This is a genomic window from Microbacterium sp. XT11 (genome assembly GCF_001513675.1).
Classification (GTDB): Bacteria; Actinomycetota; Actinomycetes; order Actinomycetales; family Microbacteriaceae; genus Microbacterium.
Genome location: NZ_CP013859.1, coordinates 2503332 through 2559645, shown reverse-complemented (window position 1 = coordinate 2559645; position 56314 = coordinate 2503332). Strand labels below are relative to the sequence as shown.

The following is a 56314-nucleotide window of genomic DNA, read 5'->3' as shown; positions in this document are numbered from 1 at the left end:
CGAGACGAGTGCGGTGCCAGCCGGCACCGAGGCCCCATCGTCGACGTGCACGGCGACGACGCTCCCCGGCATCGGCGCACGCGCCTCCGGGTCGGTCGCCGCGGCCGCCTGCACCTTCTCGGCGAGCCGAACACGCATCCGCCCTCGTCTGTCCAGCGGACGCAGCCGGAACGCCCCGCTCTCATCGGCCACCCACAGCGCTCCGTCGACGTCCTCGGCGACGCGCGCGCCGCCGCCGTCTGCGTCTCCCGCGTCGTGCACCTCACCGTCGTCCGTGAGGAACGACACCGTGCGTGCGGAGTCGTCCGTGAGGCGTGCCCACACGGCGCCAGCGCGGCGAGCGATCTCGGCTGACCTGCGGCGCTGCGCGGACTCGTCGAGATGACGACGTGCCGCAGCGAGCACCCGGGGTCCGGGCCGCGCGGCCGGCACGGGCAGCAGGGTCTCGATGAGCCCGGTGTCGAGGTCGCCCGCGACCACGCGCTCGTCGCGGCACAGCGTGCGCAGGAAGGCGATGTTCGTCTCGACGCCGAGGACGACCGTGCGAGCGAGCGCCTCGTCGAGGCTGCGCAGCGCAGTGGCGCGGTCGTCCGCGGAGGCGACGACCTTCGCGATCATCGGATCGTAGAAGCCCGTGACCTCGCTCCCGGTCTCGATCGCCGCGTCGACGCGCACGCCCGACGGCGGGTCGAACAGGAGGATGCGACCGGTGGACGGCAGGAAGCCGCGCTCGGGCGACTCCGCATACACCCGCGCCTCGACGGCGTGCCCGCGAAGGGCCGGCGGTTCCCCCAGCCGCTCGCCTGCGGCGACGCGGAGCTGCAGCTCCACGAGGTCGAGACCGGTCACCGCCTCCGTGACCGGATGCTCGACCTGGAGTCGCGTGTTCATCTCGATGAAGAACACGGCGTCGGGGGCGTCGGCGTCGACGAGGAACTCCACGGTTCCCGCTCCGACGTACGCGACGCTCTCCGCCGCGAGAACGGCGGCATCCAGCAGCCGCTCGCGGGTGGCCGACGGTATGCCGGCAGAAGGCGCCTCTTCGACGACCTTCTGATGACGGCGCTGCAGCGTGCACTCGCGCTCGCCGAGAGCGATGACGCGTCCGTGCCGGTCGCCGAAGACCTGCACTTCGATGTGACGAGGGCGCCGGATGAGCCGCTCGAGGATCAGCGAGTCGTCGCCGAAGGCCGCAGCCGCCACCCGCCGCGCAGCGGAGAGCGCGGAGGCGAGATCGCTCCGGCTGCTGACCACCTCCATCCCCTTCCCGCCACCGCCCGCGCTGGGCTTGACGAGAAGCGGGTAGCCGACGGCATCCGCCTCTTCCTCGATCTCGGCGTCCGACAGCCGCGCGGCGTCGAAGCCGGGGACGACGGGGACGCCGTGCCGGGAGACGTGATCGCGTGCCCTGGCCTTGTCGCCCATGATCTGCAGGGCATCGACCGACGGGCCGATGAAGACGATCCCGCTCTCGATGCACGCTTCGGCGAGTCCGACGCTCTCGGAGAGGAAGCCGTACCCCGGATGGACGGCGGCGGCGCCGGTGGCCCGTGCGGCCGCGATCACGGCGTCGATGTCCAGATACGACTCGGAGGCCGGCGCGGGTCCGATGCGAACAGCGTCGTCGGCCTCTCGCACGTGGGGCGAATGAGCATCGGCCTCGCTGTAGATCGCGATGCTGCGGATGCCGAGTCGTCGGAGCGTGCGGATGATGCGTCGCGCGATCTCGCCGCGGTTCGCGATGAGCACGCTGTCGAAGAGGTGTGGGGAGTTCATTTCGCTCACATCCGGAAGACGCCGAAGCGCGGTTCGGGGAGGGGGCTGCGGGCAACGACGTCGAGTGCCAAGCCGAGCACGTCGCGCGTCTCCGCCGGGTCGATGATGCCGTCATCCCAGAGCCGGGCCGTCGCGTAATACGGCTCCCCCTGGGTCTCGTACTGTGCGCGGATCGGTGCCTCGAACTCCTCGCGCTCCTCCGCCGTCCACGACTCGCCGCGCGCGGCGAGCTGGTCCTCTTTGACGGTCGCGAGCACGGAGGCCGCCTGCGTTCCCCCCATCACGGAGATGCGGCTCGCCGGCCAGGTCCAGAGGAAGCGCGGAGAGTAGGCGCGGCCGCACATCGAGTAGTTCCCCGCGCCGAACGAACCGCCGATGATGACCGTGAGCTTCGGCACCCTGGTCGTGGCCACGGCCGTGACCATCTTCGCGCCGTCCTTGGCGATGCCGCCAGCCTCGGCATCCGATCCCACCATGAACCCTGTGATGTTCTGCAAGAAGAGCAGCGGGATGCCGCGCTGGTCGCAGAGCTCGATGAAGTGCGCTCCCTTGAGCGCCGACTCGCTGAACAGCACGCCGTTGTTGGCGACGATGCCGATGGGGTGACCGTGCAGACGCGCGAACCCGGTCACGAGCGTCGTACCGTACCCGGCCTTGAACTCGCGGAACGAATCGCCGTCGACGAGGCGGGCGATCACCTCGTGCACGTCGTAGCCGGCGTTGACGTCGACGGGGACGACGTCGTACAGCGAGGAGAGCTCGTCGGGGTCACGGCCGGGCAGCACCTCCCATGCCGGTTCGTCGGGTGCCGGGAGGGTCGCGACGATGTCCCGCAGGATCTCCAGTGCGTGCTCGTCGTCGTCGGCGAGGTGGTCGACGACGCCGCTGCGACGCGCGTGCAGCTCACCACCTCCGAGCTCTTCGGCGGTCACGACCTCGCCGATGGCTGCTTTCACGAGCGGCGGACCGCCGAGGAAGATGGTGCCCTGGTCGCGGACGATGACGGTCTCATCGCTCATCGCCGGGACGTACGCGCCACCCGCCGTGCAGGAGCCGAGAACGGCGGCGAGCTGCGGGATGCCGGCGGCGGACATGCGCGCCTGATTGAAGAAGATCCTCCCGAAGTGGTCGCGGTCGGGGAACACCTCATCCTGCTTGGGGAGGAAGGCACCCCCGGAGTCGACCAGATACAGGCAGGGCAGGCGGTTCTCGAGCGCGATCTCCTGCGCGCGCAGGTGCTTCTTCACTGTCAGCGGGAAGTATGTGCCGCCCTTGACCGTCGCGTCGTTGCAGACCACCATGACGTGGCGGCCGTGGACGAGCCCGATGCCGGCGATGACACCGGCGCCTGGGGCCTCTCCTCCGTACATGCCGTGGGCGGCGAGCGGCGACACCTCGAGGAAGGGGCTGCCTTCGTCGAGCACTCGTGCCACGCGGTCGCGGGGAAGCAGCTTTCCACGGGCGACGTGCCTCTCCCGCGAGGCTTCTGGCCCTCCCCTGGCCGCCGACCGCCGTCGCTCGCGCAATTCGGCGGCAAGTGATTCCTGGGTAGCCGGCATCGTGACGTCCTCCTCGACCCACGTGATGCGCAGACGCTCTGGCGCCGCGCCCGCCTTCTCGGTTAGTGTTCACTAACCCGTTGATTCAGGTTAGCGAGGATTAACTGAGATGACAAGCCCGGTCACCGCCCGAGACCGCGCGAAGGCGGAGCGCTCCGACGCCATCCTGCGCGAGGCCGCGCACCTCTTCGCCGAGCGCGGCTACAACGGCGTGAGCCTCGAGGACATCGGTGCGGCCGTCGGCGTGTCCGGCCCCGCCGTGTACCGTCACTTCGCAGGCAAGCAGGCGCTGCTGGGAGCCGTGCTCGTGAAGGTGAGCGAAGACCTCGTGTCCGGCGGATCCGCGGTCGCTTCGGCCCAGTCGGACGCGGCGGAGCGCGTGCGCGCCCTCATCGCCTTCCACGTCGAGTTCGCGCTCGGCAACGCCGACGTGATCCGCGTGCAGGACCGCGACGTCGCCCACCTCGCCGAGTCGGACAGGGCGGAGGTCCGGCGGCTGCAGCGCACCTACATCGACTTGTGGATCGACGCGCTCGCGCCACTGCTCGACGCCTCCTCTGACGAACTGCGGCTTCGCGTGCAGGCATGCTTCGGACTCATCAACTCGACGCCGCACTCGACCAGGGCGGCATCACGACGCCACGCGGCCACCGCCGCCGTGCTGGCCGCGATGGCGGAGGCCGCGCTGCGCGCCTCTATCTGAAGAGCATGGCGCGACCCGGCTCCTCCAGCAGGTCCGCGACATCCTTGAGGAAGCTGGCGCCCTCAGCACCATCGACGATCCGATGGTCGAACGACAGGCTCAGCGTCATGGTCTGCCGCAGCGCGATCTCGCCACGGTGCTCCCACGGCTGACGTCGCACGGCACCGATCGCGAGGATGCCCGACTGACCAGGCGGCAGGATCGGCGTGCCCGCATCGACCCCGAACACGCCGATGTTCGAGAGCGAGAACGTGCCACCCGCGAGATCCGCCGGGGTCGTCTTTCCTGCGCGGGCCGTGTCCGCCAGGGCGCGGATGGCGCCGGCGAGCTCGGCGAGCGACAGCGTGTCGGCGTCGCGGATGATCGGGACGATCAGGCCGCGGTCGGTCGCCGCGGCGATGCCGAGATCCACGTAGCGGTGCTGCACGATCTCACCCGCCTCCTCGTCCCATCGCGAGTTCAGCCCTGGCGCCCTGCTCAGCGCGAGGCACACCGCTTTCGCCACGACCGCGAGCGGGCCGATGCGCTGCTCGGCGAGGGAGCGATCGTTCTTGAGCGTCGCGATCAGGTCCATCGTCGCGGTGACGTCGACCGTGTGGAACACCGTCACATGCGGCGCCGTGAAAGCGCTCTGCACCATGGCGGCCGCCGTGTGCTTGCGCACGCCGCGGATGGGGATGCGCACCTCGCGTTCACCGCCATGGCGCGCCTCGTCCCACGCGCGCGCATCATCGACGGTTCCCGCCGGTGCCGACGACGTACCGAGTACACGCCCGGTTCCTCGGCCCTGGGCGAAGGCGTCCACGTCGTCCCTGGTGATCAGACGGTCTCCCACCGTGGCGGCCACCAACGCGAGGTCGATGCCGAGTCTCTTGGCATAGGCGCGCACAGGCGGGGTGGAACGCGGCCGTTCGACGACAGCCTCGGCCGGCGCTGCAGGCACGGCATCGTGCGGAGCCGCCTCGAGAACGGCGGTGTCCGTGGTCGAGGCCTTGGCGCCGACGCGCCGTGCACGCCGCGCCGGTCTTGCACCTGTGGCGGGAGCTGCACCGTAGCCGACGAGGTTCGGCTGCGCACGCTCCTCTGCCGCGGCATCCGGGCCTTCCGGTGCGCCGCCGCCGTCCACCTCGAAGGCGATGAGCGGAGCACCGACGGCGACGGTCTCCCCCGCGTCGGCGTGGAGCGCTGACACCGTGCCCTCGTACGGTGAGGGGAGTTCGACGACGGCCTTCGCCGTCTCGACCTCTGCAAGGGTCTGGTTCAGCGCGACGGCGTCTCCTGGCGCCACGAGCCACTGCACGACCTCGGCCTCGGTGAGCCCTTCCCCCAGGTCGGGGAGACGGAATTCTGCGATCATGCGTCGGCTCCTGACACGCTGTGCGGACGATCGAGGACCCGGTCGACCGCGTCCAGGATGCGATCGAGATCGGGCAGGTGGTACTTCTCCAGCTTCGCCGGAGGATACGGAACATCGTGGCCCGTCACCCGCACGGGTGCGGACTCGAGGTACTCGAAGCAGAGTTCGGTGACACTCGCGATGACCTCGGCGGCCACCCCGGCCTCGCGGGACGCCTCATGTGCCACGACGACCCGGCCCGTCTTGCGGACGGATGCCGCAACGGTGCCGTAGTCGACAGGGGACAGCGATCGCAGGTCGATGACCTCGAGCGAGATGTCCTCGTCCTCGGCGGCTTCCGCAGCCTGGAGCGCCGTCGTCACCATCGCCCCATAGGTGAGGACCGTTGCGTCGCTGCCCTCGCGCACGACACGGGCGAGCCCCATGGGCGGAGCATCCGCCAGCGGCGCCCCCAGGTCCACCTCGCCCTTGTGGTGATACAGCCGCTTCGGCTCGAAGAAGATCACCGGATCATCACACGCGATCGCCTGCCGCAGGCTGCGGTACGCGTCTTCGGGGCTCGACACTGCGATGACGCGCAGCCCGGCCGTATGCACGAAGTACGCCTCGGGCGACTCCGAGTGGTGCTCCGCCGCGCCGATTCCGCCGGCCCACGGGATGCGGATGGTGATCGGCATCTTCACCCGCCCCTGCGTGCGGTAGTGGAGTTTGGCGACCTGCGACACGATCTGGTCGAACGCCGGGTAGACGAAGCCGTCGAACTGGATCTCGACCCCCGGCCGGTAGCCGCGGAAGGCGAGCCCCACGGCCGTCCCGACGATCCCGGACTCTGCCAGCGGGGTGTCGATGACCCGCGTCGGTCCGAACTCGTCGAGGAGACCGTCGGTGATGCGGAAGACACCGCCGAGTCGGCCGATGTCCTCGCCGAGGAGCACGACCTTGTCGTCGTCGCGCAGCGCCCGCCGCAGTCCGGCGCCGAGCGCTTTGCCCAAGGTGAGCTCGGTCATGGTCACGCCTCTCCCTCGAACGTCGCCAGGTACGCCGCGTACTCGTCGCGCTGCCGCTGCAATCCGGTGTGCGGCTCGGCGTAGACCCCGTCGAACACCGCGAGCGGCGGGCGGGTGACCATGCCGAGGCACGCCGCGCGCATCTGCGCCGCGAGGGCGTCGGCCGCCTGACGGTGCTCCGCCGCCTGCTCGTCGGTGAGCTCGCCTGCGGCCCGCAGATGGGCTTCGAGGCGCGCGATCGGGTCGCGCGAGCGCCAGGCCTCCAGCTCCGCCTCCGTGCGATACCGCGTCGGGTCGTCCGCCGTGGTGTGCGGCCCCATGCGATAGGTCACCGCTTCGATGTATGCCGGTCCTCTGCCCGCGCGCGCGTGCTCGAGCGCCCACCGCATGGCGGCCATGCACGCGAGCACATCGTTGCCGTCGACGCGGAGACTCGGGATGCCGAAGCCGGGGGCCCTGCCGGCGATGGGGAACTGCGACTGCACCGCGACAGGTTCGGAGATCGCCCAGTGGTTGTTCTGGCACACGAACACCACGGGCGCCTGGTACGACGAGGCGAAGATCATCGCCTCGTTCACGTCGCCCTGGCTCGTCGCGCCGTCGCCGAAATACGTGACCGCGACCTCGTCGGCGCCGTCATGCTTGATCCCGATGGCGTAGCCGACGGCGTGCAGTGTCTGCGCGCCGATGATGATCTGCAGGGGCGCGACCCGCAACGCGGCCGGGTCGTACGCCGCGCCCTCCTCGCCCCGCCACATGCGCACGTAGTCCGCGGGTTGCGCGCCGCGCGCGTAGATGACGCCGGTCTCGCGGTAGCTCGGGAAGATGTAGTCCTGCGGCGCGAGGGCTCTGGCCGTGCCGATCTGCGTCGCCTCCTGGCCCTGGCACGGCGCCCAGAGGCCGAGCTGGCCCTGCCGCTGCAGAGCGACACCCTCGGCGTCGATCCGGCGCAGGATCACCATGTCCCGCAGGAGCGAGCGCAACACGGACGCGTCGACATCGGCCACATACCCGTCGAGCCGAGGATTGCTCAAGCGCGTGCCGTCGGGAGCGAGGATGCGCTCGGAGAGTTCGAGGTCCTGCGCCGTATCTGCAATGGGAGTGATCTGCGGTGACATCATCGTCCTCCTCGTTCGCGGCCGCCCTCGTGGGGCAGTGCACGTCGTGACCCGGCGTCGTCGCCGAGTGCATTGAGCGTACGTCCGCTGCACACCTCGCTCAAGCATTCCGCGACGTCTTGAGCATGTTGCTAAGACAGCGCGAGGAGAGCACTGCTACTCTTTGGCACTATGCCCGGACTGGACCGCATCGATCTCGAACTCCTCGCCGCGCTTGCCGAAGACCCGCGCATCACGATCGTCGCCTTGGCGGAGAACCTCGGTCTGTCGCGCAACACGATCCAGGCGAGGATGGCCCGCCTCGAGCAGAGCGGGATCTTCCTGTCCTACGAGCGCTCCTTCTCCCCCGATGTCCTCGGCTTCCCGCTGCACGCATTCGTCAGCATCGGGGTGCGCCAGACCGAGCTGCCGCGAATCATCAACGAGCTCTCACGCATTCCTGAGATCGTTCAGGCTCATGGCCTGAGCGGCTCGATCGATCTCCTCGCCCGTGTCGCATGCCGTGACGCACGTCACCTCTTCGACACCGACGCGCGGATCCTCTCGATCGACGGCGTCGAGCGAACCGAGACATCGCTCGCGATGGGTGAGGTCATCCCCTTCCGCGTCGCAGGGCTCATCGGGTTGGCGCGACGGGAATCCTGAGGAACCGACGCACGGCGGCCGCTGCTTCGGCCGGCGCCTCGTAGTGGATGAGGTGACCGACCTGGGCGATCTCCACGAGTTCGCCATCGGGGAAGAGCGTCACGAGCCGCCGCTCGGCCGCGATCCGGGTGATGTCATCGCGCTGCGCCGCGACCAGGAGTGTCGGAGCCGAGATCGATCGAGCGAACTCGCTGACATCGTGGGAGACGCTCGTGACGAAGGCATCACGAAGGGCGTCGCGATCGCTGAACAGCGAGAAGTAGCGGTCGTGCTGATCGTGGATGAACCGGCGCAGGCGGGGGTCGCGGGTCTTCGCCATGGCGATGCTCATGATCCGGACGATCACGCGGTTGCGCAGGAGGGCCGTGCCGAGCCGCTCTGGGAGGCGCGCGCCCAACGCGTAGTAGAGCACCGCGAGCCGGGTCATGACGCCCTTCGGCCCCTCGAGGGCCGGGGCCCCGATCGGATTCACGAGGATCAGCCGTGGAGTGGTCAATCCTCCGGCGACGGCGGCAGCGGCGACGATCGACCCGAAGGAGTGTCCGAGGACGACGGCGCCCGGCGCCACCCCGTCGGCGAACTCGTGGAGCCACGCGGCGTACTCTGCGACGTCGTAAGTGCGACCGCGCGCGGGGGCGGTCTCGCCGAAGCCGGGAAGATCGGGAGAGATCACCCGCACGTCGGGAAGGAAGGCGACGACGGGTTCGAGGCCGTGGTGATCACCGCGGAACCCATGCACCGCGACGATGGTCAGCTCCGCTTCCGGGACGCCGTATTCCCAGTACGTCGTCTCGGTGCCGCGCACCTCGGCGACGCGGCGGGCGACGGGGATACGGCTCAGCCGCTCGGCGTAGGGAGAGGGCACTGTCACCCTCCGAGTCTACGGAGGCAACCCGTGAGAGCGCCGTGTCGGAGGCGGCATCTAGCGTGATCGGCATGACGCCGGCATCCGCATCCTCGACCGGGCTCACCCGCGTCGCCGTGTTCGACCTCGAGACGACGGGCATCGACGTCACACGTGATCGCATCGTCACGGCCCACGTCGGCGTGCTCGACGCGACAGGCCGCGAGATCGCGGCGAAGGACTGGCTCTGCGATCCGGGCATCGAAATCCCGGAGGCAGCGGCAGCCGTGCACGGCATAACGACAGAACGGGCTCGCGCCCTGGGCCGACCATCTGCCGACGTCGTACGCGAGGTAACCGCGGCGCTGCGCTCGCTTCTCTCCCAGGGGGTGCCCGTCGTCGCATACAACGCCTCCTACGACTTCTCATTGCTGGCGCATGAGGGAAGGCGGCACGGCATCCCTCCGCTCGTCGATCCCTTCCCCGTCATCGACCCGTTCGTCATCGACAAGGCTTTCGATCGGTACCGCCCCGGCAAGCGAACGCTCTCGGTCGTCGCCGAGCACTATGCGGTTCACCTCGACGGAGCGCACGATGCTTCAGCGGACGCCGTCGCAGCGGGGCGCGTCGCACAGGAGCTCGCACGGCGGTTCCCGCTTCCGCCTCCGGCGGAACTGCATTCCCGGCAGGTAGCATGGGCTCGCTCGCAGGCCGCGAGCCTCACCGAGTACTTCATCAGCATCGGACGCCTCGACCCGGAGCGGCGCATCGATGGGACCTGGCCGGTGCGCGGTACCGGTGACCCGACCAGCGGGTGAGAGGGGGCCGGTGCGATTCGAATCCTCCGACGTCGACAGCGTGCAGAGCACCTGGCGACAGTTCGTGCCGTCCGCACAGCTTCAAAGCGTCGATCCTCTCCGCTTCCACTTCGATTGGCATTCATCGGACCTCGACGGCGTGGCCTTCGTGCGATACGACCTCGATGCGCAGGTGCGTTCTCTCGCCGCACCGGACGGTCAGCTGCTCGTCTGCAGAGTGGATGCCCCTCACGCGCGCTCCTGGACGGACAGTCGCGATCTCGACGCGACCCGCCCCTGGATCACGGACGGACGCCCCGTGCGAGCGTCATGGGACCGCGAGGCACAGGTCCGTGCCCTCGTGTTCGACCATCGCGCGGCCGAGACGACGCTGCGGCGCATCACCGGCGACGACAGCCTCGTGTTGAGGTCGACGAGCCTCTCACCCCGATCTGCTGCGCATGCGAGGCGATGGGAGCTCGCCTTCGCCCGGCTCGAGGAGCAGCTGGCCGCAGAGCTCACCCCGGCTCTGAGGGCGGCGCGGGGTCGCGACGCACTGATCGCCACCGTGGCCGCGTTCGATTCGACGTTCGACGAAGCCCTGCTGCGTGTGGCGCAACGGCGGGCGGCACCGTCGACCGTGCGCAGAGCTCTCGCGTACATCGACGAGAACGCGCACCTTCCGATAACCGTGGACGACGTCGCCGCCGCGTGCTTCATCTCCACACGCGGTCTGCACTACGCGTTCCGACGAGCTCTGGACACCACCCCGGCGGCCGCGCTCCGCCGCGCGCGCCTCGCCGGCGCACACGCCGAACTCAGCAGGGGAACGACGACGCCGATCGCAGATATCGCACGGCGCTGGGGCTTCTCGCACCCGTCACGATTCGCCGCGGCCTACCGCCGTGCCTACGGGAGCGCCCCGTCAGACGCCCGACGTGTCGCTGCATGATGACGAAAAGTGAACAGTCCGTGCGCTGTCCTCGGCGCGTCGCGGCGTGATCTGCATGCAGAACGCGCGCGTCACGTAGAGTCGGTGCAGTCCCCTGCGCCGGACCCCCGTACGGCGCACAGCAGTCGAAGGAACCACGCACATGCTCCCCCGCCACCCGTCCCCCTCGTCGGTCGCCTGATGGGCAGTCTCTACTACGGCGACGCCCACGAGCCGATCCAGATCGAAGACCGCGCCCTCGCTCACCTGAAGGTCGTGATCGCCACGAAGCTACGCCGGAACGAGAGTTTCACCCTTTCCTGGCGGCACCCGGCCGGGGTGGCGCCCGGGCGCTCCACCATCTGGCTGCACCCGTCGATCCCGCTGCGCTTCGTGTTCGACGAACCGGAGACGCCGGAGCTCAGCCGACGCTGGATCGAGGACCTCGCGCACTCCGCGAACTCCAGCGGCGGGATCACGCTGGTCGAGGAGCACCTCGAGCAGACGCAGGACGAACTCGAGCAGGCGCGGGACTGACCGCCCCCGCGCACAGCTGACGGCATCCGCCCCTCGCCGAGCGGATGCCGTCAGGATCAGTGATGGTCAGATCGCGTCGTCGTTGCTCGCGCTGACCGATCGGCGTGTGGTCGGCTCCCCTGTTGCCGGATCGACATACGTACGGGAGACCGACTCCGTGCGCCGGCGACGGGCGAGGAGCACGATGCCGACGAGGAAGACGATGACGCCTGCGCCCATCAGGATGTACCCGACCATGTCGAGGTCGACCCACTGCACGTCGACGTTCACCGCGAAGACGAGGATCGCTCCGATGACGAACAGTACGACTCCGGTGCCGATGCTCATGGTTCCTCCTGTTCCGCGACGGGTGCCGCATGAGGTCCACCTTGACGCGGGCCGGCGATCGACGGGAGGGGCTTGACATCGTCGCCGGGTGCTGCCGACGCAGGCGCGTCCGGACACGTCACGGTAGGGCGGGCGGGACTTGAACCCGCGATCGTTGGGTTATGAGCCCACTGCCTTAACCAGCTTGGCCACCGCCCCGTACCGTTCCAGCCTAGCGGTCGGTGCGCATCACACCGGGGTGGCGTCGCTGTGCACCTGAAGGTGTCGCAGATAGATGTCGGCGTTGGCGATGAGCCCCGCGCGCTCCTCGTCGGTGAGGCTCCGACGGACCTTCGCGGGGACGCCCGCGACGAGAGACCCTTCGGGAACCTCCGTACCGGCGAGGACCACGGCGCCTCCCGCGACGAGGCACCCCGCACCGATCACGGCACCGCTCAGCACGACCGCCCCCATGCCGATCAGCGATCCGTCTCCGACAGTGCATCCGTGGACGACGGCGTTGTGACCGATGGACACCTTCGCTCCGATGACCACCGGGTGGCCGGCGTCGACGTGCACCGACACGTTGTCCTGCACGTTGCTCCCGGGTCCGATGACGATCGCAGCGGAGTCGGCGCGCAGTACCGCGTTGTACCAGACGCTCGACCCCGCGGCGAGCGAGACGTCGCCGACGACGCGCGCTCCGTCGGCCACGAAGCAACCGTCGGCGAGCGACGGGACGCGGTCGGGCAGTGCGAGAACGGATGCTCCAGGCGCGATGCTCATGAGGGAAGACTACCCTTGGTTCCGCGTATTTCCGCGGCTTTCCGACATCGGTAAGCTCAGCCTTCGCTTGCTTGCGGAATGCTCCCGCGTGAGTAGCGTTGAGTCCATCAGCACGCAACGACCATCTCCGGAGGAGCACGAATGAGCAAGGCACAGACCGTTTCCACCACCGCAAGCGACCCCACCGTCGCCGCTGCGGCCGCGCAGTTCCTCTCCCCCGTCGTCCTCGGCCTCGAGGCCCTCACCGTCAACGGCAAGCAGGCGCACTGGCACGTGCGCGGCGCGAACTTCGTCGGCGTGCACGAGCTTCTCGACACGATCGTCGCGCACGCGGGGGACTTCGCCGACACCGCCGCTGAGCGCATCGTCGCCTTGGGACTCCCGATCGACGCCCGCATCAGCGCGGTCGCAGAGAAGGCAGGCGCCACCTCGGTTCCCGCGGGCTTCGCGCAGTCGGACGACCTCATCCGCGCCGTGATCGCTGACATCGACGCGATCCTCGCCGACGTCAAGGCCGCGGTCGAGGGCCTCGACGAAGTCGACCTCACCAGCCAGGACGTGGCGATCGAGATCCAGCGTGGCCTCGAGAAGGACCGCTGGTTCCTCGTGTCGCACATCGCGGCCTGATCACCTTGAGCGGCGATGCCGCTCACGACGAGGGCGCGGGAGACCATCCCGCGCCCTCGTCTCGTGTCAGGTGCTGTGGGTGATCCGCCCGCCCAGCACGGTCGCGATCACCAGCATGGCACGCAACGCTTCTGGGGCTTGCGTCCTCGGGTCGAGCCCGCACAGGACGATGTCTGCTGGATCTCCCGGACGGATCGCGCTGCGCACGCTCGCAGCGATGGCCTGGTCGATCGCCAACCGCTCCTCGGGATGCCACGGCTCTCGGCCGCCATCCGTGCGGGCGATGGCCGCGGCGATGGCGACCCACGGGTCGAGCGGCGCGACCGGGGCGTCCGAACCGAAGCGCAGCTCCGCCCCGGCGTTCCAGAGCGAGGCCAGAGGGTACCCAAGTGAAGTCTGACCGTTCCAGAGGATGCCCACGAGGTCTCTGTCGTCGAGGGCGTGCTGGGGCTGCACGCTCGCGACGACTCCGAGACGGGCGAAGCGGCTCAGATCCGCGTGCCGCACGAGTTGCGCGTGCTCGATGCTGCCCGAAGCTCCCGTGACAGTGAACGCATCCAGCGCAGCCGTCACGGCACGGTCGCCGATCGCGTGCACGGCGACGCTCAGCCCCGCCGCCGTCGCCGTGGTGAGCAGCGCCTCCAGCTCTGCCGGCGGCACGGTGAGCACTCCGTAGTTCTCGGGGTCGCCGGGATAGTGATGCGAGCACGCTGCGGTCCGCGTCCCGAGCGATCCATCGGAGATGATCTTCAATGATCCGACGCGGATGAGGTCGTCCTCCCAGCGGGCGCCCGACCGCATCCCGAGGGCGACCGCACGATCCAGATCGGCGGGATACACCGCGAACTCCACGCGGTGCGCGCTGAACCCGTGTGCGATGCGACGCGGCCATGCGTCGGCGTTCCAGCCCATGTCGAAGTCGACGAGGCCGGTGATCCCGCGCGCGGCAGCACGGTCGCCGGCGCGTGTGACGGCGGCGTCGCAGTGAGCGGGATCCACGGCGTTCAGGCGACGCGAGATCTCGAAGGCGCCGTCTTCGCGAAGCACCCCGTCTCGACTCGTGAACCCTTCACGGCGAAGGGCAGCGCTGTTGAGCCACACGCTGTGCACATCCGCGTTGATGAGGTACGCGGGCGTGGAGCCCGTGCGGGCGTCCAGCAGCTCGAGCGACGGGCGGTCAGGCCACAGGGCGTCGCGGAACCCGCTGCCGACGAGGCGGCCGTCGGGCAGCGGGTCCGCAGCTGCGATGAGCTCGGCCGCCTCGGCCGCCGAGCCGGCGCTGCCCAACGGAGTGCGCTCGGCCTCGAGCGCCCATTGCACCGTGTGCACGTGATTGTCCCAGAGGCCGGGCACCGCCCAGGCGCCATCGGCGTCGAGCACCTCGCCGCGCGAGCGGAGCACCCCGGTCGGTGCGATGTCCTCGATGAGTCCATCACGCAGCACGATATCCACAGGTTCGTCATCGACGAGGAACTCACGACCGGGCCCCGCGACCCTGGCCGCCCGGATCATGCCGAGCCCACGTCCGCGGGTCACCGCACCGCCTCGCCCGTCTGCAGCCGCGCGCGGCGCATCTCCGCTGCGAGCGGGGCGTTCGCATACGGCCCGTCGCCGTCGAGGTTGGCGATCACGGATTCGACCGTCTCCGCAGGCTTGTTCTGACTCAGCTTCCGCTTGGCGATCACGCGCGTCGGCGTCAGCCTGAACCCCATCGTGCCGGCGGCGAGACGCGTGACGAACGCTTCATCGTTGGGACGCTGCCACATGAGGCGCGGGTCGGGCATGCGACTCTCGAACTGTTCCACCATGAGGTCCAGGACGCGGAGGTTCTCGTCGTGATCGAGGATCTCCGGCACTCCCGACAGGTGGATCGCCGTGTAGTTCCATGTGGGCACCGCTGCGACGTCGCCGTACCAGCCCGGGGATATGTAGCCGTGCGGCCCCTGGAACACCACGAGGAGCTCCCGCTCTCCGAGACCATGGATGAGATCGTCGGGCCGACCGACATGTCCGACGACGGTGAGATCGTCGCGCGTATCGTCGAGCAGTACGACGTAATGAGACGCGACGAGACCGTCAGCGGTGTCGCTGACGATCGTCGCCCAGGGGTTCGCCTGCACGACACGTCGCATCTCCGCGATGTCCGCCAGTGTGAAGCTCGGGTTCTGTCGCACGCGGATCTCCTTCGTCTCGGCTCACGCCTGGCAGCGCGGGCACCAGTACAGCTTGCGCGCACCGATCTCCTCGAGCGCGATCTCCGTACCGCACACACGGCACGGCAGGCCGGCGCGGTGATACACCCAGTGCCGGTCGTCGCGGCTCGCCATCGCCGCGCGGTACTGTTCGGGCGTGAGGTCGTCCATCGTCATCATCTGACCCGTCTCCACGCCGATCGCGAGGAGGCGCACCCAGTCGTGCCAGAGGGCGCGCACGACCTCCTCGGGCACATCCTTCCCCGGAGTGTGCGGATCGAGTCGCTGACGATAGAGCATCTCCGCCCGATAGACGTTGCCGATCCCGCTCACGACCGACTGGTCCATGAGGAGGAGCGCGATCGGCGTCGACTTCTTGCGTACGGCGCGCACGAACCGCTCCTCGTTCTCCAGCGGGTCGCCCACGAGCGGATCCGGCCCGAGCTTCGCCACGGTCGCCAGCATCTCCTCTGGGGTCTGCAACACGCACGCCGTCGGTCCACGCAGGTCGGCCGCGGTGATGTCGGTCATCAGGCGCAGACGCACCTGTCCGACGACGGGCGGCGGCCATTCGGCTCCTTCATCGTCGAGCCCCTTCGTCTGCTCAGACATACGCAGATGCACGCGCGTCCTTCGCGGCGCCCCGATCGAGGACAGCGAGTTCTCGCCCGCATCGTCGAGGATCGGCTCGTCGAGAACGGTGCCGCGCTGGTTGGTCTGCCCCATGCGCCCGTTCGCCGATGCGATGGTGGGGTCGACGAGGATCTCGCCCGCGAAGTCCCAAGCCCCGTACAGGCCTAGGTGCACGCGGAGCCAGACATCGCCCTCGACTTCGAGGAACATCTGCTTGCCGACCGCCTGCACGCTCAGAGCCTCCCGGCCGTCGAGCACGGCAGCGCCCTCGGCGAAGCGACCCTGCGGACTCGACGCGTGCAGGGTCTTGCCGATGAAGTTCCGATCGAACTGCCGCGCGATGCGGTGGACGGAGTGCCCCTCTGGCATGTCAGGCCCGAGGATCGGGAAGGAGGGAGCCGTCGCGCTCGAAGTCCGCGATCTGTCCGATCCGTCGCGCGTGCCGCTCCTCACCGGAGAACGGAGTCGCGATGAAGGTGTCGATGAACGTCGTCACCTCGTCGAACGTGTGCTGGCGCGCGCCGATCGAGATCACATTGGCGTCGTTGTGCTCGCGTGCCAGCTCGGCGGTCGACACGTTCCACACGAGTGCCGCGCGGATGCCGTGCACCTTGTTGGCCGCGATCTGCTCGCCGTTGCCGGAGCCGCCGAAGACGACGCCCAGCGCTTCTACCCCTGCGGATTGATCCGCCACGACCGCCTGCGCGGCTCGGATGCAGAACGCGGGGTAGTCGTCCAGGGCGTCGTACTCGACAGGGCCATGGTCGATGACCTCGTGCCCCGCCGCACGCAGATGCTCCTGGAGCTGCGTCGAGAAGTCGAGGCCGGCATGATCGGTGGCGATGTGGATGCGCATGGCTTCCATCCTATTGAGCCGTCGGGACAGCAGACCCGCTCAGGGCGCGACGCCGGCGGCTGCGGGCTTGAAGCCGGCGCGCACGTTCTCGCAGCACCCCGGCCTGCAGATGTCGAAACTGCCGCCGGGGCTGGTGATGCGGCTGCGCTCCGCCGGCGAGCGGCCTTCGAGGCGTTCCTGGATGAGGTCGATGATGCCGTCGACGAAGGCCGGCGACACGCCAGGGGTGGGCGTCCGCACGAACCCGAGACCCGCCTCCGCCGCCGCCTCAGCCGCCTCGGTGTCGAGATCCCAGAGCACCTCCATGTGGTCGCTCATGAAGCCGACAGGGACCACTGCCACGGCCTTGCGCCCCCGTGCGGGCAGCTCCGCGATGACGTCGCACACGTCGGGCTCGAGCCACGGCTGCGACGCAGGACCCGAACGCGACTGGTAGACGAGCTCCCACGCGACGTCAGCGGCTGCGGGGACGACGGTGGCGACCCTGTCCATCACCCACGCCGCGACCGCCTCGTGCTGTGCGGCGTAGGCGCCACCGGGGCCCCAGTCGACGTCGCGTGCACCGGAGCGCTCGGCATCCGCCGTCGGGATGCTGTGCGTGGAGAACAGGATCTGGATCTCCGACGGGGCGTGCCCCTCGCCGAGGAAGCGCTCGACGGCGTCGCGCACACCGGTCTCGAAGGCTTCGACGAATCCGGGATGGTCGTAGAACGGGCGAATCTTGTCGATCGATACCGTGCCGCCGAGCGCGGTCTCGTGGAGAACCCTGGCGAAGTCCTCGCGGTACTGGCGGCAGCTGGAGAACGAGCTGTAGGCACTGGTCGCGAACGCGAGGAGCGTCGTGTGTCCGTTGGCCGCGGCCTCGGATACGGCATCCTCGAGGTACGGTGTCCAGTTGCGGTTGCCCCAGTACACCGGGAGGTCGATGCCGCGCTCGGCGAGTGCGGCTTCGAGCGCCGCCTTCAACGCACGGTTCTGCGCGTTGATCGGACTCACGCCGCCGAAGTGGCGGTAATGGTGTGCGACCTCTTCGAGCCTCTCGTCGGGGATGCCGCGTCCCCTGGTGACGTTGCGGAGGAACGGGATCACGTCATCCTGCCCCTCGGGCCCGCCGAATCCGGCCAGGAGGATGGCGTCGTAGGCGACCGGAGTCGCCACGAACGGAACGCCGCTCGCCGCGGCGGGAGAGGCAAAGGGAACGACATCGGGATCGATCGCAGTCACCCCTCCATCCTTTCACCCCCTGGAGCGCGTCCCTTTGCGTAGGCTGGACGTGCGCGCGTCCTGGCGTAGGCTGTCATGGTTGCCGTGGGCGCCAACTGCGCCCGACCGCGGTCACATCCCCTCACCCCTGGGAGTACAGCTGTGCCTGGAGAGAACCTCACCCGCATCGAAGCGCAGGAGCGCCGCGACGTCATCGACACCCAGTCGTACGAGGTCGCACTCGATCTGACCAAGGGCGCCGAGGTGTTCGGCTCTCGCAGCGTGGTGCGCTTCACCGCGACGCCGGAGAGCTTCACGTTCATCGACCTCATCGCTCGCGAGGTGCGCGAGATCTCGCTCAACGGCGAGCAGCTCGACCCCGAAGAGGTGTTCGCGGACTCGCGCATCACCCTCACGAACCTGCAGGCCGAGAACGTGCTCGTCGTCGACGCCGACTGCATGTACACCAACACCGGCGAGGGCCTCCACCGATTCGTCGACCCGGTCGACGGGGAGGTGTACCTCTACACCCAGTTCGAGGTGCCCGATTCTCGCCGCGTCTTCGCGGTGTTCGAGCAGCCCGATCTGAAGGCCACCTTCCAGTTCACGGTGACGGCGCCGTCCGCGTGGAAGGTGGTGTCGAACTCCCCCACCCCCGAGCCCATCCTCCACGACGACAAGTCCGTCGCGACCTGGGGCTTCGAGCCGACCCCGCGCATCTCCTCATACATCACCGCCCTCATCGCCGGGCCATACGAGGCGACGTTCTCCGAGCTCACGAGCGCCTCCGGGCGCGTGATCCCCCTCGGCGTGTACGGCCGCAAGAGCCTGTGGCAGCACCTCGACGCCGACTACATCTTCGACAAGACCCGCGAGGGCTTCGCGTACTTCGAGTCGAAGTTCGGCGTGCCGTACCCGTTCGCCAAGTACGACCAGCTGTTCGTCCCCGAATTCAACGCCGGCGCCATGGAGAACGCGGGAGCTGTGACGTTCACCGAGACGTACGTGTTCCGCAGCAAGGTGACGGATGCCGTCAAGGAGCGTCGCGTGGTGACGATCCTGCACGAGCTCGCGCACATGTGGTTCGGCGACCTCGTGACCATGAAGTGGTGGAACGACCTCTGGCTGAACGAGTCGTTCGCCGAATGGGCCTCGACGATCGCGACGGCAGAGGCCACCGAGTGGACCGAGGCGTGGACGACCTTCAACGCCATGGAGAAGACCTGGGCCTACCGCCAGGACCAGCTGCCGTCGACACACCCGATCGTCGCCGAGATCAACGACCTGGAGGACGTGCAGGTCAACTTCGACGGCATCACGTACGCCAAGGGCGGCTCCGTGCTCAAGCAGCTCGCCGCCTGGGTCGGGATCGAGCAGTTCTTCGCCGGCGTGTCGCAGTACTTCCAGAAGCACTCGTGGGGCAACACCGAGCTGAGCGATCTGCTCACGGAGCTCGAGGCGACGAGCGGACGGGACCTCAGCTCGTGGTCGAAGAAGTGGCTGGAGACCGCGGGGGTCAACACTCTCGAACCGGTCATCGCCGAGGACTCCGATGGCACGATCTCCCGCTTCGCCGTGACGCAGACGGCGCCGGCCGACTACCCGACCATCCGGCCGCACCGTCTGGGCATCGGGTTCTACACACTGCACGAGGGCGCTCTCGTCCGCACGCACTACGCGGAGATCGACGTCGACGGCGACCGTACCGAGGTGCCGGAGCTGCAGGGGCTGAAGCGCCCCGATCTCGTGCTCCTCAACGACAACGACCTCGCGTACGCGAAGATCCGCCTCGACGAGAAGTCCCTGGCCACGGCGATCGCCCACCTGGCCGACATCCACGACCCGCTGGCGCGCTCACTGGTCTGGGGCGCCGCGTGGGATCAGACGCGCGACGCCGAGAGCTCGGCGTCCGACTACATCGATCTCGTACTAGGCAACATCGGGCGCGAGACCGAGTCGACCACGGTCCGCACCACGCTCGCGCAGCTGCGCACGGCGGCGACGCTCTACGTCGCACCGGAGGCGCGTCAGGCAGCACGCCAGAAGGTCGCCGACGGCCTGTGGGCGCTGGCAGAGGCGGCGGAACCGGGCAGCGACAGCCAGCTGCAGTTCGTCACTGCTTTCGCGAACGCGCTGGTGACCCCCGAACACGCCGGGATCGTCGGCCGCCTGCGCTCCGGAGAGGACACGCTGCCCGGCCTGGAGATCGACGCCGACCTGAACTGGCAGCTCCTCGTCGGCCTCGCGACGATCGGGGCGACCGACGCAGCGACGATCGATGCCGCCCTCGCCGCCGACAACACGGCGAAGGGTGCGGAGTTCGCCGCCCAGGCGCGCGCGGCTCTGCCCGCCCTCGCCTCGAAGCGTGCGGCATGGACCTCGCTCGTCGAGCGGGACGACGCTCCCAACACGATCGTGCGCTCGGCGGCACTCGGGTTCGTGCACCCGGCCGGTGTGGACGTGCTCGGCGAGTTCGTGCAGCCCTACTTCGACATGCTGCTCCCGATCTGGGAGTCGCGGACATACCAGATCGCCCAGTACCTCGTCGTGGGGCTCTTCCCCACCGCTCTGGGGAACGTCGAGCTGCGCGATGCGACGAGGAACTGGCTTTCGGCTCACAACGACGCGCCGCCCGCTCTGCGTCGCCTCGTGCTCGAGAACCTCGCCGACGTCGAGCGTGCTCTCGCCGCTCAGTCGCGCGACAGCGAGGACTGACCGCCCGGCTTCACGATCAGGCCTCTGCCGCGGTGCGTCCAGCCCGCGCAGAGGCCTGATCGTTAGTATCGGAGACGATGATCCTCCCCTTCCAGACGACTCCCTCGGCCGAGGACGTTCCGCTTCCCGAATGGATCCAGCAACTGCTGGCGGTGCTCGGTGCGGTCGGCCTCAGAGCCCTGCACGTGGCGCTCATCATCGTGGGCTGCGTGCTCCTCGCCCTGGTCCTGAGACTCGTCATCCGCCGCGTCGTCCATCGCATCGTCGACAGCGCGAAGAGCAAGGCGGCGGTCGACGACACCCAGGCGCTGGAGCGGTCGCCGCTCGCGGACATGAGGCTCGTCCAGCGCACGAGGACGCTCGGGACGATCCTGCAGAACATCGTCAACGTCATGCTCGTCGTGATCGCGGTGGTGCTCATCGTGAACGTCCTCGACAGCTCGCTCCTCGGCTCTCTCACCCTGCTGACCGCCGCGGTGGGCGCCGGTCTCGGTTTCGGCGCCCAGAACATCGTCAAGGACGTGCTGAACGGGATGTTCATCGTCGCCGAGGATCAGATCGGCATCGGCGACGTCGTCGATCTCGGCCTCGCGACGGGCGTCGTGGAGTACGTGAGCGTGCGCATCACCCAGGTGCGTGACGTCAACGGAACGCTCTGGTACGTGCGCAACGGCGAGGTCACGCGCATCGGGAACATGTCGCAGGGATGGGCGCGCGCGATCATCGACATCGGCGTCCCGGCCGATTCCGACCTCGACGACGTCGAGCACATCATGCTGGAGACCGCACAGGGGCTCGCGAAAGACCCGAAGTGGCGCACCCGCATCGTCGAGAAGCCCGAGCTCTGGGGCCTGGAATCGATCGACGGCGACGCCCTCGTCGTGCGGATCGTCATCAAGTCCCGGGCCAACGCGAAGGACGATGTGGCGCAGGAGCTCCGTCGACGCCTCCGTTCGGCGCTCCTCGAGAAGGAGATCGCCATCCCGAGCATGGTCGACGTCGTCCCGACAGGTCTCGACGGCGCCCGCCGGGTGCGCGGGGCGAATCCCCCCAAGACCCGTCCCAACGCCGTCACGGGGGTTCCCGTGCCCGAGCGCGGCATCTGGCGCCGCAAGAAGTCGACGGACGAAGGAGCCGGTCAGCGATGAGCTTCTATGACGAGGTCGGCGGGTACGAGACGTTCGAGCGCATCGTCGGCGTCTTCTACCGCGAGGTCGCCCTGGACCCGGTGCTCAAACCGATGTACCCCGAGGAGGACCTGGGCCCGGCAGCGGAGCGGCTGACGCTGTTCCTCGTCCAGTACTGGGGAGGCCCGACGACGTATGGCGAGACGCGGGGGCATCCCCGCCTGCGCATGCGCCACATGCCGTTCCACATCGACCCGGATGCGCGGGACCGGTGGCTCCGTCATATGCGGACCGCCGTGGACGAGGCGCAGTTGTCACCGCTGCACGAATCCACCCTCTGGGACTACCTGGAACGCGCGGCGTATGCCATGGTGAACACGTTCGAACCCTCGGGCATCGGGCCCGCGGCGGCCGGCCGGACCACACTCGAGGCACGCAGCCGTCAGGAACCAACGGAGAACTCATGACGACGACGCCCCTGTCCACTGATGTCCTGGTGATCGGATGGGGGCTGTCCGGCCTCGTCGCGGCAACGGAGGCGCTGGAGGCGGGCAAGCGTGTCGTCGTGCTCGACCAGGAACCGCGGACGAACCTGGGCGGCCAGGCCTGGTGGTCGTTCGGCGGACTGTTCCTCGTCGACTCCCCCGAGCAGCGCCGGATGGGCATCAAGGACTCGCTCGAGCTCGCCACGCAGGACTGGTTCGGCACCGCCTCGTTCGACCGCGCGGAGGACGAATGGCCGCGCCGGTGGGCGGAGGCGTACCTGGCGTTCGCCGCAGGAGAGAAGCGCGCGTGGCTGCGGCAGCGCGGCGTCGGCTTCTTCCCCGTCGTCGGCTGGGCAGAGCGAGGCGGCTACGGAGCCCTCGGCCCCGGCAACTCTGTGCCGCGCTTCCACATCACCTGGGGCACCGGGCCGGGGATCGTCTCGCCCTTCGTCGACGCCGTGGAGCAGGGCGAACGCGAAGGCCACGTGACCGTCCTCCCCCGGCACCGCGTCACGGAACTGATCACGACCGACGGCGCGGTCACCGGCGCACGCGGCACCATCCTGGCCAGCAGCCCTGCTGCGCGGGGCGAGGTGTCGAGCCGCGACGTCGTCGGCGACTTCGAGATCGTGGCCGCTGCCACGATCGTCGCCTCCGGCGGCATCGGCGGCAACCACGATCTGGTGCGCGCGTTCTGGCCGGAGCGGCTCGGGGCAGCCCCGGAGCACATGCTGACCGGGGTGCCCGCATACGTCGACGGATCCATGCACGCCGTGAGTGCGGCGGCCGGCGCCCGGCTGATCAACGAAGACCGCATGTGGCACTACGTCGAGGGCATCACGAACTGGGATCCGGTGTGGCCGGGCCACGGCATCCGGATCCTGCCGGGACCCTCGTCGCTGTGGCTGGATGCAACGGGCGCGAGGCTCCCGGTGCCCCTCTATCCCGGCTTCGACACGCTCGGCACGCTGTCGTACCTCCGAAACACCGGCTATGACCACTCGTGGTTCGTGACGTCGAGACAGATCGTCGAGAAGGAGTTCGCGCTGTCCGGCAGCGAGCAGAACCCCGATCTCACCGGCAAGGACATCGCGCTGCTGCTGCGGTCGCGGCTCGCGAAGGGGCCGACGGGACCGGTGCAGTCATTCCTCGACGAGGGCGCGGACTTCATCGTCGAGAACGACCTCGAGTCGTTGCTGGAGCAGATGGCGCGTCATCCCGGCGGCGATGTGCTCGATCTCGACAGGGTGCGCCGCGAGGTCGTCGCCAGGGACCGCGAGATCGACAACGACTTCACGAAGGATGCGCAGATCGGGATGCTCCGCTCCATGCGCACCTACCGGGGCGACCGGCTGATCCGCACCGCTGCCCCTCACCGCCTTCAGGATCCGGATGCCGGGCCGATGATCGCCGTGAAGCTCCACGTGCTCACCCGGAAGTCCCTCGGCGGCATCAACACGGATCTCGACGGGCGTGCGCTGGACGCGGCCGGGCGCGCCATTCCCGGTCTCTTCGCCGCAGGAGAGGCGAGCGGTTTCGGAGGAGGCGGAGTGCACGGCTACCGTGCCTTGGAGGGCACCTTCCTCGGCGGATGCCTGTTCTCAGGCAGGCAGGCAGGGCGGGCCGCGTCCCGCTGAGGTCTCAGGCCCCGGTGTCGCGCACCGGCGTCAGTCCGCTGGCCACCGGACCTCGCACGAGGACGTGGCCGCGCCGGAAGGCGAGCCTCGTCCACCTGCCGGAGGTCATCACAGCGACCTCCTCCTCTCCGGAGATGAAACCGAACGCGTCGGCGGCGAAGGCGGCCCCGCGCGCAACGCCCGCGAGGTCGTCATCAGGCTCCCCCCAGATCGATGCGCGCAGGGAGCGGACGGCGTCCTCCCCGGCGCCGGGCGGAGTCCCGTGCGCGACCGCGCTGATGCCCCACTGCGCACGCTGAGCGATCACGGATGCCGCCAAGGTCGACACGCGCTGCCACTCGCTCCGGGGCGGAGCGATGCCTGCCCAGGCGGGAGACAGCGCCGTCTCCGGGAGCAGCAGGGCGCGTGGGTCGTCGTCGGAGGGCGCGAGCGACGCCACGACGAGGTCGCAGCGCAGCTCAGGATCGGCGTGGACGATCCGCATGGCGAGGATGGCCGGGGTCCTGTCGAACAGACCGTGCGGGGCGAGTGCGGCCGCCGTCAGCGCGAGGACGCCGTCGGAAGCCTGCAACCGCACACCCTCATCCGAGATGCGACCGGCCCTTCCGGCGAAAGTCAGCACATCTCTTGCGGTCTCGGCGTCGGCGAGAAGGAGGGGAAGCGGCACGCCCTCTAAACTAGCAACGCACGTGGAAGGCTCCGCGCGGAAGGGAAGACATGACCGCCGAGGCACACGCGATCCGCACCGTCGAGCAGTTGCTAGCCGTTCTGGATCTCGATTCGACGCAGGCACGCACCACCGAAGACATCTTCACCGGTTCTTCGCATCCGATGCCGACCGGACGGATCTACGGCGGGCAGGTGCTCGCGCAGACTCTGCTCGCGGCGGAGCGGACGCTCCCCGAAGACCGTGCCGTCCACTCGATGCACGGCTACTTCCTCCGTCCAGGAGACGCCACCCAGGGGCTCACGATCGCCGTGGACCGCATCCACGACGGCCGTTCGTTCTCGACGCGCCGATCACAGGCCTATCAGAACGGCGTGCCGATCTTCTCGATGATCGCCTCATTCCAGGATCATGACCCCGGCGTCGAGCACGCGGTGCCGATGCCTGAGGGCATCCCGTCACCGGAGTCGTTGCGTCCGGACGAGGACCGCGTCGACGGTCTCCCTGAAGGCACCAGGCGGATGCTGAGCGACCGGGCCGCCGACGTACGCCATGTGGACTCACCGCTCTTCCTGCCCAGCTCCGATGAGAAGGTCCCTGCGCAGGCGGTCTGGATGCGGCTTCGGGCGCCGTTGCCCGACGACCCGCGGCTGCACCGGGCCGCTCTCGCCTACCTGAGCGACATGACGATCCAGGAGTCGATTCTCCGTGCGCACGGCGTTTATTGGGCGCTGCCGGGGCTCAAGGTCGCGAGCCTTGACCACGCCATGTGGTGGCACCGGCCGGCCCGCGTGGACGACTGGCTGCTGTACGTGCAGGAGTCGCCGAACGCCCGTGGCGGTCGCGGTCTCGCACAGGGGCGCATCTACACACGCGACGGCGTGCTGGCGGCGTCGGTCGCGCAGGAGATCATGATCCGCGTCCCGTCCCAGGACTGACGCGAGCAGTCCGCCGCGCGACACCGGGGAGGGTCGCGCGTGATGCTCAGCGGTGTGCGTACTCGATCGAGGGACCGGTGTAGGGCTCCCACGCGTCGCGCATCTCCTGCGTGAGCCTGGTCGGGCGTCCGGTGCGGGCGTCGACGAGCACGATCACGGCTGTGGAGCGGGCGTAGATCTGCCGTGGCTCGGCCGAGGGGTCGTTGTGGACCTCGTAGCAGACCTCCACGCTCGACCCGCCCAGCTTGCCGAACCACATCTGCACCTCCAGCGGCCGGCGCTGGTAGGGCACGGGAGCGAGGTACTCGATCTCCTGACGCGCGATGAGGGTGAGGATGCCCTCCTCGATCCCGGAGTCGAGCACAGCCGTCGACGGAGCCTCCTCCCCCGGGCCGGCGCGCCAGAACGCTCGCACACGCGCCTCCTCGAGCAGTTTGAGCATCGAGGTGTTGTTGACGTGGTTGAACGCGTCCAGATCGCCCCAGCGGAGCTGGATCGGAATGTGCAGTCGCGGCCCGGGAGACGTGTCGGTCATGTCAGTCGCGGGTGAGCTTACGATGCGTCGAACGGTGCGGCTTCGCCGCATCCGGTCCGAGGCGGTCGATCTTGTTCTGCTCGTACGCTTCGAAGTTGCCCTCGAACCAGTACCACTGGTCGGGCTTCTCGTCGGTGCCCTCGTACGCGAGGATGTGCGTCGCGATGCGGTCGAGGAACCACCGGTCATGGGTGATCACGACGGCGCACCCGGGGAACTCGAGCAGGGCGTTCTCCAACGAGCTCAGGGTCTCGACGTCGAGGTCGTTCGTCGGCTCGTCGAGCAGCAGGAGGTTGCCGCCCTCCTTGAGGGTGAGCGCGAGGTTGAGGCGGTTGCGCTCGCCGCCGGAGAGCACGCCCGCCTTCTTCTGCTGGTCGGGACCCTTGAAGCCGAACTTCGACACGTAGGCCCGCGAGGGGATCTCCGTCTTTCCGACCGTGATGAAGTCGAGTCCGTCGGACACGACCTCCCACAGGGTCTTCTCCGGGTCGATGTTGGCGCGCGACTGGTCGACGTAGCTGATCTTGACGGTCTCACCGATCTTCAGCTCGCCGCCGTCGAGAGGTTCGAGGCCGACGATCGTCTTGAACAGCGTGGTCTTGCCGACGCCATTGGGACCGATCACACCGACGATGCCGTTCGGCGGAAGGCTGAAGCTGAGACCGTCGATGAGCGATCGCCCGTCGAAGCCCTTCTTGAGGTTCTTCGCCTCGATGACGACGTTGCCGAGCCGGGGGCCCGCGGGGATCTGGATCTCCTCGAAGTCGAGCTTCCGCGTCCGCTCGGCTTCGGCCGCCATCTCTTCGTAGCGCGCCAGACGTGCCTTCGACTTGGTCTGGCGTCCCTTGGCGCTGGAGCGAACCCACTCCAGCTCATCCTTGAGGCGCTTGGCCAGCTTGGCGTCCTTCTTGCCCTGGATGTCGAGGCGTTCCGCCTTCTTCTCCAAGTAGGTCGAGTAGTTGCCCTCGTAGCCGATCAAGCGTCCGCGGTCGACCTCGGCGATCCACTCTGCGACGTGGTCGAGGAAGTACCGGTCGTGCGTGATCGCGATGACCGCGCCCTTGTAGGCCTGCAGGTGCTGCTCCAGCCAGAGGACGCTCTCGGCGTCGAGGTGGTTGGTCGGCTCGTCCAGGAGCAGCAGGTCGGGCTTCTGCAACAGCAGCTTCGCGAGGGCGACACGGCGCTTCTCTCCACCGGAGAGCGGGGCGATCGCGGCGTCGGCCGGCGGCGTGCGGAGCGCGTCCATCGCCTGCTCGAGCTGGGAGTCGAGGTCCCAGCCGTCGGCCGCGTCGATCTCCTCCTGCAGTGTGCCCATCTCTGCGAGGAGGGAGTCGAAGTCCGCATCCGGATCGGCCATCAGAGCCGAGATCTCGTTGAACCGGTCGACCTTCGCCTTGATCGCGATGCCGTCCTGGATGTTCTCCAGCACGGTCTTCGACTCGTCGAGCTCGGGCTCCTGCATGAGGATGCCGACGCTGTAGCCGGGAGACAGCTTCGCCTCGCCGTTCGAGGGAGTGTCGAGCCCCGCCATGATCTTGAGGATCGTGGACTTACCGGCGCCGTTCGGGCCGACCATGCCGATCTTCGCGCCGGGGAGGAACGCCATCGTGACGTCATCGAGGATGAGCTTCTCGCCCACCGCCTTGCGCGCACGAACCATCGAGTAGATGTACTCAGCCACTGAGAACCGCTCCTTATGTTGGCATCGAAGATCGACACTCCAGCCTACCGGCCCAGCGCCCGTGCGCCGGCCGGAGGCTGATCACCAGTCGATCGGTCGGGTGTTCCCGATGAGACAGCGCCCCTCCGCGAGCTGCGGCATGACCGCCGTGACCGGTTCGCCCGTCGAGGGGCCGACCTGTCCGATCAGGCACTCGGACTCTCCCCAGCGCACGGAGAACTGGATGCTCTCCGCCGGATTGCCGACCGTGGACTGATCTTGCGTGACCTGCATCGCCGCCTTGTCGAAGCCCGCGGCGACGAGGGCGTCGATGTACGCGCGGCCGGAGGCGCGCTGCTCTCCAGCCCACACCTGCGCCGTCACCGCGGCGAACAGCGGAAGATTGTCCTCTGCGCTCCCGTCGGGGTGCAAGGCCGGACCCTCCGGGGTCGCAGGCGCGGTCTCGGCGACAGTAGGCGTCGGCGCGCTTGTGGGGCTGGGCGATGGACTGCAGGAGACCAGGGCGAGCAGGAGCACGGCTGTGACGGCCGCAATGGTCGGCCGCGCGGAGGAGGAGTCCGATCGTCTGAGCACGCCCCGAGTCTACGGGCCACTCCTCTGCACGCTCCGACCGCTGCACGTCGACGCCGCTAGCCCATCACCGACACGGCGTCCCCCGAGTCGGCCCACGACACGTCGAGAGGCTCTTCCTCCTCCGCGTCGGGCTGCGCCGCCTCCGCCGTCGAAGGACTGGGGCGCTCGACTGTCGCCCGCGCCCTCTCGGCTGCCGTCGCGCGCGACGCGGACAGGAACGCACTGGTCCCCCAGCGGAGGTCGTGCCCCACCGCGTCGGCGTCGATGTCGACGCTCGTCCCATGCTTCCCGCCGGCCTCCCACGTGCGGATCTTGAGCCGTCCCGTGACGATCACGCTGTCGCCCGTGCGCAACGAAGCCTTGACGTGCTCCCCCAGCTGGCGGAAGGCTGCGACCGAGTACCAGTTGGTACCCGCGTCGACCCACGTCTGGCTCGCGGCGTCGAATCTCCTGTGCGTGCTGGCGAGACGGAAGTTCGTCACCGGGACGCCGCTGGCCGTCTGCCCCTGAACGGGGTCGGTGGCCACGCGGCCGAGGATGGTGAGGTTCTCGGACATGTGCTGCTCCTTCGTCGATGCCGGATCCGGTCCGGGTCGTTACAGCGTGTCCGATACGGCAAGCCTCGAATCGCCGCCCACACGCGAACGGTGGAGAACTGCCGGTTGTCACGGCGCTGTGCAGAAGAGCCGACCACGCGTGGCCGCGCGTCCGTCCTCCCTCCCGGGCACGGAATGTCCGTGGTCGCTCATATGTTCGAATCAGGAAGGAGAAGAAGCGATGTCCGACACCCTCATCACATCCATTCCCGGAGTGCCCTTCGCCACGCCGACGCTGTCCTCCCCGCGCGAGCGGCTGGTGCGCGCGTCCGATCACCTCTGGCGGGTGCAAGACCGCACCGGCCGCATCCTCGGCCACCTGCGCATCGTGCCAGACCAGCTAGGGCTGCGATACCGCGCAGAGCGGCTGCACCTCGCTACCGGCACGTTCCGCCTCGTCGGCGACTTCTGGCGCGCGGACGACGCGGTCTCCGCGTTGCGCAACGGATGACGGCGTCCGGCTTTCCTCGGCGCCCCCGGCAGGATTCGAACCTGCGACCAAGAGATTAGAAGGCTCCTGCTCTATCCCCTGAGCTACGGAGGCGGGCGTCTCTACCGTACCGCGCCCGGGGAGGATGTCCAGGCCGTCGATAGGATGACTCCATGGTATCTGCGTCCGAGAACGACCGACTCGTCTGGATCGACTGCGAGATGACGGGACTCGATCTCTCGGTCGATGAACTCGTCGAGATCGCCGTCGTGGTGACCGACTTCGAGCTCCAGCCGCTCGACCCCGGCTTCCAGGTCGTGATCCGCCCCAGCGATGCGGCTCTCGCGCACATGAACGAGTTCGTCACGAAGATGCACGAGACGTCGGGACTGATCGACGAGATCCCACATGGCGTGACGCTGGCCGAGGCCCAGGCGCAGACCCTGGCGTACATCAAGCGGTTCGCTCCCGTCGAGCGGCGCGCCCCCCTTGCCGGGAACACCATCGGCACAGACCGGATGTTCCTCGCCAAATACATGCCCGCCGTCGATCACTGGTTGCACTACCGGAACGTCGACGTTTCCAGCATCAAAGAACTCGCGCGCCGTTGGTACCCCCGCGTGTTCTTCCAGGCTCCCGCCAAGGACGGCGGCCATCGCGCTCTGGCAGACATCCTCGAGTCGATCCGCGAGCTCCGGTACTACCGCAAAGCGGTGTTCGTGACCGAGCCAGGACCGTCCAGTGACGAGGCTCGCGACATCTCGGAGCGCACGGTGTCAGAGTTCGCCCCGAACGTGTAATAGAATCGTGGGGTTGCCTGTTCCGGCAGGCACATGGTGGGTATAGCTCAGTTGGTAGAGCGCCTGGTTGTGGTCCAGGAGGTCGCGGGTTCAAGCCCCGTTACTCACCCGGAGACGAAAAGGTCCGAGCCTCGATGCTCGGACCTTTTCGCATTCCGGAGGCCCCGTCCAGGCCCGCGCAGGCTCCTCCGGGCACCGGCCGGGAGGAGGAACCCCCGCGAGCACGCCGTAGACTTGCCGGGTGACGCCTGCCGTGTGGTTCTCTCTCCTCACCGCGTGCGTCGTCATCAGTTTCACTCCTGGCGCCGGTGCCATCAACACCATGTCCAACTCCCTGATCCAGGGCTGGCGTCGTGCGATCTGGGGCATCGTCGGTCAGCAGCTCGCGCTCATCGTGCACGTCGTCATCGTCGCGGCGGGAGTGGGACTCCTGGTCTCGCGCTCGGAGCTCCTGTTCAACGTCATCCGTTATGCGGGGGCCGCGTACCTCGTGTTCCTCGGCATCCGACTCATCGTCGCGAAGCCGTCAGCCGACGACGGCGACACGGTCGTGAGCGGCGGCGCGCGAGAAGGCCGCTGGTCGATGGTCCGGCGAGGTTTCTGGGTCAACCTGCTCAACCCGAAGGCGATCGTCTTCTTCCTCGCCTTCATCCCGCAGTTCATCCGACTCGATGAACCGCAGCTTCCGCAGTACCTCACGCTCATCGCCACCGTGATCGTGGTCGACGTGCTCGTGATGTGGTTCTTCTTCGCCGCGGCCGCGCGTCCTTTCCGCGCTCTCACCCGTTCGCCACGAGGGCAGCGCACGCTGAACGCCGTCTTCGGCGCGCTCTTCATCGCGGTGGCCGCTCTGCTCCTCCTGCTGCACTGAACCCGCACCGCCTCTGCGCCCACAGTTCGCGCTGAGGCCTGTGACCTAGACTCACGCTGTGTCTGCACGAGTACTCGTGGTCGACGACGAGCCGCACCTCGCCGAGCTGATCGCACGGCACCTCGCGCGCGAGGGATACGTCACCGAGACGGCCACCGACGGTGTCGCCGCGCTTTCCCTCGCCGCGGCGTCCAGGTTCGACCTCGCCGTCATCGACGTGAACATGCCAGGGATGACGGGCTTCGAACTGTGCCGCCGCCTGAAGCTCCCGGGAGAGCACATCGGCATCCTGCTGCTCACCGCCCGGCACGCCGTCGAGGACCGCGTCCACGGGCTCGACTCGGGTGCCGACGACTACCTGGTCAAGCCGTTCGACTTCGCGGAGCTCTTCGCGCGCCTTCGTGCGCTTTCTCGCAGAGAGGGTCACGCGCTCCTCCGCATCGATGCGGGCGACATGGAGCTCCTCATCGACCGCGGCATCCTGAAGGTCGGAGCGGACGAGCTCACGCTGAGCCGGCGGGAGTTCGACCTCGTTCGTGCCCTCGCACAGCGCGCGGGTCAGACCGTTCCCCGGTCCGAGCTCCTCACGGAGGTCTGGGGATCGCCGCACTTCCAATCGAACATCGTGGACCAGTACGTGCGGTACCTGCGGCGCAAGCTGGCCGATGCGGGATCCGGCGCGCGGATCGTCACCGAGCGCGGGGTGGGGTTCCGCCTCGTGACCAGCGATACGGAGGAGGCCGGATCGTGCTCGCCCGGATGACGCTGCGCGGTCGGATCACGCTGGGCTCGACCATCGTCGCCATCCTGCTGCTCGGCATGGCATCGGCTGTCGTGTTCGCCCAGCTCAGCGTGGTGGTCGCCGAGAAGGAGCGCGCCGTGCTCCATGGCATCACCGAGGTCTATCGCGGCGTCATCCAATCCGACCCCACGCCCCGTTTCGACGCACCGGGGCCGAAACAGCACGTCGCGATCGTCGCGCCCGCCGGCGACGAGCGCATGAACACGCTCCCCGCCCCGCTCGAGGACCGCGTCGAGCGCATCATCGATCTCGGGCCCCGGCTGCACCACTTTCCCACCAAGACAGCGACCTTCACCGTGTACGTCGACCCGGTCGAGACCCCGCAGGGCACCTGGTACGTCATCGCGACCAGGGACACGGATCTCGCGGAAGAGGTGCTCGATGACGTGGCGCACCTGCTCATCGCGGTGCTGGTATCCGCTGCTGTCGTGTTCGCTGTGGGATCCTGGGTGGTCGCCGGCGCCGCCCTTCGTCCTGTCGAGCTCATGCGACGCAGCGCGCAGTCGCTCGTGGTGGCACGCAAGGGCGAACTGCTTCCCACGGGACCTGCCAAGGACGAGCTCGGCGCGCTCGCGCGCACGCTGAACGATCTGCTGGAGCGGATGAGGGCGGCCGCGGAACGCGAACGGCAGATGGTGTCGGATGCGAGCCATGAGCTGCGGAACCCCCTGGCCGTGCTGCAAGCGCAGCTGGAGCTCGTCGAGGGCGTCGACCCGGCCGCCGACGCTGCCGTCGTCGATGATGCGCGCCGGACACTCGCGAGACTGACCCGCATCGCCGACTCGCTGCTGCAGCTCTCGCGCATCGACGCCGCGGGCGAACCGCAGACGATGACCCTCGACGACGCGGCCGGTGTGCTGGCCGAATCGGTCGATGCCGCACGTCTGCGTGCATCCGAGCTGCGTGAGGACCGGGGCGTCGACATCGACTTCCAGATCGACATCGCCGAGCGAGCTCACTCGATCCGGTTGGGCGCCGACGACCTCGGTCGCATCGTCGACAACCTCCTCGACAATGCCCTCGCCGCTGCGACCGGCGATGTCGAGATCGGAGTCGCGCTGCGTCAGCAGGGGCCGACCGCTGTGCTCACCGTCTCCGACGACGCGGGCGGATTCGACCCGGCGACCGCCGAGCGTGCGTTCGAGCGATTCGTGCGCGGATCGGGACGTGCGTCGTCCGGCGGCGGTCTGGGCCTCGCGATCGTCTCCCGGCTCGCCTCACACGCCGGCGGATCGGCACAGATCGAGAATCACCCCGGCATCGGAGCGTCGATCGTCGTGACCCTGCCCGTCTCGGAGGCGGATACCGCCCGTGACGCGGGCGCACGTCCGTCGCCGAACACCCACCATCGATAGGCGGCGAAGCGGACCGCGGATCCGAGAGCGAGACCGATGACATTGGCAGCGATGTTGTCCGCCAGGCGCGAGGTGAACCCCAGGACGTAGTGGGAGAGCCCCAGGCACATGAGCGGGACGATGGCGCCGACGATGCTGGCGACGGCGAATTCCATCCCCTCCTGCAGGACGTCGGCGCGTCGCCGGTCACGGAACGTCCACAGTCGGTTGCCGATCCAGTTCACGACGATCGCCACTGCGGTCGATGCCGCCTTTGCCACGAGCGCCCATCCGGCGACGCCGACCGGCACCGTGAGGAGCGCGTTGAACACGACGACATCGACGACCACCCCGCCGCCGCCGACCGCGGCGAACCGCGCCATCTGCGCCATGAGACCGGAGCGCTCTGCAGCATGAGGGTCAGACACCGACGACCTCCTCAGCATGCCGCCGACTGTCGTCGCCCGCCTGGAGCCGCCGCTCGATCCCCCACCGGGTCACCTGGCGGAGCGCTTCGACGACGATTCGCGCCGACATCTTGGACTCTCCGTGCAACCGGTCGTCGAAGGTGATGGGCGCCTCCACGATCCTGGCACCGCTGCGCGCAGCCCTGTCGAGCATCTCGATCTGGAAGCAGTACCCGTGACTGTGCACGAGGTCGAGCTCGATACGCCGCAGAGCGTTCGCCCGGAACACCCGGTAGCCGCCGGTGATGTCGGTCTGCGGAAGCCGCAGCGCCCTGCCCGCGTACCAACTCCCTGCGCGCGACAACAGCAAGCGTCCGCGCGTCCACCCGGAGACCACTCCCCCAGACACCCACCGGGAGCCGATGACGACATCGGCGTCCGCAAGCATCTGCAGCATCCGCGGAAGGTCCTCGGGGCGGTGCGAGCCGTCGGCGTCGCACTGCACGACGATCTCGTAGCCGAGTTCGAGCGCGTGCGTGAAGCCGGCCACGTAAGCGCGCCCGAGGCCTTGCTTGCCGGGGCGATGGAGCACGTGCACATGCGCCATGCGGGCCGAGAGAAGGTCGGCGAGCTCGCCCGTCCCATCCGGCGAGGCGTCATCGACGACGAGGATGTCGACGCCCTGCGCGCTCCTCGTGATGCGGGCCACCATCTCGGGGAGCGATTCCAGCTCGTTATAGGTCGGCAGGACGACCACGGTGGGTGCGCTCATGGCTGGCTCTCCTTCTGGAACTCATAGATGACGGTCCGGTGCACCACCGTGCGTGAGACCTGGGTGAAGCCCGCGGCGTGCAGCGCCGAGAGGTCGTCGATGGCCGAACCGGTGTCACCCGTCTCGATGAGCCACACGGTGCCGTCGGCGAGCGCCGGCGCGATGTCGTCGACGGGCGCCAGCACGTCCCAGAGCCCGTCGGTGTCCTCGGCCGGGCGCACCAGCTGCGGATCGCCGAGCCCGACGAATGCCGCCGGATAGAGGCGGGCGACGAGGCGCGGCGCCCTCGACGGGCGCGTGCCGGTTCCGTACAGCACGGTGTCGCCGGCACTCGCGAGCTCGTCGATCACAGCGGCGGCGGGACGCCCGTCTGCTCCGCCGTCCTTGGCGTACGGCGTCCGAGCACGGACGAACTCCGGTGCCACGGTCGTGGCGACGACGACGCTCACCAGCACGATGACCAGCAGACCTGCCAGGCGGCCTTGCATCCGCGCAGCGGCACGGAACGTTCCCACGACCCCCACGGCCACGGAGAGGGCGACGGCGCCGAGGGAGATCGAGAGGTAACGCGGGTTGTAGGCCGGAGAGATGAGCCCGTCGACGGCAACCGTGACAAGCGCGGGGAAGAACAGCCACGTCAGCACGGGCGCGAGAGCGGCGCGCCCTGACCGTGCGCCACGCGAGCGCTGAGCCATCACGACGACACCGACGAGCAGGAGGAGCCACAGCGTGACGGCCGCCGGAAGGTGCCCGAACCACGGCGTGACGAACCAGCCCTTGGGCGACATGTACCCGCGGTGCGCGAGGAACGCGATCTGTCCGCGCTGCCCCGCCGCGACGAGAAGGATGGGGGAAGCGAGCACCCCCGCGACCACGACACCCCGGATCCACCCGCGGATGGCCGCGTGCCGCCGCGCGCGTCGCGCGGTGAGGGCGATCGCCAGGTGCACGGCCGGCATGAGCAGCAGATACAGGAAGAACGTGCCGGATGCTGCGACGGCCGCGCCGTACAGCCACCAGTGCCATCGTGACGAGCTGCGTTCGACGAGAACCACCACGAGCACCGTGATCCACGCCGCGGCCGCTGCGGCAAGAGCATATCCGCGTGCTTCGATGGCGAGCACTCCCGCCCGTGGGATCAGCGGAAGGAACGCACCGGCCAGAACAGCCGTCGGCATGTCGAACCACCGCCGTCCGAGAACGACGACGGCTCCTGCGAGAAGGCCGATCCCGATGGCGCTCAGAGCCCTCGTCGCAGCCTCCCCCGCGCCGAACACATCGATCCACAGATGGAGCAGTGCGTAGTACGCGCCATGCACGGCGTCCACGGTCGAAAGCTCGTCGGCGAGGCTGGGCCACGGCCGTTGTGCCGAAAGGACGCTCGCCGCTTCGTCGCCCCAGTACGAGGGGACGCCCGCGCCGATGAACGAGACGAGCGCCGCGGCGGTGCCCACGACAGAACCGGGGTGTGATCGCAGCGCGTGCAGGATACGACCGCGACGCGGTGCCGCCGCGGGGCCCACGTCGTCGATCCGCCTCTCGATCACGACCATGTTCCGAGCCTGACCAACGATCTTGTCCCTCGGCTCCGAGAACGCGCGCCCGTTCATGAGAGTTCTCTCAGGCGGTCCGGATCGCGCGGTGCGCAATAGGCTGGAAGGGATGATGCAGATGGACGCCGCACGCTTCGAAAGCCTCGTGATCGAAGAGCTCGACAGTCTGCCCGACGACATGGTCGACGGGCTGGACAACGTCGTCTTCGTCGTGGAGGACCGCCCGGAGGACGGAAGCCTCGATCTGCTCGGGCTGTACGACGGTCTGGCGCTGACGGAGCGGGGCCAGTACGGCATGGGCGAGTTGCCTGATCGCATCATCGTGTACCGCGAACCGCATCTCGCAGAGTGCGCGGACGAAGACGAGCTGCGTGACGAGATCCACACCACGCTCGTGCACGAGATCGCCCACTTCTACGGCATCGACGACGAGCAGCTGCACGAACTGGGGTGGGCGTGAGCGCGCCGCTGGCATCGCCGGAGACCGACGAAACCGTCGATCTCTCCGCCGCCCCGATCGAGCCATGGCAGGTGGTGGTCTGGAACGACCCCGTCAACCTCATGTCGTACGTCGTCCGCGTGTTCCGCACCTACTTCGGCTATTCCCAGGAGCACGCGACCCGGCTGATGCTCGCCGTCCACCACGAGGGACATGCGGTGGTGGCCACCGGCCCCCGCGAGACCATGGAGGTGCACGCCCAGGCGATGCACGACTACGGACTCTGGGCGACGGTCCGAAGGGCGCCGGCATGACCGGGCAGACCATCGTCACGAGAATATCGCCCGTTGAAGCCGTGCATCTCAGCGGGCTCGTCGCCGACCTCCGGGAACTCCTCGCCGAGAACCAGGACGGTGAGGACGCAGCGGTCGAGCGGCTCGCACCGCCCGCGTACACGGACGACGCGCCTGCTGCCGCCGAGTTCCGAGCCGGGACCCGCCAAGACCTGCTCGACCGCCGCAGTCACGATGCGCTCATCGTGGAAACGGCGCTCTCCTCGCTCCGTGACGAGTACGCGCTGCTCACGGAGCATGACACGTTCGCCGAGCGCGAGCTCCTCATCCCCGAGGCAGAGATCGACGCGTGGTTGCGCACGCTGACTGCGCTGCGCCTCGTGATCGCCGAACGCCTCGGCATCGCGGATGACGAACGCATCGGCGACGACGAACGCCTTCCCGTGTTCGACTGGCTCGGCTACCGCCTCGAGCTGCTGGTGACTGCGGCCGACGAGCTGACGGGAGCCTAAGGGATCCGGACGATCCTGGAGGCGAGGCGCTCGGGTGCATCGCGTTCGATGTGGCGTCGTTCCTGAAGAGCCCACCGGTCCCAGTGCGGCCGGTACGCGTCGCCATCGCGCGCGAGGGCCCGCGCCTTCCGCGACGACTCCGCCGCGTCGACCCACACGCGTATGTCGGAGATCGCCGCCGTCGCCGGCGTGAGGATGCCGCTTCCCTCGATGATCACGCCGAGCGCGGGATCCACGGCGTGGCTTTCTGCCTCCGTGGAACGCTCCCAATCCCAGCGGCGCCAGGTTCCGATCAGTCCTCTGCCATGGGGGCGGAGTATCCATTCCAGGGCCCGTTCGACCCCCGCATCCAGCCCGTCCCATCCGGGATAGATCGAGTCGAGCGCGACCACCTGCGGTCGTCCCGCAACCGGCCAGGCATGTGCGACGCGTCGCGCAAGGGACGTCTTGCCTGCTCCACTGCAGCCATCGATCAGCACGACCGGGTTGGCTGCGGCGAGAGCACGCACATCGGAGACGATCGCCTCCGCCGCACGTTCAAGCGCCGCAGCGACCGGATCGTCACTTCTTGAGTGCACGGATGATGCGAGTGAGAGCGCGCCCGGTCACCCACACGAACGGAACGGCGACGACGAGGAGGGTGATGATGTTCGGTTCGAACCGCAGGCCCTCTTCGCGGCGGACGTAGACACCCAGGGGAACGGCGAGCCCGCCGCCTGCGCCTCCGTCTCGCGTGTCGGCGTCGCCGCCCGCGAATCCGGTCATGCTCAGGGCGACCGGCGTCACGCTGACCCCGTCGACGTCCTGCGGCTCCCCGTATGCGCTCTTCACCCCGAAAGAGGCGGCTTGCTTCCCGAGTTCCAGTGCGATGTTCGGCATGCCCCTACGCTAGCCCACGGCGCGTGGGCGGTCGACGCAGATCACTCGATCCCGTGTGCACGCGGATGTCGAGGTGCTCCGCGGCCTTCACCACGGCCTAGATGCCTGGCTCGGGTGATCGACGCGGAGCCGAACCGTGCCGCAGCCGTGTCGACGGCGCCCTCGACGCGCCGCCAGTCGGCATCGTCGTCCCACAGCGCGATCATGCCGCCGCCCGCAGGACGCAGCTTCTCGGCTCGCACGCCGACGAGACGCACGGGATCGCGCCGGTCGAGCTGATCGAAGAGCGACTGCGCCGCCTCGCCGATGCGCTGCCCGACGTCGGTGGACTCGGGCAGCGTGACCGAGCGCGTCACGGTGCTGAAGTCATGGAAGCGGATCTTGATCGACACGGTGGCCGTCTCCCACTCGGCGCGCCGCAGCCTCGCGGCCACGCGATCGGCCAGCCTCAGCAGCTCAGCGCGCAGGAACACACGATCGGTGATGTCCTCATCGAAGGTCTCCTCATGGCCGACGCTCTTCTCGACGCGAGTCGTCTCGACCTCTCTGGCGTCTTCCCCACGAGCGAGCTGTCGGATCCGCGCGCCGAGCGCGGCCCCCACGGCGCGGTCGAGCGCGTCGGAGGACGCCTCGCGGATGTCGCCGATCGTGCGGATGCCACGCGACTCGAGGGCCTCTGCCGCCTTCGGCCCCACGCCCCACATCGCCCGGACAGGGCGCGGCGCGAGGAAGTCGAGCGTGTCCGCCGCCGGAACGATCAGCATCCCGTCGGGTTTCGCGAGCGTCGAGGCCATCTTCGCCACGTGTTTGGTCGCGGCGACGCCGACGCTGCATGTGATGCCCACCTCCTCCCGCACGCGTTCACGCACGAGGTGGGCGATCCTCCCCGGACTCCCCCACAGCCGACGGACACCCTGGACGTCGAGGAACGCCTCGTCGACGGAGAGCGGCTCGACGAGCGGGGTGAACGACTCGAAGATCACCATCACCCTCCGCGAGACCTCCTGGTAGCGAGGGAAATGCGGAGGGACGATACGCGCAGACGGGCACAGCCGCAGCGCCTGCGACACCGGCATCGCCGCGCGCACACCGTATCGGCGGGCCTCGTACGAGGCGCTCGAGACCACCGAACGCCCGTCGGGAGCACCGATGATGAGCGGCAGCCCGCGCAGACTCGGATCGTCGAGGATCTCCACCGCCGCATAGAAGGCGTCCATATCCACGTGGAGGATGCGCGTGCCCGAATCGTCGGCACCGGGCGACGAGGTGATGCGCCCCCGTCCGTCACCGTGTCCCATACGTCCATTGTCTCCCGGGCCTCCGACAGAGGCCCGGGAGACGGGAACTACTGTGCGGCACGCTCCAGGATCAGCTCGCGCACACGCGCGGCATCCGCCTGGCCCTTCATCGCCTTCATCACCGCGCCGATCACAGCGCCGGCTGCCTGCACCTTGCCGTCCTTGATCTTCGCGAGCACGTCGGGCTGTGCGGCGAACGCCTCGTCGATCGCAGCGATGAGCGCGCCGTCATCAGAGACCACGGCGAGACCGCGGGCGTCGACGACCTCCTGCGGAGTGCCCTCACCGGCGATGACGCCTTCCAGCACCTGGCGTGCCAGCTTGTCGGTGAGCGTCCCCGCGTCCACGAGCTGCTGCAGCGCGGCGACGTTCTCCGGGCTGACCAGATCTGCCGCTTCCTTCTCCTGCGCGTTCGCGATGCGGGTGATCTCGCCCGTCCACCACTTGCGTGCCGCGGCAGGCGATGCGCCTGCAGCGATCGTCGCCTCGACCTCGTCGAGGAGGCCGCCGTTGCGGACGTCCTGGAACTCCAGGTCCGTGAAACCCCACTCCGCCTTGAGGCGTCGGCGACGAGCGACGGGCTGCTCGGGCAGGGCGGCTCGGAGCTCCTCGATCAGCTCGGGCGCCGGCTGCACGGGAAGCAGGTCGGGCTCTGGGAAGTAGCGGTAGTCGTCGGCATCCGACTTCGGGCGGCCGGGCGACGTCGTGCCGGTGTCCTCGTGCCAGTGCCTCGTCTCCTGCACGATGGTGCCGCCGTCGGCGAGGATCTGCGCCTGCCGCTGGATCTCATAGCGCACGGCACGCTCCACCGAGCGCATCGAGTTCACGTTCTTCGTCTCGGTGCGGGTTCCGAGCTTCTCCTCGCCCCGCCGGCGCAGCGAAACGTTGGCGTCGCAGCGCAGGTTGCCACGCTCGAGACGAGCCTCGGAGATGCCGAGGCCGCGGACGATGTCGCGGATCGCGGCGACATAGGCTTTCGCCACTTCGGGCGCACGGTGCTCCGTGCCGAAGATCGTCTTCGTCACGATCTCGACGAGCGGCACACCGGCACGGTTGTAGTCGACGAGCGAATACTCGGCGCCCTGGATGCGCCCCGTCGCGCCGCCCATGTGGGTCAGCTTGCCCGCGTCCTCCTCCATGTGCGCGCGCTCGATGGGGATCTGCACGAGCGTGCCATCCTCGAGCTCGACCTCGACGGAACCCTCGAACGCGATCGGCTCGTCGTACTGCGAGATCTGGTAGTTCTTGCCGAGATCGGGGTAGAAGTAGTTCTTCCGCGCGAACCGGCTGGACTCGGCGATCGAGCAGCCCAGCGCGAGACCGAGACTGATCGACGAGCGCACCGCCGTCTCGTTCACCACGGGGAGCGAACCCGGAAGTCCGAGATCGACCGGAGCGATCAGCGTGTTGGGCGCTGCGTCGTGGTAGGCCTCGTTGGCCGGGTTCGGGGCGTCCGAGAACATCTTCGTGTTCGTGTTGAGCTCGACGTGCACCTCGAACCCCAGCACGGGCTCGAAGAGCTCGAGCGCCTTGTCGAAGTCCATGAGCTTTGCGGCGGCCATCAGCGGGTCCCTCCTGCGTGCTTCGTCTCGCTTCGCTCGCTCAGCAACCGCGGCGCTCTCGAGAGCAGCGGCGCACCCCACGAGTCGATGAGCACGGCCTCGAGAGCCGCGCCGACCCTGTACAGACGGGCGTCCTGTCGCGCCGGAGCGATGAACTGGATGCCGACGGGAAGCCCGTCCTCGTCGGCGAGTCCGCTCGGAATCGAGATGCCGGGGACGCCGGCGAGGTTCACCGGGATCGTCGTGATGTCGTTGAGGTACATCTGCAGCGGATCGTCGAGCTTCTCGCCGAGCTTGAACGCGGTCGTGGGCGCGGACGGCGTCGCGATCACGTCGACCTCGGCGAAGGCGTTCGCGAAGTCCTGCTGGATCAGCGTGCGGACCTTCTGCGCGCTGCCGTAGTACGCGTCGTAGTAGCCCGCCGAGAGAGCGTACGTGCCGAGGATGATGCGGCGCTTCACCTCGTCGCCGAAGCCCGCATCGCGCGTCGCCGACATGACGTCCTCGACCGTGGGGTTGCCGTCGGGCGTGACGCGCAGGCCGAAGCGCACGGAATCGAACTTCGCGAGGTTGCTCGACGCCTCTGCGGGGAGGATCAGGTAGTACGCGGCCACGCCGTACTCGAAGTGCGGAGCGCCGATCTCGACGATCTCCGCGCCCTGCGCCTCCATCAGCGCGAGCGCGCTGCGGAACGACGCGGCGACACCGGGCTGGAAGCCGCTGTCGGGGAGCTCTCGGATCACGCCGACCTTGAGCCCCTTGAGCACGTCGCCGCGGGCGCCCTCACGGGCTGCCTCGGCGAACGACGGCCACGCGTCGGTCAGCGAGGTGGAGTCCTTCGGATCGTGTCCGCCGATGACATCGTGCAGCAGACCTGCATCGAGCACGGTACGGGTCACCGGACCGACCTGGTCGAGGCTCGAGGCGAGAGCGATCGCCCCGTACCGGCTCACGCCTCCGTAGGTCGGCTTGACGCCCACCGTTCCCGTGACGTGCGCCGGCTGGCGGATCGAGCCACCCGTATCGGACCCGAGCGCGAGCGGGGCCTCGAAGGCCGCCACGGCAGCGGCCGACCCACCGCCGGAGCCGCCGGGGATGCGGTCGAGGTCCCATGGGTTACGGGTCGGGCCGTACGCGGAGTGCTCGGTCGACGAACCCATCGCGAACTCGTCCATGTTGGTCTTGCCGAGAGGCACCAGACCGGCCTCACGGGATCGGGCGACAACAGTCGCGTCGTAGGGCGAACGGTAGCCCTCGAGGATGCGTGAGCCGCTGGTGGTCGGCTGATCGGTGGTGACCAGTACGTCTTTGATGGCCAGCGGCACGCCGGCGATCGGGCCGAGCTGCTCCCCCGCCGCACGGCGCGCGTCGATGTCGGCGGCAGCCGCCAGGGCGCCCTCGTTCACGTGCAGGAAGGCGTGGACGTCACCGTCGACCTCTGCGATGCGGTCGAGGTGCGCCTGAGTGGCCTCGACGCTCGAGATCTCGCGCGACGTGAGCTTGTCGGCGAGCTCCGCCGCGGTCAGCCTGATGATGTCACTCACTGCTCTTCTCCCAGGATCGCGGTGACGCGGAACCGGCCGTCCGCCTGGTCCGGGGCGTTCTGCAGCACCTGCTCGTGCGTGAGCGTCTGCCCGACCACGTCGGGGCGGAAGACGTTGCTCAGCGGGATCGGGTGGCTCGTCGCGACGACATCGGCGGTCGCCACCTCCGACACCTTCGCGATGTTGTCGACGATGGCGTCGAGCTGGCCGGTGAGCCGCGACACCTCGTCATCGTTCAGCTGGATGCGCGCGAGCACGCCGAGATGGCGCACAAGATCAGGGGTGATTTCAGACACGGCTCAAGTCTACGGTGGGCGCGGAATAGGCTGTGCTCATGACGACCTACGACCCTCCTCGTCCCTGGATCTCGAGCTACGCCGAGGGCGTCCCCGAGGATCTGGCTCCCGTGGAGGGCTCACTGATCGACATCGTCGCGGCGTCGGCGAAGGACTACCCGGATGCTCCCGCGCTGCAGTTCTTCGGGCGCGAGACGTCGTACGCGCAGCTCCAGGAGTCGATCGACCGCGCGGCGGCCGGGCTCCGGGACCTCGGCGTGCGGGCGGGAGATCCTGTCGCGATCGTCCTGCCGAACTGCCCTCAGCACATCATCGCGTTCTACGCGGTGCTCCGCCTCGGCGCCGTGGTGGTCGAGCACAACCCGCTGTACACGCCGCGCGAGCTGCGCAAACAGTTCGAGGACCACGGAGCGACGCACGCGATCGTGTGGAACAAGGTCGTCGCCACGGTGCAGGACTTCCCCTCCGACCTCGCCGTCACGAACCTGATCTCGGTCGATGTGACGAGGGCGATGCCTTTCCTCACGCGTGTCGCGCTCCGCCTCCCTGTGGCCAAGGCCAGGGAGTCGCGCGCCGCGCTCACCGAGAGTGTGCGCGGAACGGTGACATGGGAGTCCCTCGTCGGCTCCGCGCCGATCCCGGCATCCCACCCGAGGCCCAGCACCGACGACCTTGCGATCATCCAGTACACGTCGGGCACGACGGGCACTCCGAAGGGAGCGTCACTGACGCACCGGAACCTGCTCGCCAACGCCGCGCAGGCGCGCGCGTGGGTGCCCTCGATCCAGCGAGGCAAGGGCTGCGTCGTGTACGCCGTCCTGCCGATGTTCCACGCATACGGTCTGACGCTCTGCCTGACATTCGCGATGTCGATGGGAGCGCGCCTCGTGCTCTTCCCGAAGTTCGACCCGGACCTCGTGCTCGACGTCGTGAAGAAGCACCCGGCGACGTTCCTCCCGCTCGTGCCGCCCATCGCCGAGCGACTGCTCTCGGCCGCCACGCGCACCGGCGTCTCCCTCGACGGCATCGAGGTGGCCATCTCCGGCGCCATGGCGCTTCCGCACGAGCTCGTCGTTCCGTTCGAGAAGGCGACCCGCGGCTACCTCGTGGAGGGTTACGGCCTCAGCGAGTGCTCCCCCGTGCTGATGGCGAACCCCGTTGCGGACAACCGCGTCCCCGGCACCGTCGGCCTGCCGTTGCCCGGGACCGAGTGCCGCGTCGTTGATCCAGAGAACCCTGCCGAGGACGTCCCTGCCGGGTCGGCGGGCGAGCTCCTCGTGCGCGGCCCGCAGGTCTTCTCCGGCTACTACGGCAAACCGGAGGAGACGGAGGCGGTGTTCGTCGACGGATGGTTCCGCACCGGCGACATCGTCACGATCGACGACGGCGGGTTCGTGCGCATCGTCGACCGCATCAAGGAGCTCATCATCACGGGCGGCTTCAACGTCGCGCCGACCGAGGTCGAGAACGCGCTGCGCCAGCATCCGGACGTCTCGGACGCGGCCGTCGTCGGGCTTCCGAGCGACCACTCGGGCGAGGAGGTCGTCGCTGCGATCGTCGTCGACGGCTCTCGCGACGTGGACGTCGAGTCGATCCGAGAGTTCGCGCGCGGCATCCTCACGCCATACAAGGTGCCGCGACGAGTCTTCGTCGTCGACGAGCTGCCGAAATCGCTCATCGGCAAGGTTCTCCGACGTCAGGTCAAGGAGAAGCTGCTCGCTCTGACAAGTGGTTCCTGACAACACCCCCAGGCGCGGCGTCCACCGAGACGCTACCCTTGGTCAGTGACTGAAGAAGACGCTGCACCCACCGACTCCCCCTCGACACCCGGATTCGAGGAGCTCGGAATCACCGGAGCCGTCCTCAAGGCCATCAAGGATCTGGGCTACGAGTCCCCCTCGCCGATTCAGGCCGCCACGATCCCCACTCTCCTCTCGGGGCGCGACGTGGTCGGCATGGCCCAGACGGGAACCGGCAAGACGGCGGCCTTCGCGCTGCCGGTGCTGGAGCGGCTCGATCTGTCGCAGAAGACGCCTCAGGCGCTCGTGCTGGCACCCACCCGCGAGCTCGCCCTGCAGGTGTGCGAGGCCTTCGAGGCGTACGCAGCCCGTATGAAGGGCGTCCACGTCCTGCCGGTGTACGGCGGGCAAGGGTACGGTGTGCAGCTGTCGGCCCTGCGTCGCGGCGTGCACGTGATCGTCGGCACCCCCGGTCGCATCATGGACCACCTCGCCAAGGGCACGCTCGACCTCTCCGAGCTGCAGTACCTCGTGCTCGACGAGGCAGACGAGATGCTGAAGATGGGCTTCGCTGAAGACGTCGAGCAGATCCTCGCGCAGACGCCGACCGAGAAGCAGGTCGCCCTGTTCTCCGCGACCATGCCGCCGCAGATCCGGCGCCTCGCGCAGCAGTACCTGCGCGATCCCGAAGAGATCACCATCAAGTCCAAGACCGCCACGAACACGAACATCACCCAGCGCTACCTCGTCGTGTCGTACGCGCAGAAGGTCGATGCGCTCACCCGGATCCTCGAGGTGGAGAACTTCGACGGGATGATCGTGTTCGTCCGCACCAAGAACGAGACGGAGACGCTCGCCGAGAAGCTGCGCGCCCGCGGCTACTCGGCCGCCGCGATCAACGGCGACGTGCCGCAGGTGCAGCGCGAGCGCAGCGTGAACCAGCTCAAGGACGGCAAGCTCGACATCCTCGTCGCCACCGACGTGGCGGCCCGTGGCCTCGACGTCGAGCGCATCAGCCACGTCGTGAACTTCGACATCCCCACCGACACCGAGTCGTACGTGCACCGCATCGGCCGCACAGGCCGCGCCGGCCGCACGGGTGACGCGATCAGCTTCATCACGCCGCGCGAGCGCTACCTGCTCAAGCACATCGAGAAGGCCACGCGTCAGCAGCCCACGCAGATGCAGCTGCCGAGCACGGAGGACGTCAACATGACGCGGCTCGCGCGCTTCGATGACGCCATCACGACGGCGCTGGCGGAGACCGAGCGCATCGAGAAGTTCCGCGACATCATCGCGCATTACGTGCGCCATCACGACGTGCCGGAGGCCGACGTCGCCGCAGCGCTCGCGGTCGTCGCCCAGGGCGATACGCCGCTGCTTCTCGACCCCGCCGACGACCCGCTGTCCAAGGCGGTCGCGTACGACAACCGTCCCCAGCAGGAGCGTGCGGCGCGCGAGCCCCGCGAGCCGAGGTCCGAGCGACGCGGGCGCGGTGACTACGCGGCGTATCGCATCGAGGTCGGGCGGCGCCACCGCGTCGAGCCGCGGCAGATCGTCGGCGCACTCGCGAACGAAGGCGGTCTCGGCCGCGACGACTTCGGTGCCATCACCATCCGACCCGACTTCTCCATCGTCGAGCTGCCGGCCAATCTCGACCCCGCGGTGCTGCACAAGCTCCGCGACACGCGGATCTCCGGTCGTCTCATCGAGATCGCCCCCGACCGCGGCGCACGTGGCGGCGCACGCCGAGACGGAGAGCGTCACGATCGACGGGGTCGGCCATCGCACGGAGACCGTGCGCCGCGCACCGACGGCGATCGATTCCGGCGGGACGAACCTCCCCGACGCGACGATCGTGCGGGGAAGCCGTTCCGCAAGCCCCGGCACAAGGGCTGACTGCGCCGGAGCTGAGGGAACGGGAGCCTGCAGCACAGGCTGACTGTGCAGAGACCGCGCACACGCCGACGAGGAGGAACGGATGCCCGCACAGCTGATCAGCATCACCGGTGTCGTTCAGGGTGTGGGCTTCCGATGGTTCACGCGCGACGCCGCCGAGGCACACGGCGTCACGGGATGGGTGCGGAACCGGCGTGACGGAAGCGTCGAAGCCGAGCTCCACGGCACAGCCGAAGACCTCGCCGCCGTGGTGCGGATGCTGCGGACGGGACCCCCGCATGCCGACGTGGCATCGCTCACCGTCGTCGACATGGCCGTTCCCTCGTCGCCACCGGACAGGTTCGAAGTGCGCTCGACCGTATGACCGCCGTCGGCTGACGTGGGGTCACCCGTCGAGCGCGGCTGGTCCCTCCGTGACCAGAAGATGGAACTGCGCCGCATCGAGGATGCGGATGCCGAGCTCTTCGGCCTTGGCGAGCTTGGAGCCCGCGCCGGGTCCGGCGGCAACGAAGTCGGTCTTCTTCGACACGCTCGATGCGGCCTTGCCGCCGGCCTTGATGATCGCCTCTTGAGCCCCTTCCCGCGTGTACCCCTCGAGGGAACCGGTGGCCACGACGGTGAGACCCTCGAGGACGCCTCCTTGGGCGACGGCCGCACCCGGTCCCGGGTGTCCCGGCGTCGCCCACTGCACGCCGGCCTCGGCCCACTGCCGCACGATCTCCTGGTGCCAATCGACCCCGAACCAGTCGATGAGCGAGTCGGCGATGATGCCACCAACGCCCTCGACGGCTGCGAGCTCTTCACGGGACGCCGCCCTGATCGCGTCCAGTGAGCCGAACCACTGGGCGAGCGCTCGCGCAGCCACCGGACCGACGTGGCGGATGTTCAGCGCGACGAGCAGTCGCCACAGCTCCTTGGTCTTCGCCTTCTCGAGCTCGGCGAGCAGCGTGAGCGCCTGCGCCGAAGGCTGCGGCCCTGTGACACCGGCCTTCTTCTCGGCAGCGCTGGGGTTGCGCCGGAACGGCGACCTGGTCTTCACGATCCCGTCGTCGTCTTCCTTCGGAAGGCCTGTCTCGGCGTCACGGACGACGACCTCGATCGGCACGAGCTGGTCGATCGTGAGAGCGAAAAGGCCCGCCTCCGTTTGGAGAGGAGGCACAGCGGGCGTCGTGGGCTGCGTGAGCGCCGCGGCAGTGACCTCACCCAGGGCCTCGATGTCGAGGGCTCCGCGCGAGCCGATGTGCTCGACGCGACCCCGGACCTGTGCCGGGCACGAACGCGCGTTGGGGCACCGCAGGTCGATGTCGCCTTCCTTCATGGGGCGCAGCGGGGTGCCGCACTCCGGGCAATCCGCGGGCATGACGAACTCGCGCTCCGTGCCGTCGCGCTTCTCGGCGACGGGCCCGAGCACCTCAGGGATCACATCCCCCGCCTTGCGGAGCACGACGGTGTCGCCGATGAGGACCCCCTTGGCCTTCACGACGTCTTTGTTGTGCAGTGTGGCCTGTCGCACGACCGAACCGGCGACGTGCGCAGGCTCCATCACGGCGAACGGGGTGGCGCGCCCCGTGCGTCCGACCGACACCACGATGTCGAGGAGCCGTGTCTGGACTTCCTCAGGCGGGTACTTGTATGCGATCGCCCATCGCGGGGCGCGACTGGTCGCGCCGAGCTCGTCATGGAGCTCCAGCTCGTCGACCTTCACCACGATCCCGTCGAGCTCGTGCTCGATGTCGTGACGGTGTTCGCCGTAGTACTCGACGAAGGAGACCACCTCGTCGATCGACGAACAGACCTTCGTGTGCGGGCTCGTAGGGAGCCCCCATTCGGCGAGAAGCCCGTACACCTCGCTCTGCGCGGCCACAGGCGGGTTCGACCAGGCGCCGATCCCGTGCACGTACAGGGCGAGCGAGTCGATGCGCAGCAGCCCGGCCTCGAGTTCGAGACCGTCCTTCTTGTCGATCTGCTGACGCAGCCCACCGCTGGCGGCGTTGCGCGGGTTGGCGAAGGCCGGGAATCGCCGAGCCGCGGCGGCCTTGGCCTTCTCCTCGTCGAACGGTTTCTTCGCGCCGGGGCGCGACTCCCACCGTGCGAGCGCATCGGCATACGCGCGCTCGCGGAATTGGGCCTGCGCAGCGTTGAGCCGTTCGAACGCGGCTACCGGGATGAACACCTCACCCCGCACCTCGACGACGTCGGGATGCCCTGTTCCGCTCAGCCGCTCGGGGATCATCGGCAGACGCAGGGCGTTCTCGGTCACGATCTCGCCGACACGCCCGTCTCCGCGGGTCGCCGCGGAGGTCAGCACGCCCTTCTCGTAGCGGAGGTTGATCGCGAGACCGTCGATCTTCAGCTCGGTGAGCCACGCGACGTCACGTCCGGCCGCGGCTCTGGTCTTGGCCGCCCACTCGCGCAGTTCTTCCACGGAGAAGACGTTGTCGAGGCTGAGCATCCGCTCGGCATGCTCGATCGTGGCGAGCCCTGTGACCTCGGCCGCGCCGACCATCTGCGTCGGCGAGTCCTGTCCTTGGAGCTCGGGATGAAGCCGCTCGAGCTCCTCGAGACGGCGCATCCACCCGTCGTACGTCGCGTCGTCGACGAGCGACGTGTCGCGGCCGTAGTAGGCCTCCTTGGCGTCGAGGATGCGGGCGGTCAGCTCCTCGGCCTCGGTACGGGCGTCTTCCAGCGAGATGTTCTCCGGCACCCCGCCAGTCTACGAGCGGGGTACGACATCCCTGCGGTCACGCGCTGACGGGAAGCGCCGAGACGGTGCGGTCGATCGTGAACTGACCGAGCACGCGCGTACCGACATACAGCACGGCGGTCTGCCCTGGCGCGACGCCGTCGAGCGGCACGTCCGGGATCACCCGGACGCCGTCGTCCTGCACGAAGGCGCGAGCGGCTACGGGTTCGGCGTGCGCACGGATCTGGACGTCGCATGCGAACTCGGCTTCGACCGGCGCAGCGCCGGCCCAGCTGAACCTCGCCCCGGAGATCTCGCCGATCGCAAGCGCCTCCTTCGGCCCCACGACCACCGTGTTCGACACCGGGCGCACCTCCAGGACGAAGCGCGGCTTGCCGTCGGGTGCGGGTACGCCCAGCTTCAGCCCCCTGCGCTGTCCCACGGTGTAGCCGTGGGCACCGTCGTGACGACCGACGACGGCACCGTCACGGTCGACGATGTCGCCCTCCGCCATGCCGACCTTCTCGGCGAGCCACCCACGTGTGTCGCCGTCCGGGATGAAGCAGATGTCATGGCTGTCCGGCTTCTGGGCGACGGTGAGACCCCGCTCGGCGGCCTCCGCACGCACCAGGGCCTTCGACGGCGTGGTGCCGAGGGGGAAATAAGTGTGCGCGAGCTGCTCCGCCGTCAGCACGCCCAGCACATACGACTGATCCTTCGCGTCGTCCGCCGCGCGATGCAGCTCGAGCCCGGACGGTCCGTCCACGAGCGTGGCGTAGTGCCCGGTGCAGACCGCGTCGAACCCGAGCTCGAGCGCGCGCTCGAGCAGCGCCGCGAACTTGATCTTCTCGTTGCACCGCATGCACGGGTTCGGCGTGCGTCCTGCCTGATACTCCGACACGAAGTCCGCGATCACATCGTCGCGGAACCGCTCGGAGAAGTCCCACACGTAGAACGGTATTCCCAGCAGGTCGGCCGCCCTGCGCGCATCCAGCGCGTCCTCGATCGTGCAGCACCCGCGACTGCCCGTGCGCAGCGTTCCGCCTGCGCGAGACAGAGCGAGGTGCACGCCGACGACATCGTGCCCGGCGTCGACCGCGCGCGCCGCCGCGACGGCCGAGTCGACGCCGCCGCTCATGGCCGCAAGAATCCGCATGAGTCCAGTCTACGAGCGGCCGCCTGTGCGGGCTCCGGACGTCCGGTTCCCAGAGGCCCTCGCATACGCATCGCCGATGGTCGCGATGACCGCGTCGACGTCGGCGTCGGTGCTGGTGCGCCCGAGCGAGAACCTCAGCACGCTCCTGGCGTCCTGTTCGCTGCGTCCCATCGCCATCACGACGTGCGACGGCTCAGCCACCCCTGCCTGGCACGCCGACCCCGTCGATGCGGCGATGCCTGCCATGTCGAGGAGGAACAGCAGGCTCTCCCCCACCGCGCCGGGGAAGAGGACGTGCGCGGTTCCGGGCAGTCTGTGCTCCGGATGTCCGAGGACCTCCGCGTTCGGCACGACCGAGCGGATGCCGGCGACGAGCCTGTCGCGCAACGCACCGAGGCGCGTCGCTTCACCCTCCCGTTCTCCGATCGCGAGGTCGAGAGCGGCCGCGAAGGCTGCGGCACCGGCGACGTCCTGGCTCCCTGCGCGCAGTCCGCGCTGCTGGGCACCGCCGTGCAGCAGAGCGGCGATGCGGGCGCTGCGCGCGACGACCAGCACCCCCACCCCCACTGGTGCGCCGATCTTGTGACCAGCGGCGCTCAGCGCGACGAGGCCGGCGCCGGACGGTGCGTCGCCTCTCAGCGACCGGAACGAGAGCGGAACGTGCCCGAGCGCCGCCACGGCATCCAGATGCAGCGGAACGGCCTGAGCGGCGGCGGCCGCGGCCAGTGCGGGCGCGTCGTTCACGGTGCCCGATTCGTTGTTGGCGATGAGGGCCGTCGACAGGGCGGCTCCGGGGAGCGCCCGCGCGAAGTCCGGGACGGGGATACGGGCGGTCGGGTCGACGGGCACCGGCCGGAGAACGGCGCCGGCCTTCACCAGGGCGGAGACCGTCTCCATGGTGGCGTGGTGCTCGGCATCCGGCATCACGATCGCGTCTGCTCCGTCGTCACGTGAGCTCCACAGGCCCTGCAGGGCGAGGTTGATCGACTCGGTGCCGCCCGACGTGAACACGACCTCGATGGGATCGCAGTCGAGGGCGGCGGCGACGCGCTCACGCGATCCCTCGAGCAGACGCCGGGCGTCCTGCCCCGCACCGTGCGTCGACGACGCGTTCCCGACCACCTCGGTGGCCGCCAGCCAGGCGTCACGCGCCTCGGGGCGCAACGGAGTCGTCGCCGCGTGGTCGAGATAATGCCGCATCCCTCTACTCTCCCCCACTTTCCGCGAACCGGCGCCCGCCGCGCAGACATCTGGAACCGAGTGCGCGCTGTCGTGCGACTCGATCACATCCCTTTAGTGTGTACTCATGCCCGTGTCCAGAGACTTCAGCGTGCCCGGGGGCTCCGCCCTCGACAATCTCGGCGTGCGCCTGCACGACGGTGTCGGCACACTCCGCGTCTGGTCCCAGAACGCGTCGTCGGTCGAACTCGTGGTCTTCGACTCGACCGACCTCGACTGGGTCACCGACCAGACCGGGCTCGAGCGCCTTCCCGGCGGGGTGTGGGAGGTGACCACTCCCCTTCTGCAACCGGGGGTCCGCTATGCGCTGCGCGTCGGCGGGCCGCACGGCCCCGGCAACACCTTCAATCCCGAGACCCTGCTCATCGACCCGTATGCGCGCGGCCTGGCACAGGGCGACGGCTACGAGGAGTGGCGCTCCGTCGTGATCGTCGACGGCTTCGACTGGGGCGAGTCGCGCAAGCCGCGGGTGCCGCTCGACCGCACGGTGCTCTACGAGGGCCATCTCAAGGGGATGACCAAGCGGCATCCGGACGTCCCGCCGGCGCTTCACGGAACGTATGCGGGACTCGCGCATCCTGCAATGATCGAGTACTTCCACAGCCTCGGCATCACCTCGATCGAGCTGCTTCCCGTACAGGCGTTCGTGTCCGAGCCCCGGCTTCTCGAGCGCGGGCTGTCGAACTACTGGGGCTACAACACCCTCAACTTCTTCACGCCGCATGCGGCGTACGCGACCGAGGAGGCGCGCAAGGGCGGTCCCGAGGCCGTGCTCGCCGAGTTCAAGGGCATGGTGCGGCTGCTCCACGAGGCCGGTCTCGAGGTGATCCTCGACGTCGTGTACAACCACACCGCCGAAGAGGGGCTGGGCGGACCGCGATGGAGTCTGCGCGGCATCGACAACGCCGGGTACTACCGGCAGGAGCCCAACGGTGCGTACATCGACACGACGGGCTGTGGCAACACGCTGAACACCGCCACGGATGCCGCAGCGCGTCTCGTTCTCGACTCCCTGCGGTACTGGGCGGAGGACATGCAGATCGACGGTTTCCGGTTCGATCTCGCCACAGCCATCGCGCGCGACGCCGGCCACTCGTACGACCGCGAGCACCCGCTCCTGCGCGCGATCGCGAACGACCCCGTGCTCGCCGACACGAAGCTGATCGCGGAGCCGTGGGATGTGGGCCTCGGCGGTTGGCAGACCGGCAACTTCCCGGCGGGGTGGCATGAGTGGAACGACCGCTACCGCGACCGGGTGCGGAACTTCTGGCTCAGCGACATCGACTATGCCCGACGCGCATCCGCTCCCGTCGGCATCGGCGGCTTCGCGACGCGACTCGCCGGATCGTCGAACACCTTCTCGGAAGACCGCGGCCCCCTTGCGAGCATCAACTACGTCACGGCGCACGATGGCTTCACGCTGCACGACCTGGTGTCGTACGACGTCAAGCACAACGAGGCCAACGGCGAGCACAACCGCGACGGCGCCGACATGAACCGTTCCTTCAACCATGGCGTCGAAGGGCCCACCGACGACCCTGCGGTGCTCGCCGCACGACGCAAGGCCATGCGCAACCTGCTCGGCACCCTCCTGCTGTCCGCGGGCATCCCCATGCTCACCGCCGGCGACGAGGTGGGACGCACCCAGCGCGGCAACAACAACGCGTATGCGCAGGACTCCGCGCTCACGTGGCTGTCGTGGGATTTCGAGCCGTGGCAGGACGATCTGCGTTCGCACGTCGCGCGGCTGATCCGGCTGCGCGGGGAGAACCCTGCCCTGCGTCCGAGCCGCTATGCGCGGCTCGGGGAACACATCCCCAACGCGTCCGTCATGGACTGGTACGACCAGAACGGCGAGACGATGGAGAGCGATCAGTGGAACGACCCGGGTAACCGCACGCTGCAGTATGTCGCCGCGTCGACGCCCGATCGCGAGCCCGCCAACCGCATCCTCCTGATCGTGCACGGCACGGAGTCTCCGATCGACGTGCGTCTTCCGGAGGACCTCGACGGCGCTACGCGGTTCGTGTCGCTGTGGTCGAGCGCCGAGGAACGCCCGTCCGATGACGAGGAGGTCTTCGCCCCGGGCGACGTGCTGCCGATCCCGGGTACGTCGATGCGTCTGTTCCGCGTCGAATAGCACGCGCCGACGCCCCGCCACGCCGCTACCCGCGCCGACCGGGGAGCGGTACATTCGGGATGTGGCTGCACGTGCGAGTACCCGACCCCCGGCTTTCCGGAGCCCTTCCGAGATCCCGCTGCGTCCGCTCGGCGATGGCGCAGACGACAGGGGCCTGCGTACGACCCGCATCCCCCTGCTCGACGGGACCCCGCGCGTGCCTGGGGACTATACGCCGAAGGCGTTCGTCGGCGAAGTCGTGCCGTTCAGCGTCGTCGCATTCCGCGAGGGCCACGACCTCATCGGCGTACAGCTCCGGCTCACCGCCCCTGACGGCAGCGAGAGCCTCCACCGGATGGACGCACGCGCCGACGGCACCGATCGCTGGCACACCCGGGTCGCGCTCGACGCGCAGGGCGCCTGGACGTTCCGCTTCGAGGCGTTCTCCGATGACTTCGCCACCTGGGCGCACGCCGCCGAGCTCAAGGTCGCGGCGGGCGTGGATGTGGAGGTCATGGCAGCCCTCGGAGCGGCTCTCCTCGCTCGGGCTGCCGGTGAGCGAGACCGGCCCGCCGCACAGCGCAAGATGCTGTCGCGCCGCGCAGAAACCCTGCGGAGCGGCGATGCCGCAGCGGCACTCTCCGCTTCGACGGATGCCGAGCTCGCGGCCGTCTTCCGGGAGCGCCCCGTCACCACGCTCCGCTCATCCTCGTCATCCCGCCCGCTACTGGTCGAAAGAACCACGGCCGGCGTCGGTGCCTGGTACGAACTCTTCCCGCGGTCAGAGGGGGCCAGGCGGCTGAAGGACGGCTCGGTCAAGAGCGGCACGTTCCGGACCGCAGCCAAACGCCTGCCCGGAGTCGCCGCCATGGGCTTCGACGTCGTGTACCTCGTGCCCATCCACCCGATCGGCACGACCAACCGCAAAGGACGCAACAACACACTCACCGCGGAGCCGGGCGACCCCGGATCCCCGTACGCCATCGGCGCGCCCGAGGGCGGTCACGACGCGGTCCACCCCGACCTCGGCACCGCGGCGGATTTCCGTGCGTTCGTGCGCGCTGCGCGCAAGGAAGGACTCGAGGTCGCCCTCGACCTCGCACTGCAGGCCTCACCCGATCATCCCTGGGTGGCCGAGCATCCGGAATGGTTCACCACGCTGCCCGACGGGACGATCGCGTACGCCGAGAACCCCCCGAAGAAGTACCAGGACATCTACCCCCTGAATTTCGACAACGATCCGGAGGGCATCTACCGCGAGATGCTCCGCATCGTCCGGTACTGGGTCTCCCAGGGCGTGAAGATCTTCCGCGTCGACAACCCGCACACGAAGCCGCTGCAGTTCTGGGAGTGGCTGATCGCGGAGGTCAACGCGGAGGATCCGGACGTGATCTTCCTCGCGGAGGCCTTCACCCGACCAGCCGTGATGCGCGCGCTGGCGGCGGTCGGATTCCAACAGAGCTACAGCTACTTCACGTGGCGCAACACCAAAGCCGAACTCGAGGAGTTCCTCGGCTCCATCTCGCACGAGACGTGCGACTACATGCGACCTAACCTCTTCGTGAACACGCACGACATCCTCACCGAGTACCTGCAGTTCGGAGGAAGGGCGGCGTACCGCATCCGCGCCTGCATCGCGGCCACCGCAGCCCCGGTGTACGGCGTCTACGCCGGGTACGAGCTGTTCGAGAACGTCGCGCGGCCCGGTTCCGAGGAGAACATCGACAACGAGAAGTACGAGTACAAGTTCCGCGACTGGGATGCAGCCGAGGACGCGGGCGACTCGCTGGCCCCGCTGCTGCGACGCCTGAACCAGATCCGCCGAGAGCACCCCGCGCTGTCGCAGCTGCGCAATCTCTCGCTGCACTGGAGTGATGACGACGCGATCCTGGTGTACAGCAAGCACCTCGACGCGGCCTTCACGGGAACCGGATCGAACGACACGATCATCGTCGTCGCGAACGTGGATCCGCACTCCGTGCGCGAGACGACGGTGCATCTCGACACATCGGTGTGGGGTGTGCCGCCCGGTGAGCCCTTCGAGGTCGAAGACCTCCTCACCGGATCGGTCTGGACCTGGACCGATCACAACTACGTGCGCCTCGACGCGTTCGCCGAGCCGGTGCACATCCTCAAGGTTAGGGAGCGATCATGAGCTACGTGGAAGACGTCACGTCATCCTCCGAATGGTCGGCCGTCGCGGCGGCCTCCCACCACGACCCGCACTCGGTGCTGGGGGCGCATCCCTTCGTCGACGCGGCCGACCGCACGATGACGCTGATCCGAGTGCGACGACCGTTGGCCGCCTCGGTGGCGGCCGTGTTCCGCGACGGCACTCGGCTCGACCTGCAGCACGTGGCGCACGGCATCTGGGAGGCTCAGCACGACGGTCCCCCCGTCGCCTATCGGATCGCCACGTCCTACGAGGGCGGCGAAGAGCACGTCACCGGCGATCCGTATCGCCACCTGCCGACGCTCGGCGAGCTCGATCTCCACCTCATCGCCGAGGGCCGTCACGAACGCCTGTGGGAGGTGCTGGGCGCGCATCCGCGGACCATCGACGGCGACAGCGGTGTGGCATTCGCCGTGTGGGCGCCGAACGCCACCGCGGTACGCGTCGTCGGCGACCACAACGGGTGGAACGGCGAGACGCACGCGATGCGCTCCATGGGGGTCAGCGGGATCTGGGAGCTCTTCATCCCCGACCTGGGGCCTGGCGCCGTCTACAAATACGAGATCCGCACGCGCTCCGGTGCGTGGATCCTGAAAGCCGACCCCATGGCGCAGCTCGCCCAGGTTCCGCCCGAGACCGCGTCCGTGGTCACGAACTCGTCGTACTCGTGGTCGGATGCCGCG

The 56314-nt window shown here is 68.8% G+C and carries 55 protein-coding genes and 3 tRNA genes (2 of these 58 only partly in view); 26 read left to right on the top strand and 32 right to left on the bottom strand.

Going from position 1 to position 56314, the window contains the following annotated elements; all coding sequences use genetic code 11:
• Positions 1-1776, bottom strand: the 5' portion of a protein-coding gene (locus AB663_RS12045) for an acetyl/propionyl/methylcrotonyl-CoA carboxylase subunit alpha (protein WP_067199337.1). The gene continues 132 nt to the left of window position 1, outside the view; 1776 of the gene's 1908 nt are visible here — the first part of the coding sequence; the start codon lies at positions 1774-1776; its stop codon lies beyond the left edge, outside the window.
• 5 nt (positions 1777-1781) lie between these two features.
• Positions 1782-3335, bottom strand: coding sequence for a carboxyl transferase domain-containing protein (locus AB663_RS12040; protein WP_067199334.1), 1554 nt, complete (start codon positions 3333-3335; stop codon positions 1782-1784).
• 109 nt (positions 3336-3444) lie between these two features.
• Here AB663_RS12040 and AB663_RS12035 point away from each other — a divergent pair, with 109 nt between their 5' ends.
• Positions 3445-4038, top strand: coding sequence for a TetR/AcrR family transcriptional regulator (locus AB663_RS12035; RefSeq protein WP_067199330.1), 594 nt, complete (start codon positions 3445-3447; stop codon positions 4036-4038).
• Here AB663_RS12035 and AB663_RS12030 read toward each other — a convergent pair.
• The 3 genes from AB663_RS12030 to pdhA are packed head-to-tail and all read right to left on the bottom strand — an operon-like array spanning position 4031 to position 7520.
• Complete coding sequence (locus AB663_RS12030; RefSeq protein WP_067199327.1) at positions 4031-5395, bottom strand: dihydrolipoamide acetyltransferase family protein; 1365 nt, start codon at positions 5393-5395, stop codon at positions 4031-4033. The two genes, AB663_RS12035 and AB663_RS12030, sit on opposite strands and share 8 nt — an antisense overlap.
• Positions 5392-6402: an alpha-ketoacid dehydrogenase subunit beta gene (locus AB663_RS12025; protein WP_067199323.1), complete on the bottom strand. Its 1011-nt coding sequence runs from the start codon at positions 6400-6402 to the stop codon at positions 5392-5394. Before AB663_RS12025 ends, AB663_RS12030 begins: the two co-directional genes overlap by 4 nt.
• A 2-nt stretch (positions 6403-6404) precedes the next feature.
• Entirely contained in the window at positions 6405-7520 is a 1116-nt protein-coding gene (pdhA, locus tag AB663_RS12020; protein ID WP_067202684.1) for a pyruvate dehydrogenase (acetyl-transferring) E1 component subunit alpha, read from the bottom strand.
• Positions 7521-7691: 171 nt separating this feature from the next.
• Between pdhA and AB663_RS12015 the strand changes: the two genes are divergently transcribed.
• Positions 7692-8165: an Lrp/AsnC family transcriptional regulator gene (locus AB663_RS12015; protein ID WP_067199319.1), complete on the top strand. Its 474-nt coding sequence runs from the start codon at positions 7692-7694 to the stop codon at positions 8163-8165.
• Here the strand turns inward: AB663_RS12015 and AB663_RS12010 are convergent.
• Positions 8137-9036, bottom strand: coding sequence for an alpha/beta fold hydrolase (locus AB663_RS12010; RefSeq protein ID WP_067199316.1), 900 nt, complete (start codon positions 9034-9036; stop codon positions 8137-8139). The genes AB663_RS12015 and AB663_RS12010 overlap by 29 nt on opposite strands.
• A 65-nt stretch (positions 9037-9101) precedes the next feature.
• Here AB663_RS12010 and AB663_RS12005 point away from each other — a divergent pair, with 65 nt between their 5' ends.
• The 3 genes from AB663_RS12005 (at position 9102) to AB663_RS11995 (ending at position 11274) form a co-directional block, all read left to right on the top strand.
• Positions 9102-9827: a 3'-5' exonuclease gene (locus AB663_RS12005; RefSeq protein ID WP_067202681.1), complete on the top strand. Its 726-nt coding sequence runs from the start codon at positions 9102-9104 to the stop codon at positions 9825-9827.
• A 10-nt stretch (positions 9828-9837) separates the two neighbouring features.
• The gene (locus AB663_RS12000) at positions 9838-10758 is read left to right on the top strand and encodes a helix-turn-helix transcriptional regulator (RefSeq protein WP_067199313.1); all 921 of its coding nucleotides are present in this window, start codon (positions 9838-9840) and stop codon (positions 10756-10758) included.
• 180 nt (positions 10759-10938) lie between these two features.
• Positions 10939-11274 carry a DUF7882 family protein gene (locus tag AB663_RS11995; protein ID WP_067199310.1) on the top strand — a complete coding sequence of 112 codons (336 nt, stop codon included), beginning with the start codon at positions 10939-10941 and terminating at the stop codon, positions 11272-11274.
• Between the two features lie 66 nt (positions 11275-11340).
• On the opposite strand, the gene AB663_RS11990 is transcribed toward AB663_RS11995, so the two are convergent.
• From AB663_RS11990 to AB663_RS11980, 3 genes are all read right to left on the bottom strand, one after another.
• Positions 11341-11601 (bottom strand): DUF6458 family protein, encoded by a 261-nt coding sequence (locus AB663_RS11990; RefSeq protein ID WP_067199306.1) that lies wholly within the window; start codon positions 11599-11601, stop codon positions 11341-11343.
• A 124-nt stretch (positions 11602-11725) separates the two neighbouring features.
• A tRNA-Ile gene (locus AB663_RS11985) sits at positions 11726-11799 on the bottom strand.
• Between the two features lie 30 nt (positions 11800-11829).
• Entirely contained in the window at positions 11830-12366 is a 537-nt protein-coding gene (locus AB663_RS11980) for a gamma carbonic anhydrase family protein (protein WP_067199303.1), read from the bottom strand.
• 141 nt (positions 12367-12507) lie between these two features.
• Between AB663_RS11980 and AB663_RS11975 the strand changes: the two genes are divergently transcribed.
• Positions 12508-12993, top strand: coding sequence for a Dps family protein (locus AB663_RS11975; protein ID WP_067199300.1), 486 nt, complete (start codon positions 12508-12510; stop codon positions 12991-12993).
• 66 nt (positions 12994-13059) lie between these two features.
• On the opposite strand, the gene AB663_RS11970 is transcribed toward AB663_RS11975, so the two are convergent.
• Genes AB663_RS11970 through AB663_RS11950 form a run of 5 tightly spaced genes read right to left on the bottom strand, consistent with a single transcriptional unit; the run spans position 13060 to position 17898 of the window.
• Complete coding sequence (locus AB663_RS11970) at positions 13060-14505, bottom strand: amidohydrolase (RefSeq protein ID WP_067202677.1); 1446 nt, start codon at positions 14503-14505, stop codon at positions 13060-13062.
• Positions 14506-14525: 20 nt separating this feature from the next.
• Positions 14526-15167, bottom strand: coding sequence for an FMN-binding negative transcriptional regulator (locus AB663_RS11965; RefSeq protein WP_067199296.1), 642 nt, complete (start codon positions 15165-15167; stop codon positions 14526-14528).
• Positions 15168-15188: 21 nt separating this feature from the next.
• Positions 15189-16187: an Fpg/Nei family DNA glycosylase gene (locus AB663_RS11960; protein ID WP_067199292.1), complete on the bottom strand. Its 999-nt coding sequence runs from the start codon at positions 16185-16187 to the stop codon at positions 15189-15191.
• Between the two features lies 1 nt (position 16188).
• Entirely contained in the window at positions 16189-16674 is a 486-nt protein-coding gene (locus AB663_RS11955) for a ribose-5-phosphate isomerase (protein WP_067199289.1), read from the bottom strand.
• Positions 16675-16713: 39 nt separating this feature from the next.
• Positions 16714-17898, bottom strand: a complete 1185-nt coding sequence (locus AB663_RS11950) for a ferrochelatase (RefSeq protein ID WP_067199285.1) — start codon at positions 17896-17898, stop codon at positions 16714-16716.
• Positions 17899-18039: 141 nt separating this feature from the next.
• Here AB663_RS11950 and pepN point away from each other — a divergent pair, with 141 nt between their 5' ends.
• From pepN to AB663_RS11930, 4 genes are all read left to right on the top strand, one after another.
• Positions 18040-20592 (top strand): aminopeptidase N, encoded by a 2553-nt coding sequence (pepN, locus tag AB663_RS11945; RefSeq protein WP_067199282.1) that lies wholly within the window; start codon positions 18040-18042, stop codon positions 20590-20592.
• Positions 20593-20669: 77 nt separating this feature from the next.
• Positions 20670-21740: a mechanosensitive ion channel family protein gene (locus AB663_RS11940; protein WP_067199279.1), complete on the top strand. Its 1071-nt coding sequence runs from the start codon at positions 20670-20672 to the stop codon at positions 21738-21740.
• Positions 21737-22186: a globin gene (locus tag AB663_RS11935; protein WP_067199275.1), complete on the top strand. Its 450-nt coding sequence runs from the start codon at positions 21737-21739 to the stop codon at positions 22184-22186. The genes AB663_RS11940 and AB663_RS11935 overlap by 4 nt, the downstream gene beginning before the upstream one ends.
• Entirely contained in the window at positions 22183-23841 is a 1659-nt protein-coding gene (locus AB663_RS11930) for an FAD-binding dehydrogenase (protein WP_067199273.1), read from the top strand. The genes AB663_RS11935 and AB663_RS11930 overlap by 4 nt, the downstream gene beginning before the upstream one ends.
• Before the next feature lie 4 nt (positions 23842-23845).
• Here AB663_RS11930 and AB663_RS11925 read toward each other — a convergent pair whose 3' ends face one another.
• On the bottom strand, positions 23846-24508 hold the full coding sequence (locus AB663_RS11925) for a hypothetical protein (protein WP_067199271.1): 663 nt from the start codon (positions 24506-24508) through the stop codon (positions 23846-23848).
• Between the two features lie 50 nt (positions 24509-24558).
• On the opposite strand from AB663_RS11925, the gene AB663_RS11920 reads away from it, so the two are divergent.
• Positions 24559-25446: an acyl-CoA thioesterase gene (locus AB663_RS11920; protein WP_067199269.1), complete on the top strand. Its 888-nt coding sequence runs from the start codon at positions 24559-24561 to the stop codon at positions 25444-25446.
• Positions 25447-25492: 46 nt separating this feature from the next.
• Here AB663_RS11920 and AB663_RS11915 read toward each other — a convergent pair whose 3' ends face one another.
• The 4 genes from AB663_RS11915 to AB663_RS11900 all read right to left on the bottom strand — a co-directional run bounded on the left by AB663_RS11915 (position 25493) and on the right by AB663_RS11900 (position 28792).
• Positions 25493-25981, bottom strand: a complete 489-nt coding sequence (locus tag AB663_RS11915) for an acyl-CoA thioesterase (protein WP_067199267.1) — start codon at positions 25979-25981, stop codon at positions 25493-25495.
• 1 nt (position 25982) lies between these two features.
• Positions 25983-27662: an energy-dependent translational throttle protein EttA gene (gene ettA, locus AB663_RS11910; protein ID WP_067199264.1), complete on the bottom strand. Its 1680-nt coding sequence runs from the start codon at positions 27660-27662 to the stop codon at positions 25983-25985.
• Between the two features lie 81 nt (positions 27663-27743).
• Positions 27744-28235 (bottom strand): DUF6993 domain-containing protein, encoded by a 492-nt coding sequence (locus tag AB663_RS17410; RefSeq protein WP_198147866.1) that lies wholly within the window; start codon positions 28233-28235, stop codon positions 27744-27746.
• Between the two features lie 56 nt (positions 28236-28291).
• The gene (locus AB663_RS11900) at positions 28292-28792 is read right to left on the bottom strand and encodes a single-stranded DNA-binding protein (RefSeq protein WP_067199262.1); all 501 of its coding nucleotides are present in this window, start codon (positions 28790-28792) and stop codon (positions 28292-28294) included.
• Positions 28793-29012: 220 nt separating this feature from the next.
• Here AB663_RS11900 and AB663_RS11895 point away from each other — a divergent pair, with 220 nt between their 5' ends.
• On the top strand, positions 29013-29282 hold the full coding sequence (locus AB663_RS11895; protein ID WP_067199258.1) for a hypothetical protein: 270 nt from the start codon (positions 29013-29015) through the stop codon (positions 29280-29282).
• A 20-nt stretch (positions 29283-29302) separates the two neighbouring features.
• Here the strand turns inward: AB663_RS11895 and AB663_RS11890 are convergent.
• Positions 29303-29375, bottom strand: a tRNA-Arg gene (locus AB663_RS11890).
• A 59-nt stretch (positions 29376-29434) separates the two neighbouring features.
• Between AB663_RS11890 and orn the strand changes: the two genes are divergently transcribed.
• The 5 genes from orn (at position 29435) to AB663_RS11865 (ending at position 33089) form a co-directional block, all read left to right on the top strand.
• Positions 29435-30061, top strand: a complete 627-nt coding sequence (gene orn / locus AB663_RS11885) for an oligoribonuclease (protein ID WP_067199254.1) — start codon at positions 29435-29437, stop codon at positions 30059-30061.
• A gap of 36 nt (positions 30062-30097) precedes the next feature.
• Positions 30098-30170 (top strand) — tRNA-His (locus AB663_RS11880).
• 132 nt (positions 30171-30302) lie between these two features.
• On the top strand, positions 30303-30932 hold the full coding sequence (locus tag AB663_RS11875; protein WP_067199251.1) for a LysE family transporter: 630 nt from the start codon (positions 30303-30305) through the stop codon (positions 30930-30932).
• A gap of 58 nt (positions 30933-30990) precedes the next feature.
• A complete protein-coding gene (locus tag AB663_RS11870; protein WP_067199247.1) occupies positions 30991-31695 on the top strand; it encodes a response regulator transcription factor in 705 nt (234 codons plus the stop codon).
• Positions 31680-33089 (top strand): sensor histidine kinase, encoded by a 1410-nt coding sequence (locus AB663_RS11865; protein WP_067199244.1) that lies wholly within the window; start codon positions 31680-31682, stop codon positions 33087-33089. The genes AB663_RS11870 and AB663_RS11865 overlap by 16 nt, the downstream gene beginning before the upstream one ends.
• On the opposite strand, the gene AB663_RS11860 is transcribed toward AB663_RS11865, so the two are convergent.
• From AB663_RS11860 to AB663_RS11850, 3 genes are read right to left on the bottom strand one after another with little or no spacing between them, the layout of a single operon-like run.
• The gene (locus tag AB663_RS11860; protein ID WP_198147865.1) at positions 32984-33496 is read right to left on the bottom strand and encodes a GtrA family protein; all 513 of its coding nucleotides are present in this window, start codon (positions 33494-33496) and stop codon (positions 32984-32986) included. The genes AB663_RS11865 and AB663_RS11860 overlap by 106 nt on opposite strands.
• Complete coding sequence (locus AB663_RS11855; protein ID WP_067199240.1) at positions 33489-34247, bottom strand: polyprenol monophosphomannose synthase; 759 nt, start codon at positions 34245-34247, stop codon at positions 33489-33491. The genes AB663_RS11860 and AB663_RS11855 overlap by 8 nt, the downstream gene beginning before the upstream one ends.
• Positions 34244-35800 carry a glycosyltransferase family 39 protein gene (locus AB663_RS11850; RefSeq protein ID WP_198147864.1) on the bottom strand — a complete coding sequence of 519 codons (1557 nt, stop codon included), beginning with the start codon at positions 35798-35800 and terminating at the stop codon, positions 34244-34246. The genes AB663_RS11855 and AB663_RS11850 overlap by 4 nt, the downstream gene beginning before the upstream one ends.
• Positions 35801-35912: 112 nt before the next feature.
• On the opposite strand from AB663_RS11850, the gene AB663_RS11845 reads away from it, so the two are divergent.
• The 3 genes from AB663_RS11845 to AB663_RS11835 are packed head-to-tail and all read left to right on the top strand — an operon-like array spanning position 35913 to position 37044.
• Complete coding sequence (locus tag AB663_RS11845; RefSeq protein WP_083511360.1) at positions 35913-36260, top strand: metallopeptidase family protein; 348 nt, start codon at positions 35913-35915, stop codon at positions 36258-36260.
• Positions 36261-36268: 8 nt separating this feature from the next.
• The gene (clpS, locus tag AB663_RS11840) at positions 36269-36553 is read left to right on the top strand and encodes an ATP-dependent Clp protease adapter ClpS (RefSeq protein ID WP_157541288.1); all 285 of its coding nucleotides are present in this window, start codon (positions 36269-36271) and stop codon (positions 36551-36553) included.
• Complete coding sequence (locus AB663_RS11835; RefSeq protein ID WP_067199228.1) at positions 36550-37044, top strand: DUF2017 family protein; 495 nt, start codon at positions 36550-36552, stop codon at positions 37042-37044. Before clpS ends, AB663_RS11835 begins: the two co-directional genes overlap by 4 nt.
• On the opposite strand, the gene AB663_RS11830 is transcribed toward AB663_RS11835, so the two are convergent.
• Genes AB663_RS11830 through gatC form a run of 6 tightly spaced genes read right to left on the bottom strand, consistent with a single transcriptional unit; the run spans position 37041 to position 42623 of the window.
• Entirely contained in the window at positions 37041-37622 is a 582-nt protein-coding gene (locus tag AB663_RS11830; protein ID WP_067199225.1) for an aminobenzoate synthetase, read from the bottom strand. The two genes, AB663_RS11835 and AB663_RS11830, sit on opposite strands and share 4 nt — an antisense overlap.
• Positions 37606-37923 (bottom strand): hypothetical protein, encoded by a 318-nt coding sequence (locus AB663_RS11825; protein WP_067199221.1) that lies wholly within the window; start codon positions 37921-37923, stop codon positions 37606-37608. Before AB663_RS11825 ends, AB663_RS11830 begins: the two co-directional genes overlap by 17 nt.
• 41 nt (positions 37924-37964) lie before the next feature.
• A complete protein-coding gene (gene dinB / locus AB663_RS11820; protein ID WP_067199218.1) occupies positions 37965-39221 on the bottom strand; it encodes a DNA polymerase IV in 1257 nt (418 codons plus the stop codon).
• A gap of 47 nt (positions 39222-39268) precedes the next feature.
• Positions 39269-40783: an Asp-tRNA(Asn)/Glu-tRNA(Gln) amidotransferase subunit GatB gene (gene gatB / locus AB663_RS11815; RefSeq protein WP_067199215.1), complete on the bottom strand. Its 1515-nt coding sequence runs from the start codon at positions 40781-40783 to the stop codon at positions 39269-39271.
• Complete coding sequence (gene gatA / locus AB663_RS11810; RefSeq protein ID WP_067199211.1) at positions 40783-42327, bottom strand: Asp-tRNA(Asn)/Glu-tRNA(Gln) amidotransferase subunit GatA; 1545 nt, start codon at positions 42325-42327, stop codon at positions 40783-40785. Before gatA ends, gatB begins: the two co-directional genes overlap by 1 nt.
• Complete coding sequence (gene gatC / locus AB663_RS11805; RefSeq protein WP_083511229.1) at positions 42324-42623, bottom strand: Asp-tRNA(Asn)/Glu-tRNA(Gln) amidotransferase subunit GatC; 300 nt, start codon at positions 42621-42623, stop codon at positions 42324-42326. The genes gatA and gatC overlap by 4 nt, the downstream gene beginning before the upstream one ends.
• A gap of 38 nt (positions 42624-42661) precedes the next feature.
• Here gatC and AB663_RS11800 point away from each other — a divergent pair, with 38 nt between their 5' ends.
• The 3 genes from AB663_RS11800 to AB663_RS11790 all read left to right on the top strand — a co-directional run bounded on the left by AB663_RS11800 (position 42662) and on the right by AB663_RS11790 (position 46625).
• Positions 42662-44362 (top strand): long-chain-fatty-acid--CoA ligase, encoded by a 1701-nt coding sequence (locus AB663_RS11800; protein ID WP_067202665.1) that lies wholly within the window; start codon positions 42662-42664, stop codon positions 44360-44362.
• Positions 44363-44407: 45 nt separating this feature from the next.
• Positions 44408-46261: a DEAD/DEAH box helicase gene (locus tag AB663_RS11795; RefSeq protein ID WP_067199205.1), complete on the top strand. Its 1854-nt coding sequence runs from the start codon at positions 44408-44410 to the stop codon at positions 46259-46261.
• Between the two features lie 82 nt (positions 46262-46343).
• Positions 46344-46625, top strand: coding sequence for an acylphosphatase (locus AB663_RS11790; RefSeq protein ID WP_067199201.1), 282 nt, complete (start codon positions 46344-46346; stop codon positions 46623-46625).
• Between the two features lie 21 nt (positions 46626-46646).
• Here AB663_RS11790 and ligA read toward each other — a convergent pair whose 3' ends face one another.
• Genes ligA through AB663_RS11775 form a run of 3 tightly spaced genes read right to left on the bottom strand, consistent with a single transcriptional unit; the run spans position 46647 to position 51300 of the window.
• A complete protein-coding gene (gene ligA / locus AB663_RS11785) occupies positions 46647-48965 on the bottom strand; it encodes an NAD-dependent DNA ligase LigA (RefSeq protein WP_067199198.1) in 2319 nt (772 codons plus the stop codon).
• Between the two features lie 37 nt (positions 48966-49002).
• Positions 49003-50100 (bottom strand): tRNA 2-thiouridine(34) synthase MnmA, encoded by a 1098-nt coding sequence (gene mnmA, locus AB663_RS11780; protein WP_083511228.1) that lies wholly within the window; start codon positions 50098-50100, stop codon positions 49003-49005.
• 9 nt (positions 50101-50109) lie between these two features.
• A complete protein-coding gene (locus AB663_RS11775) occupies positions 50110-51300 on the bottom strand; it encodes a cysteine desulfurase family protein (protein WP_067199191.1) in 1191 nt (396 codons plus the stop codon).
• A 106-nt stretch (positions 51301-51406) separates the two neighbouring features.
• Between AB663_RS11775 and glgX the strand changes: the two genes are divergently transcribed.
• The 3 genes from glgX to glgB form a co-directional block, all read left to right on the top strand.
• A complete protein-coding gene (glgX, locus tag AB663_RS11770) occupies positions 51407-53479 on the top strand; it encodes a glycogen debranching protein GlgX (RefSeq protein ID WP_067199188.1) in 2073 nt (690 codons plus the stop codon).
• A gap of 61 nt (positions 53480-53540) precedes the next feature.
• Positions 53541-55613 (top strand): alpha-1,4-glucan--maltose-1-phosphate maltosyltransferase, encoded by a 2073-nt coding sequence (locus tag AB663_RS11765; RefSeq protein ID WP_198147863.1) that lies wholly within the window; start codon positions 53541-53543, stop codon positions 55611-55613.
• Positions 55610-56314 carry the 5' portion of a 1,4-alpha-glucan branching protein GlgB gene (glgB, locus tag AB663_RS11760; protein ID WP_067199186.1) on the top strand. The gene runs 1500 nt beyond the window's last position, so only the first 705 of its 2205 coding nucleotides appear in the window; it begins with the start codon at positions 55610-55612; its stop codon lies off the right edge, out of view. The genes AB663_RS11765 and glgB overlap by 4 nt, the downstream gene beginning before the upstream one ends.

Bases quoted from the DNA above. Each gene is read 5' to 3' on its own strand.
- AB663_RS12040 (WP_067199334.1), bottom strand. From the start codon at position 3,335: ATGCCGGCTACCCAGGAATCACTTGCCGCCGAATTGCGCGAGCGACGG.
- AB663_RS12035 (WP_067199330.1), top strand. From the start codon at position 3,445: ATGACAAGCCCGGTCACCGCCCGAGACCGCGCGAAGGCGGAGCGCTCC.
- AB663_RS12030 (WP_067199327.1), bottom strand. From the start codon at position 5,395: ATGATCGCAGAATTCCGTCTCCCCGACCTGGGGGAAGGGCTCACCGAG.
- AB663_RS12025 (WP_067199323.1), bottom strand. From the start codon at position 6,402: ATGACCGAGCTCACCTTGGGCAAAGCGCTCGGCGCCGGACTGCGGCGG.
- pdhA (WP_067202684.1), bottom strand. From the start codon at position 7,520: ATGTCACCGCAGATCACTCCCATTGCAGATACGGCGCAGGACCTCGAA.
- AB663_RS12015 (WP_067199319.1), top strand. From the start codon at position 7,692: ATGCCCGGACTGGACCGCATCGATCTCGAACTCCTCGCCGCGCTTGCC.
- AB663_RS12005 (WP_067202681.1), top strand. From the start codon at position 9,102: ATGACGCCGGCATCCGCATCCTCGACCGGGCTCACCCGCGTCGCCGTG.
- AB663_RS11995 (WP_067199310.1), top strand. From the start codon at position 10,939: ATGGGCAGTCTCTACTACGGCGACGCCCACGAGCCGATCCAGATCGAA.
- AB663_RS11990 (WP_067199306.1), bottom strand. From the start codon at position 11,601: ATGAGCATCGGCACCGGAGTCGTACTGTTCGTCATCGGAGCGATCCTC.
- AB663_RS11980 (WP_067199303.1), bottom strand. From the start codon at position 12,366: ATGAGCATCGCGCCTGGAGCATCCGTTCTCGCACTGCCCGACCGCGTC.
- AB663_RS11975 (WP_067199300.1), top strand. From the start codon at position 12,508: ATGAGCAAGGCACAGACCGTTTCCACCACCGCAAGCGACCCCACCGTC.
- AB663_RS11970 (WP_067202677.1), bottom strand. From the start codon at position 14,505: ATGATCCGGGCGGCCAGGGTCGCGGGGCCCGGTCGTGAGTTCCTCGTC.
- AB663_RS11960 (WP_067199292.1), bottom strand. From the start codon at position 16,187: ATGCCAGAGGGGCACTCCGTCCACCGCATCGCGCGGCAGTTCGATCGG.
- AB663_RS11955 (WP_067199289.1), bottom strand. From the start codon at position 16,674: ATGCGCATCCACATCGCCACCGATCATGCCGGCCTCGACTTCTCGACG.
- AB663_RS11940 (WP_067199279.1), top strand. From the start codon at position 20,670: ATGATCCTCCCCTTCCAGACGACTCCCTCGGCCGAGGACGTTCCGCTT.
- AB663_RS11935 (WP_067199275.1), top strand. From the start codon at position 21,737: ATGAGCTTCTATGACGAGGTCGGCGGGTACGAGACGTTCGAGCGCATC.
- AB663_RS11930 (WP_067199273.1), top strand. From the start codon at position 22,183: ATGACGACGACGCCCCTGTCCACTGATGTCCTGGTGATCGGATGGGGG.
- AB663_RS11920 (WP_067199269.1), top strand. From the start codon at position 24,559: ATGACCGCCGAGGCACACGCGATCCGCACCGTCGAGCAGTTGCTAGCC.
- AB663_RS11915 (WP_067199267.1), bottom strand. From the start codon at position 25,981: ATGACCGACACGTCTCCCGGGCCGCGACTGCACATTCCGATCCAGCTC.
- AB663_RS11900 (WP_067199262.1), bottom strand. From the start codon at position 28,792: ATGTCCGAGAACCTCACCATCCTCGGCCGCGTGGCCACCGACCCCGTT.
- AB663_RS11895 (WP_067199258.1), top strand. From the start codon at position 29,013: ATGTCCGACACCCTCATCACATCCATTCCCGGAGTGCCCTTCGCCACG.
- orn (WP_067199254.1), top strand. From the start codon at position 29,435: ATGGTATCTGCGTCCGAGAACGACCGACTCGTCTGGATCGACTGCGAG.
- AB663_RS11855 (WP_067199240.1), bottom strand. From the start codon at position 34,247: ATGAGCGCACCCACCGTGGTCGTCCTGCCGACCTATAACGAGCTGGAA.
- AB663_RS11850 (WP_198147864.1), bottom strand. From the start codon at position 35,800: ATGGTCGTGATCGAGAGGCGGATCGACGACGTGGGCCCCGCGGCGGCA.
- AB663_RS11845 (WP_083511360.1), top strand. From the start codon at position 35,913: ATGCAGATGGACGCCGCACGCTTCGAAAGCCTCGTGATCGAAGAGCTC.
- AB663_RS11835 (WP_067199228.1), top strand. From the start codon at position 36,550: ATGACCGGGCAGACCATCGTCACGAGAATATCGCCCGTTGAAGCCGTG.
- AB663_RS11825 (WP_067199221.1), bottom strand. From the start codon at position 37,923: ATGCCGAACATCGCACTGGAACTCGGGAAGCAAGCCGCCTCTTTCGGG.
- dinB (WP_067199218.1), bottom strand. From the start codon at position 39,221: ATGGGACACGGTGACGGACGGGGGCGCATCACCTCGTCGCCCGGTGCC.
- gatB (WP_067199215.1), bottom strand. From the start codon at position 40,783: ATGGCCGCCGCAAAGCTCATGGACTTCGACAAGGCGCTCGAGCTCTTC.
- AB663_RS11800 (WP_067202665.1), top strand. From the start codon at position 42,662: ATGACGACCTACGACCCTCCTCGTCCCTGGATCTCGAGCTACGCCGAG.
- AB663_RS11790 (WP_067199201.1), top strand. From the start codon at position 46,344: ATGCCCGCACAGCTGATCAGCATCACCGGTGTCGTTCAGGGTGTGGGC.
- mnmA (WP_083511228.1), bottom strand. From the start codon at position 50,100: ATGCGGATTCTTGCGGCCATGAGCGGCGGCGTCGACTCGGCCGTCGCG.
- AB663_RS11775 (WP_067199191.1), bottom strand. From the start codon at position 51,300: ATGCGGCATTATCTCGACCACGCGGCGACGACTCCGTTGCGCCCCGAG.
- glgX (WP_067199188.1), top strand. From the start codon at position 51,407: ATGCCCGTGTCCAGAGACTTCAGCGTGCCCGGGGGCTCCGCCCTCGAC.